Raw genomic sequence first — 53,704 nt, 5'->3', positions numbered from 1 at the left:
ACTCCCAGCCCCACCCCAACCGGGGCTCGCCAGATGCGGGTAGTGACCGAGGGTGAAGAGACCTCGGTGTTCGACGGGCCGGGTACCGAGTTTGGGTTTGTCCGCAGCGTTCCTAACGGTTCTATTGTCACTGTTACTGGGCGCACGTCGGGTAACTGGTCAGAACTCATTGACGGCGGCTGGATCTTTTCCCTCTGGCTAGAGCCCCTGTAGCGGCCAGCTGAGCCTTAGCTCTATGGACAACTTGCTGAACCGGCGGATTGTCTGAGCCAATGGCGGGTATTAGGCGCGATCGCGCCTAACCTCCAGGCCTCTAACAACTGCTTTTATCATTTAGCTAACTCTATGAATTTAAAGTGTTCATAGATAAAAACTTCCAACCATCTAGAATGTCAAATCCTGCAATGGTTTCAGAGCCTACGTAATACTGCGCAACGATTCTGAGAAAGGCGTTACAACTTGTGATGTTATAACGTTGTGCATATAACGTTATGTATCTGCAACCGTTCATTGAGCTGACGATGGCAGCGATCGCTCAAGGCTGTTTCTGGAAAAGCTGAGAGTTTTCTGGTAGTCAAGCTTGGTGATGCTAGAGAATTTTTTCTGAATCTTTCTGAATCTTATTTAACGCCTGGGAGTTCTACATTGGTTAACGATACTGAGTCACCTGCCACTTTCTGGGCGTCTGCCCAAGAAATTGTCTTGCAGGTGTTGCAAATCATCGACGTTCGTCTGGCCCTGGTGATTGGGCTGGCTGCGTTTATGTTGGCGGTCGGGTTTGATTCATCGGGTAACCAGGCAGAGGCGGCAGATTTGATGGGTCAGTCGTCTTTGGTGTCGGTTACCGTGTCGGTTGGCTCCGCTGAACCAGCCTTACCCTATATTCCGGCCTCAGGGTCAGTGGCGGCTCATCGTCTGCGCCATGGCACGTTAACGAGTGCAATCATAACCAGCAACCGCTTAACCGATGCTCATTTCTTTACTGAGCTGCCCTCAGATCAATAGAATCTCTGGGGGCGATCGCGCTAATTTACAGGACTCATGACAACTAAACAGTCTAGCGGCGTTGAGGGCTTAAAATATAATGTTGGCCCCCAGCAGTATATTTTTTAGGGCTGGTTGGCCTGGCAGCTCTGGCCTGCCTGTTCGTTCTGATTGTCTTCACGTCGGCACATTCCTATGACCTCCTCCATTCGCTTTCTCATGTGCGCTCCCCACCACTACGAGGTGGATTATGTTATCAACCCCTGGATGGAGGGCAACATTCACCGCTCATCGCTTGAGACCGCTCGGCAGCAGTGGCAAGACCTCTATCAAATCATTGCCGATCGCGCCGATGTCGACTTGGTCAAGCCCCAACCGGGCTGGCCAGATATGGTCTTCACCGCCAATGCCGGGCTGATTTTGGGCAATCAGGTGGTGCTGAGCCGGTTTCTGCACCCAGAGCGTCAGGGCGAAGAGCCATTCTTTAAAGCCTGGTTTGAGGAACAGGGGCACGACGTGTTTACCCTGCCCCCGGATCTGCCCTTTGAGGGGGCTGGCGATGCCCTGCTCGATCGCGAAGGGCGCTGGCTATGGGCGGGCTACGGCTTTCGCACCGAGCTAGATTCCCACGGGTTAGTGGCCCAGTGGCTGAATATCGAAGTGTTGTCGCTGCACCTGATGGACGAGCGCTTTTATCACCTCGATACCTGCTTTTGCCCCCTGACGGGCGGCTACCTGCTCTACTACCCGCCAGCCTTTGATGCCTATTCCAATCGCCTGATTGAGCTGCGGGTGCCCCCAGAAAAGCGCCTTGCGATCGACGAGCCCGATGCCATTACCTTTGCCTGCAATGCCGTCAATATCGATCGCATTGTGATCATGAACCAGGCCAGCGATGAGCTCAAGGCACGGCTAGCCGATGTGGGCTTTGACGTGGTGGAGACGCCTCTGACCGAATTTCTCAAAGCTGGCGGAGCGGCCAAATGTCTAACCCTGCGGGTGACAGAGCCCCTGCATCCCGAACCGGCCAAGGATAGAGGGTTGCTGTCTCGCACCGTGACCATGACGGGGCACCTGCTCGACTCGGGGCTGGTGAGTCGGGCCCTCGATCTGATTATGGAAGGGGGCGGCAGCTTCCAGGTGTTGAACTTTGACCTGGGCGAGCAGCGGCAGAGCACCTCATCGGCGGAGATTCGGGTGTCGGCGCCTGACCATGAGGTGATGGATGAAATCATGGCCCAGCTGATTGATCTGGGGGCTGTGGCTTTGCCCCAAGAACAGCAGGACGCCCGCCTGGTGGCGATTAGCCAAGCGGGGGTTGCCCCCGATGATTTCTATAGCTCGACCATTTACCCCACTGAGGTGCGGGTGCGGGGCGAATGGGTGCGGGTGCAAAATCAGCGCATGGATGGCGTGATTGTGGTGTCGGCGACGGAGCCGGTGGCGACCTGTAAGCTGCTGCGCGATCTGGCGGTGGGCGACCAGGTAATCGTGGGCTATGACGGCATTCGCAGTGTGCGCAGCACCACCGATCGCAGCCGTGCCGCCGCCACCACCGAAGAGTTTAGTTTCATGGGCTCTGGGGTCTCTAGCGAGCGCCGGGTCGAGCTAATCGTAGAACAGGTCGCCTGGGAACTGCGCCGTCTGCGCGATCAGGGGGGCAAGGTGGCGGTAGTGGCCGGGCCAGTGGTCATCCACACTGGCGGGGGCAACCACCTGTCACGGCTGATTCGCGACGGCTACGTGCAGGCGCTGCTGGGGGGAAATGCGATCGCCGTGCACGATATCGAGCAGGCCATGCTCGGCACGTCCCTCGGCGTCGATATGAAGCAGGGCACCTCGGTGCGGGGTGGCCACCGCCACCACCTGCGGGCCATCAACAGCATTCGCCGCTGCGGCAGTATCGCTAACGCCGTCGATCAGGGGGTGCTGACTCGCGGGGTGTTCTACGAATGCGTGCAGCACAACGTACCCTTCTCGTTGGCCGGGTCTATTCGCGATGACGGCCCCTTGCCCGATACCAAAATGGATCTGCTTGCGGCTCAAGCCGACTATGCTCGACTGATTGAGGGCTGTGACCTGATTCTGATGTTGTCGACTATGCTCCATGCGATTGGTGTCGGCAATATGACCCCCGCCGGGGTGAAGATGGTGTGTGTTGACATCAACCCTGCGGTGGTGACCAAGCTAGCCGATCGCGGTTCCCTAGAGTCTACCGGGGTGGTGACCGATGTTGGCCTGTTTCTCAGTCTGCTGGTGAAGCAGCTCGATCGCCTCACCCAGCGCCACGTAGTGGCCCAGTCGTAGGCTGTCCTGGGGGCGATCGCTCCCAGAGTAATAGTCGGTGCCACTGGCGCTCATCCTCGAAGCATCGATCCCCACCTGGGGATCGACTACCATTGATCACAGACCTCATCCAGGCCAAAGACAGGTTGGGCTGGGGCTAGCGATCATAGGAGTGCTGATATGGATGAGCCATTTCCCCAGGATATGCTCAAGAGCGACTTGCTCAGTCGTCTGGCCATCAACCTCGATACCGCCGAAGAGGTTGGCCCGATCGCTGAAATTTGGGTCAACGGACGCACCCACCAGGTCAAAGGAATTGGCTGTAGCGGGGGCAGGCTATTGAGCCGTCAAAGCCGACGGTTTCTGTGGTCCCAGATTGGTTCCATCGGGCGCGATGGCGTAGTGGTTAAAGCCGGGGCCCAGCTCGAGGCCATTGATGAGCACCTGCAAGATGCGCTGCCCCTGGGAGACGTGGAGCTGTGGTCAGACCATGGCGATCGCGTGGGGCAGCTGGTTGACTATCGATTTGATCTAATCACCGGGAATATTCTGCAATACCTGTTCGTACCGGCGCCAGACTGGGCAATGGCTGCGGGGCTCTACGCGCTGGCGCCAGTTGCGGTCATCAGCACGGGGCGTCGCCGCATGATGGCAGCGGCTGCCGCGTTAGGACAGGCAATTTTAATCCAAGCCGGGGTGCAGGCCGAGCCGGTGGCTTCTTCTACCCCCTTTGACCGTCTGCCCCTCGACCGAATGCCCGACCCCCGCCAAAGCTGGGATGCGGCTGTCAAGACTACTCGCCGGGCTAGCGATCGCCTGCAAGATGGTCGTCAAAAGCTGGGGGCCGAAGCCCAAGATCGCCGTCAGCAGCTTCAGGCTGAGGCCCAAGACAAGCTGGGTGGCCTGCTGGGTAACGTCAAAAAGCGTACCCGTCGGTTGCGTCATCAGCTGCGGGAGGCGGTTACCGATGCTACCGCCGGGTTGCCTTCGGGCTCAAACCTGCGCCATGACGATATGCCGACCATTGATGTCAATGCGATGGAGCTATGGCCCGAGGATGAGCAACCCGAGCGCTAGGTCATAGGCCGGGGCAATGGGCTAGAGGTCACGCTGGTAGTCTGCGATCGCATCGAGTAGATCGGCCTTGCTGCCTGCCGGAATCAGATCCGCCAGGGGTACTGTTTTAGAGCCGCCGCCAATCGCGATGGGGGTACCCGCCAGCACCTCTGCCACGGCTGATTCGGTTACCGCATCGCCCGTCACCAAGGGGTAAAGCCTCTCAGCCAGAGGAGTATGAAGCTTGGCATCCCCCAGGTAAAGGTGCCACTTGGCCACATCGATATAGACTTTGTCGCCAATCGCTGCGGCTAGGGCCTCAATCGCTCGGGCGGTAGACGCATCAGACATCGTTAAGATTCTCCATTGGGGTCAGGGTCGGTTGGAGACAGCGGGGTGGGCGTGTAATCTGCGATCGCAAAGATATAAACCCCATGGCCGACCAAAACAGCCAGCCAGGGCAGCGTTACCCTGCTCACCCAGGGAGCCCAGGCCGGGTTGAGGGTATGAAAAAACCACAGCCCCGAGTTCACGGCAATAAATGCCGCCACATGCACCGCAAAGTTGATGCGGTCTTCGAGGCGACGATAGTCGGGGTCTTGACGGGTCGGTTGACGGGGCCAACGAGGCGGCATAGAGCTAACTTCACGCTACATCCTTCATTTTAATGGGGGCGGAGCCATTCCCCACTGACAAATGTAGGCATATATGGCCAAAGCTGCCGCCGTCTGCACATTCAGCGACGGCACCATGCCATACTGCGAAATCGCTACCGTTTGGTCACAGGCCGCTGATACCTCTGCTGGCAGGCCCGTCAGCTCTCTGCCGAGCACTAGCACTGTGCGCTGGGCAAACTGCATCTGGCTGAGGGGCATAGCATTGGGCTGCAAATCCAGGGCAATGGGGCTATAGCCCTGGTCTCTCCGCTCCGCCAGCCACTGGAGCAGGGCAGGGGTAGGGCACTCCCACAACGGCTGCCACTGATAGGTGGCTACTGCGCCCTGTCGAAAGGTGCGATCGCTCGCCAGCGTCAGATCTCGCAGCACCAATGCCTCCAGACGAAAGGCCTCAGCCGTGCGGCAGAGCATCCCCAAATTCATTGGGTTCTCAACCAAAGCAGCGCACACCACGAGTGAATGGCGGGGCAAATTTTGATAGTCTCTGCGCAAGGATGTCATCAGCCCCTATCGCCTCACCCCACAGAGCGATCCACTGGAAATGGTGGATCGCTCAGCTATAGACGCCCATTGTTGGGGTTGCACAACTGTTAGGCGGCGGCGATCAGGGCGATATTCGAGAACACAAAGTCTTGCACATCTTTGCCACTTTCGGTCTCAGTTTCAATGGTGCGACGAGAGAGAATAGAGTAGCCCCCAACCTCAGTGTAGAGGTCTTCAAAGGTGCTGAGGCCGCCCTTCGGCTCACCCGTTTTGGGGTCGTGGTAGATCGAGTCGTAGCGGTGCGATAGGTAGCCCGCCCCAGTATCGTGGCTGCTGTAGGTGTGAATCGTCACCACCACGCCATGAATATGACGATGCACCATCGACACTTCCTGGTTGCGGATTTGGTAGCGATCGCCCTCAGACTTACCGCCCATTAAGATTTCTACCGATCCGTCAGCCAGGGTCTCGCCATAGCTAAAGGTATTGTTGCCGTGGGTCTGTTCAAAACCCCGGCGCACCCGGTGAATCGAAACCTCAAACAGCTGCCCATGCACTATTTTTTGGGCGGTTTCATCAGCAATGCCCGTCACTTCGGCCTTGAAGTCAGCGCCAATTTTAGCCTGACCGGTGTAGGTCTCGCCATTGTGGGTAAAGCTGACATCAGCGGTATAGCCAGGGAACGCGGCATCCCAGGTGTAGCGATTTTCGTAGGCGACCCGAAAAAAGTCGCGTGCCGAAAGTTGAGTTCCAACCATCAAACTATCTCCCGTATACGTCGGTGGGCCATAGCAGCAAGCCATGGGGTTGAGGTTTCTCTAGCATACCGATTCTGCGGTACCTTCGCCTGTGCCCGCGACGTGACCAATTCCCAGGGGTGCTCTATGACAAACGCTTAATCTGGGGAAACGTATTCTGGTTTACAGTACCTTCTGAGTTGCCTCTCTAAAATAAGAATCCACCTTATAGCTCCCCAAGGTACCTTAGGTTATTTTTCGCAGCCCAGCGACATGGCTTTCTGAGCAGTTTTTGAGCTAAAGCAACCCAGTTAGCTCAGGCTTTTCCACAGGTCATATTCTCCCCGCCGATTTGACAAGATTGCTCTTTTCCTTTAACGGCAACGGTTTACGACCTTTAAAAAAAACAAACCCAGAGACGGTGTTTAATTATCCACAGCTGTTGAGGCATTCTGTGGATAACTTTTGGCACATTCAACCTTAGTTCTAGGTTGAGCACCATAGCCATCTCCTTGGCTGCCCAGAGCTAGTACTCGAAGGCTGAAATATGTCCAACGTTCCGGATCGCTTGGCTCCCTAGCTCCCCTGCTCCCTAGCTCCCTGGCTCTAAGGAATAGTATCTAAACTTGCGCCGTGGAGTAATAAGTCTCCCCGAGCCAGGTCTATTGATAAAGGGTTAATTAAATGTGGCGTTGATCGGTGAGCCCGACTACTCATCTGTCCCCCTAAAGCGCTATAGGTGAAGTACCTGCGTAGCTTGAGATAGCATTCACCTCCTATGGAATTGACCTACCAACCCTTTACGGTGCAAAAGCGCGTACCCCTGACCATCAGTCGCGGCACCACCGCCCAGTCGACCAATCTATGGCTCAAGCTCAGAGCCGAGGGCATAGAGGGCTGGGGCGAAGCTGCACCCTTCTCGATTGGCAGTCATCAGCAGACTCTAGCCATGCTAGAGCAAGATATTACCCAGCTACAAGGAGCGCTGACCTCCTATCATCCCTTCGATCGCCAGGCCATTGAGGCCGTGGTGGAAGAATTGTCGATTCACTCGGCGGCTCGGGCGGCCTTAGATGTGGCCCTGTGGGACTGGTGCGGTAAAGCTGTAGGCCAACCCATCTGGCGATTGCTCGGGTTAGACCTAGATCGCATTCAGCCCACCTCAGTTACGGTAGGTATCTCTTCACCGGAGGCGGCCCAACTGCGATCGCAAGATTGGCTACAGCAAACCACCGCCCGCGTTCTTAAAATTAAGCTTGGCAATCCTGCCGGTATCGAAGCCGACCAGGCTATGTTTCAAGCCGTATATGACTCTGTTTCGGCTGACATCAGCATTAGCATTGACGCTAACGGAGGCTGGAGCTTAGACGACGCCAAGCTCATGGCAGACTGGTTGGCAGCTCGTCGGGTTACCCACCTCGAACAGCCCCTGCCTGTCAGCCAAAACACCGACTTAGCCCAGCTAAAACAGCATTCGCCCTTACCTATCTTTGTCGATGAAAGCTGCTTCAACAGTCGAGACATTCCACTGCTGGCCCATGGAGTCGATGGTATTAACATTAAGCTGATGAAGGCCGGGGGACTTACCGAGGCTCTACGCATGATTGACACTGCCCGAGCTGGCGGGCTGGCGGTCATGTTTGGCTGTTATTCCGACAGCAGTCTGGCCAACGGAGCCATGGCCCAACTGTCACCGCTGGCTGATTACCTCGATCTCGATAGCCATCTCAACCTGCGCGATGACCCATTTACTGGCCTATCGCTAGTCAACGGACGCTTGATTCCTGCTCACCATCCTGGACTTGGCCTTAACTATGTATCTCAAGCCCAATAGCCGTATTGCTCTACTGATGCACGAGGGAACCCAGGGCGTCATGGGTAAAACGGGCTTGGCTATGCTGCGCTTTAGCTCATCGCCCATTGTGGCCGTGATCGACTACCAAGCTCAAGGCCAAGCACTCCACGATCTGACCGGCATCGATAAATCTATTCCCATTGTTGGGTCGCTAACCGAAGCCCTAACCTATACCCCAGATGTACTGACCATAGGCATTGCTCCTTCTGGCGGTAAACTTCCTGAGGCATGGTTTCAAGAGATCGAACAGGCCATTAAAGCCGGTCTTAGCATCGTCAATGGCCTACACACTCCCATGGCCAGCAACCCAGCCCTGCAGCCCTGGCTGAGACCTGATCAGTGGATTTGGGATGTTCGCAAAGAGCCGGAAGGGCTGTCGGTGGGTAGCGGTCAAGCACGTCAGCTTACCTGTAAGCGCATTTTGACGGTGGGCACTGATATGTCTGTGGGCAAAATGTCGGCCACCCTAGAGCTCCATCGCGCCTGTCTCCAGCGGGGGCTGCGCTCTAAGGTGATCGCTACAGGGCAGACCAATCTCATGTTGGGCGATGATGGCGTTCCTCTAGATGCTATTCGCGTCGATTATGCCTCAGGGGCGATCGAGCAACAGGTAATGCGCTACGGACCTGACTACGATTTCATTTTTGTAGAGGGTCAGGGTTCTCTGCTCAACCCAGCCTCAACAGCAACACTTCCCCTACTCCGGGGCACTCAACCCACCCACTTGGTGCTAGTACACAGGGCTGGGCAGCGCCATATTCAAAATTTTCCCGACGTGAAAATACCTGATCTTTCCAGCGTAATCGCGCTGTATGAGCAGGTGGCTTCGGCGGCAGGTGCATTCTACCCAGCTAAAGTGGTGGCGATCGCCCTCAACACCGGGCATTTAACGACTCCAGAAGCTGACTCAGCCATTCAAACCATAGCTGCAGAAACCGGCTTACCCTGTGCTGATATCTTTCGCTCTGGAGTCGAGCAGCTACTAGCCCCCATCCTGACCTAGGCCAGCTACTTCTTCCGCAGGCGATAGGTAATGCGCCCCTTGGTCAGGTCGTAGGGGGTGAGCTCTACTTTGACGCGATCGCCAGGCAAAATCTTAATATAGTTACGGCGAATCTTGCCCGAAATGTGGGCTAGTACGTTGAACCCATTATCCAAATCAACCCGAAACATGGCGTTCGGCAGCGATTCAGTAATGGTGCCCTCCATTTCAATTAGGTCTTGCTTAGACAAGCTGACGTCTCCCTTAGTACAAATTTATAATGATACCTAGCATAACCCTAGCCACTACTCCATTACCAGACTCTTTAGGGCAGCGTAGACAGCCTCCATCGTCTGATTTCCGTCCACCGACACCAGCTGCTGTCGATCTCGGTAAAACTCAATCAACGGCTCTGTTTGCTGCCGATACACCTCAAGGCGGTTGAGAATTACCGACTCCTCATCGTCTTTGCGTCCCCGCTGTAGCAGACGAGCCACAATTACGGCATCTTCAACGTCAAGGTTAACCACAAAGTCTGCGGGCTGATCAATCTGATCCAGAATCTTCTGTAAAAACTCTGCCTGGGGCACGTTTCGCGGAAACCCATCCAGAAGCCAGCCCAGCTGCGCATCCTTTTGGCCTAGGCGCTCTTCAATCAGGTCAAGAATCAGGTCATCAGGAACGAGCTCACCAGTACTCATGTAGTGGTCAGCCTTCTGGCCTAATTCACTACCTGCCGCTACCGCTGAGCGCAAGATATCTCCGGTAGAAATATGAGGCACTTCACAATCATTAGCTAGCAATGCAGCTTGAGTTCCTTTACCAGCTCCAGGCGGTCCTAAAAAAATAAGTCGAGTCACTACTGCTTCACCATCCCTTCGTAACGTTGGGAAATCACGTAGGTCTGGATCTGCTTGGCGGTATCAATGGCAACCCCAACCAAAATCAGGAGCGAAGTAGCGCCAAAGCCACGAAAGGTCTGCACCCGAGTCAGACTTTCAACCGCACTCGGCACCACGGCTACCATACCAAGAAAAATTGCCCCTAGAAAAGTGAGACGATTTAGGATCCGGCTGATATATTCAGTTGTTGCCTTTCCAGGGCGAATACCAGGGATGCTAGCCCCCATCTTCTTCAGATTGCGAGACACATCATCAGGATTCATCACCAAAGATGAATAAAAATAGCTGAAGAAAAGAATCAGAACTAAATAAAGCGTTACGTAAAACCAAGAAGTTGGGTTCAGATAGTTATTAACAAACTGGCTGAATATTGGATTAGTGACGTACTGAGTGAGAGAAATTGGTAGCACCAGTACCGCAGAGGCAAAGATGATCGGCATTACCCCACCTTGGTTGAGGCGGAGGGGCAGGTAATTGCTCTGCTCGATGTACAACTTACGGCCTACCTGGCGTCGGGCCGAAATGATTGGAATGCGGCGAGTGCCTTCCTGTACGAAGACAATGCCTACAATCATGGCCAAAAAGGCCAACATAAGAATAATAACCCCGCCCACAAGACCGCGATCGCCGCTCTGGGCTAAGTCAATGGTCTGCCCTAAGGATCGGGGTAGTGTGGAAACAATATTCAGAAAAATGAGCAGAGAAGCACCATTCCCAATCCCCCGTTCAGTAATCAGCTCCCCTACCCACATCACAAACATTGAGCCTGCGGTTAGAGCAATTACGGTCTGGGCCACAAAAGCGGGACCCTGTACCTCGGCAAACTGATATAGCAAAAAAGAGGCCAGCAGCGTGCTCTGCAAAATCGCCCAACCTAAGGCGACGTAGCGGGTAATCTGGGAGATCTTACGACGCCCAGCTTCCCCTTCGTTTTTTTGTAAATCTTCCAGCTGAGGCAGGGCCGCCGTCAGCAGCTGCATAATGATTGAAGCGTTGATGAAAGGCAGAATTCCTAAGGCAAAAATACCTAAGGCTGACAGACCACCCCCGACAAAGATGTCTAAAAAGCCGACAAACCCCGCCAGGCTACCCGACTGAATTGATGAAGCAAAGGCCGCCCGGTCAATCCCGGGTACCGGAATAAAAATTCCCAGTCTGACCAAAACTAGCAGCCCTAGAGTCACCAGCAAGCGGCTCCGCAGGCCAGCAGCTTGGGCCATCTGCATAAATGTTTCCTGGGCACTTGGACTTTTGCCCCGACTTACGACCATGCAACAATACCTCAGCCCTACATTTAGAGATTATGTCAACTGTAGTAAGTATTCATAGGTTCTATGAATACAACTCCCAGCCCTAGTCTAAGGGATGAGAGAGTGACTTCGCTACGCAATCAACTCCCAGGTGCCGCCAGCCTGCTCAATTTTCTCTTTAGCTGATTGAGTAAATGCAGCCGCCTTTACCGTCAACGCCACACTGATCTCACCATCACCTAGAACCTTTAGGGGGCCGTCATTAGTAGTCAAAACCCCGGCTTCGAGCAGAGACTCTAGAGTAACTTCGGTACCCGTGGCCAGAGCGGCTAGACCTTTAACATTGATGATTGTGTATTCCTTCTGATTGACCAGTGGAAAATGCTTGAGCTTGGGAACCCGGCGGTAAAGAGGCATTTGACCGCCCTCAAATCCAGGTCGGGTGCCGCTACCAGAGCGAGACTTTTGACCCCGCATACCGAAGCCACAGCTAGCCCCCTGACCTGCGGAAATGCCGCGACCAACACGGCGGCGGCGGCGCTTGGAACCTGCTTGGGGTTGTGCGTCATTGATTCTCATGGCTGGGAAAATAAAAACAGCGATACGGAAAGAAACTAAACGTACAGTTGCTCGACTGGAATGTCTCGCTCGTCGGCTACATCAGCAAAGGTGCGGAGAGATGATAAAGCATCAGCCGCAGCACGGGCATTGTTAAGGGGGTTGTTAGAGCCCAACTGCTTTGCCAGCACATTACGAACCCCAGCTAGCTCTAACACGGTGCGCACGGCGCCACCAGCAATTACACCGGTACCTGGAGCTGCCGGGCGCATAAATACTTTAGCGCCACCCCCAATCCCACTGGAGGGATGAGGAATAGAGTAAGAACGAGTTAGCGGCACATCAACTAAATGTTTTTTACCATCGGCCACGCCCTTTTTAACGGCACCGATTACATCTCCTGCCTTGCCGACACCCACACCGACCTGGCCCTTCTCGTTACCAACCACCACGATGGCGCGAAAGCTTAGCTTTTTGCCCCCTTTCACCACCTTGGTGACGCGACGAATCTGGACAACGCGTTCTTGCCAGTCAGTCTTTTTCTCTTTAGTACGCGCTTCTTTGCGACGGTTTGCCATACCTTTCCCCAGCCTTGTTTACATCAAGCAAAATTAGGTGATCTCTTGCAGCCAATTACAGGCTCAAACCAGCTTCACGAGCTGCATCAGCGAGAGCTGCTACCCGCCCGTGATAAAGCTTCCCACCCCGATCAAAAACGACTTGGGTAATGCCAGCTTTCAGTGCCCGTTCGGCCAATAGCTTGCCGATGACTACAGCAGCCTCTTGAGTTGAACTTGACTCATCCTTAAGGGCTTCAGACTCAACCGTCGATGCCGCAACTAGGGTATGGTGAGCCGTATCGTCAATAATCTGGGCATAAATGTGCTGATTCGAGCGAAAAACGGCCAGGCGAGGCCGATCAGGGGTGCCAAACACGCGACGGCGAATACGGGCGTGACGACGACGGGTTAATTCTTTACGACTTGCTTTCATGGCTTACTTCTTCCCTGACTTACCGGCTTTACGTCTAACTTGCTCTCCGGCGTAGCGCACACCTTTTCCTTTGTAGGGCTCAGGAGGACGACTTGCCCGAATGCTGGCCGCAACATTACCGACTAGCTCCTTGTCAATACCGCTGATAATAACGTTGGTGTTGTTTTCAACAGCAAACTCAATTCCTGAAGGAGGTTCAAAGACAACGGGGTGACTATATCCAAGGCTAAGATTCAGATTGCGGCCTTGCACCTGGGCCCGGTAGCCAATGCCTTGAATTTCTAGACGCTTTTGGTAGCCGTTAGAAACACCTTCGACCATATTGGCCACTAGGGTGCGGCAAAGTCCATGACGCTCGCGGGCTAACCGAGACTCATCTTTGCGGTTGATCAATACGGTGTCGCCGTCCTGAACGATGACGACTCCACTGGGCAGAGTTCGAGACAACTCTCCCTTGGGTCCTTTGACCTGAACGTCCTGACCGTCAATCGTAATTGACACCTTAGCCGGGACTGGGATTGGCCGCTTGCCAATACGTGACATGATGCAAAACTCCTAAATCCTTAGCATTCGATAATTAGCCCTGGGTTAACGCCCTGCAATGCTGCTGTGTTACCAGACATAACAAAGCACTTCGCCACCAATGCCCTGACGACGAGCATCTCGATCGGTCATAATACCGCTCGATGTCGAAACGATGGCGATGCCGATACCACCCAAAACTCGTGGCAGCTCTTTGCGGTTTGAGTACACGCGTAGGCCTGGCTTACTAACGCGAGTGAGGTTGCGAATAATAGGCTGGCGGGTTTTGCCTTTATATTTGAGGGCGACCACGATCTGAGGACGTTCTTCCACGGTGGTCTCAGAATAGTCGGTGATAAAGCCTTCTTCTTTGAGCACCTTAGCAATACTCCGAGTCATCCGGGTAGAAGGAATGCCCACGGTTTGGTGCCGCGCCAGGTTCGCATTTCTGATGCGAGTCAACATATCCGCAATTGTGTCGTTAGCAGCCATAGTTCTAGTACGCGTATAAACCTGTGTTAGTTGTCACGGAACGGCATACCCAATTCCTTGAGTAGCGCTCGGCCTTCTTCATCGGTACTGGAGGAGGTCACAATAGTGATATCCATACCGCGAATTTGATCGATACTGTCGTAGTCAATTTCGGGGAATATCAATTGCTCTCGCAACCCCAAAGTATAGTTGCCACGCCCGTCAAAACTTTTTGGGCTAATGCCACGAAAGTCACGAATACGAGGCAGTGTCAGGTTGATAAGACGATTGAGAAAGGCATACATGCGATCGGAGCGCAGGGTTACCATGACTCCTACAGGCATACCCTCACGGATTTTGAAACCCGCGATCGCTTTCTTGGCACGAGTGACCACGGGACGCTGTCCTGTAATTAGAGCGAGCTCACTGAGGGATGATTCGAGTGCTTTAGCATTTTGAGACGCTTCGCCAAGACCTCGGTTGATAGTAACTTTAACAACCTTGGGCACCTGGTGAATGTTGGTGTACTTAAACTGATCCATCAATTTAGGTACTACCGTGTCTTTATATAAAGTCTTGAGCTGATCGGTCATGGGTTATTTCTACCGCTTTCCTGGGCTTGGTCAGGACTAGATGTTCAAAGTCAATGGATGGCCTAGTCGATAATCTCCCCGGTCTTTTTCAGCATCCGTACCTTCTGGCCATCTTCGGTGAAGGTGTAGGCAACACGGCTAGCCACTTTTTCTTTCTCGGAATACAGCATGACGTTAGAGCTATGAATAGGCGCCTCTTGGGTGATAATTTGGCCCGATTCACCCTCTTGTTGAGGCTTGACATGCTTGGTACGAATGTTCACGCCTTCAACAACGACCTGACTAGTTTTAGGAATGACGGTAATCACTTCGCCTACTTTGCCGCGATCGCGTCCGGCAATAACTTGAACCGTATCTCCTTTGCGGACATGAACCTTGTAACGAACGGGGTTTTTGGATGTTGTAGCCATTAGAGAACCTCCGGTGCCAGCGATACAATCTTAGTAAAGCTCTTGTCGCGCAGTTCCCGAGCCACAGGGCCAAACACGCGGGTGCCACGGGGGTTACCGTCTTGGTTAATAATCACCGCAGCATTATCATCAAAACGAATGCTCATGCCGCTGCTGCGACGCAATCCCTTCTTTGTCCGAACAACTACTGCGCGCACTACGTCTGACTTTTTTACAGCCATATTCGGTAACGCATCTTTAACAACGGCAATAATCACATCACCGACGCCGGCATAGCGACGATTACCGCCCAGTACCCGAATACACATCAGCTTCCGAGCACCGCTATTATCTGCAACGTTCAAATACGATTCTTGTTGAATCACAGTTTCCCCCTATGCATCTGCTGCGCGATTAACAATATCAGCCACCACCCAGCGCTTAGTACGACTCAGAGGACGAGTTTCCAAAATCCTTACCTGGTCTCCTTCTTCGCATGAATTCTCCTCGTCATGCACCTTGTAGCGCTTTGTCCTAACCACAATTTTTCCGTACTTAGGATGAGAAGTGCGACTTTCCACAGCAACAACAACGGTTTTATCCATCTTGTTACTAACCACCATTCCCACTCGTTCTTTAACCGCCATCTGGTTCACCTATTTCCTATGCTGATACCGATTCTGCTGTGGCCGCAATCTCTTCTTCTAAGGCAGCTAGCTGACGCTCTCGCTGAACTGTCATGAGTTGAGAAAGGCGATGACGGACATGCTTAAACTGATGCACTTGCTTATCCAGTTGACGCGTTGCCTTCTGAAAACGGAGTTGAAACAACTCTTTTTTAGCCTCAGCAATAGCCTTCGGTAGTTCTTCATCGCTCAAGCTACGAGCGTCTTCAATCTTGGAAAGTGCCATGATCTATCCCTCCTTGCTATCGCGGGCGATGAATTTAGTCTTAAACGGTAGCTTAAAGGCTGCTAACCGCATTGCTTCACGAGCAGTTGCCTCAGGTACCCCGGCAATCTCAAAAACAATTCGGCCAGGCTTTACAACGGCCACCCAATATTCTGGGTTACCTTTACCAGAGCCCATCCGAGTCTCTGCCGGACGCATAGTGACAGGTTTATCCGGGAAAACGCGAATCCAAATTTTGCCCCCTCGCCGTACGTAGCGAGTCATGGCTCGACGGGCAGCCTCAATTTGACGAGACGTTAACCAACAGGGCTCAATAGCCTGAAGGGCAAAATCACCGAAATTGATATCGCTACCTCGCTGAGCCATACCGCGCATACGCCCGCGGTGCTGCTTGCGAAATTTAGTTCGTTTTGGACTAAGCATGAATCGGCACTCGTGATGTCAGAGGTCAAAATCAATCAAAAAATGCGAGGCAAACGCTAATCTTCGTTAGAACGATCTTCAAACTGCTGTCGTCGTCGAGGCTGTCGCCGTTTTGGTTGAGCGTTAGGAGCAGCAGCTTGGACATCCTCTTGGCCTGGAATTATTTCACCCTTGAAAATCCATACTTTTACACCCAAAATGCCATAGGTAGTTTGGGCTGTGGTGTAGGCGTAATCCACATCGGCCCGCAACGTATGCAAGGGCACTCTACCTTCGCGAACCCACTCAGTACGAGCAATTTCAGCGCCATTTAGGCGGCCACTGACCTGAATTTTAATGCCTTCGACCCCAGCCCGCTGAGCTCGCTGGAGCGCCTGCCGTACCACCCGGCGAAAGGATACCCGGCGCTCCAGTTGCTGAATGATGTACTCTGCAACTAGAGCCGCATCAGCATCGACTCGATTTACCTCGACCACATTGACGCGGATTTGGCGATTGGGATCTTTAAGCAGTTTTTGCACGCCTGCCCGTAACGCTTCAATGCCAGCGCCACCACGGCCTACAACCACCCCAGGTCGAGCTGTACGCAACTCAAGATCAATCTGATCGGCTTTCCGCTCGATGCGAATATCGGCGATACCAGCGTTGTTCAAGGTTTTCTGAACGTACTCGCGTATGCGATGATCTTCTTGCAGTAGCTCAGGGTAGCGAGTACCCTCTGCAAACCAGCGAGAGCGATGCTCTTGAACTACACCAAGGCGAAACCCGGTTGGATGAATCTTATGTCCCACGAACTAGTCCTCTGGAAATTGGTGACGTAACAATTGGTGTTTGAACCAGGCAATCAATAGGTGAGCTACTCGGCAGCAGGCGCTACGGCAATAGTGATGTGGCAAGTAGGCTTGCGGATCTGATAAGCTCGGCCTTGGGCGCGAGGCCTAAATCGTTTAAGGGTAGGACCAGCGTCAGCAAAAGCTTCACTCACCACTAGACCTACCGGGTCAAGACCGTTATTATGCTCGGCATTGGCGACAGCTGAACGGAGCACCTTAGTAATGGGTTCACAAGCCTTATAGGGCATAAACTCCAGAATAATTAGGGCATCTCGATAGCTCTTGCCCCGAATTTGGTCAAGCACTCGACGTACTTTACGAGGTGACATACGCACATAGCGAGCCACCGCTTTAACCTGCTCTGAGGTATCTACAGCCATTTCTCCAATTTCCTCTACCTAATACCTAACGACGAGCTTTTTTATCGGTCTTAGCATGGCCTCGAAAAGTTCGCGTAGGCGCAAATTCTCCTAGCTTGTGGCCAACCATCTGCTCAGTGACATAAACCGGCACATGTTGACGACCGTTGTGAACCGCAATGGTATGCCCGATCATCTGGGGCAAAATTGTCGATGCCCGTGACCAAGTTTTGATCACTTGCTTATCACCCTTGATGTTGAGGGCTTCGATTTTAGAGAGAAGATGATCGGCCACAAAGGGCCCTTTTTTTAATGAGCGAGACATGATGCTTCAGCCCTAACAACAATCAAGAAACAGTCAACTGAGACAAAAATTGGGTGTAGCTTTAGGCATTACGACCGCCACGACCCCGCTTAGACACACGTCGCCGCCGCCGAACGACGTACTTGTCGCTATCTTTATTTTTCTTACGGGTTTTGTAGCCAAGGGCTGGTTTGCCCCATGGTGTAACAGGCCCAGAACGACCGATAGGAGCACGACCTTCACCACCACCATGGGGGTGATCAACTGGGTTCATTACGCTACCCCTAACTTCAGGCCGACGCCCCATCCAGCGCTTGCGACCAGCTTTGCCTAAGCTGACGTTGCGAATATCGGCATTGCCCACCTGTCCGATGGTGGCATAACACTCTCGACGCACCATACGCACCTCGGTGGAAGGGAGCTTCAGCGTAACGTAGTCACCTTCCTTAGCAACGACCTGAGCGCCAGTACCAGCAGAACGAACCATTTGCCCGCCCTTGCCCACCTGCATTTCCACGTTGTGAACTGTAGTACCTAAAGGAATTTTGTAGAGGGGTAAGGCATTCCCTACTTCTAGAGGTGAATCGGGGCCAGAGACAATGGTGGCACCAATGGCCAGCCCAGCCGGACAGAGGATATAGCGCTTCTCGCCATCTTCGTAATGAAGTAGGGAAATCCTAGCATTACGATTAGGGTCGTATTCAATAGAAGCAACCTTAGCCAGCACTCCAATCTTATTGCGGTGGAAATCGATGATGCGATATAGCCGCTTGTGCCCACCGCCCCGATGACGACAGGTGATGACCCCCCGATTGTTACGCCCTTTGGGACGATGGGTGGAACGAGTGAGCGACTTTTCAGGCTCACTACGGGTGATCTCGGCAAACTCGGAAACAGTTCGCTCGCGAGTACCAGGAGTATAAGGTCGGTAAGAACGGATGCCCATTGGAGTAATGTCTGGCTACACGGCAGAATAACGAAAATCTAGATCCAGTAATTCTAGAGATCAGGAAATAATGGAATGGAGTCCCCGGCGGCCAGCGTGACCACAGAGCGTTTGTAATGGGGGCGATGGCCCACGAATCGTCCCATACGGCGTTTTTTCTTGGGGGGGTTATAGGTGTTAACTGAGACCACCTTGACATCAAAAAGTTCTTCGATTGCCGCCTTAATTTGCAGCTTATTAGCGCGAGGATCAACCTCAAAGACATACTGGTTATTTTCCAGCAGCAGAGTTGCTTTCTCAGTAACTAAAGGCCGACGAATGAGATCAGCCAAAGATGGTGTATTTGCGGCATTAATCACTGTAAACCTCCTGGATGGCCACCAGAGCGGGGGACGTAATTACGAGATGATCGGCGTTGAGTAAGTCGTAAATATTGAGATTAGCGGCGGTTACCAGCTTTACGTTCTCGAGATTTCGAGCCGAGAGGTAAACTAACTCCTGGCGCTCTGCAATCACTAGAAGGATTTTGGCGTTGGGATCGATGCCCCAGCGGGCAATAGCGTCGAGCAGCTCACGAGTTTTGGGTCGAGAAAACTTATCTTCAAAACCTTCGACTACAACCAGATCGTCAATTCGTCCCTGCAAAGCGGTGCGTAGAGCCAAACGCCGCTCCTTGCGATTCATTTTGACGCTATAGTCGCGAGGCTTGGGGCCAAAAATAACACCGCCACCGCGCCATAGAGGAGAGCGATTGGAACCAGCACGGGCCCGACCGGTACCTTTCTGACGCCAAGGCTTGCGTCCACCACCTCGAACCTCAGCGCGGGTTTTAGTGGAAACTGTCCCCTGGCGGGAATTGTTCATCTGCCGCATAAGGGCGCGGTGAACAATGTGAGAAGCAGATTCTTCTTTAGCGACCTCAAGATCTAAGGCTGCCTTACCCGCTTCTTTACCCTCCCAGTCTTTTACAACGCACTCAACCATTGTCTAAACCTATCTCTTAGAAAGCTCCGAATGCCCGAAATCTAAAGGCTAAAACCACTCGCTGCCAAGTGGGTTAAGCCTTAACCCACTTGGCGGGGGCAATACTGAGTAGTCCGCCGGGTTTGCCTGGAACAGCGCCTTTGATCAGCAAAAGATTGCGATCGCCATCTACCCGCACAACTTGCAACTTACAGGTAGTCACTTTTGCGTTGCCCATTTGACCAGCCATGCGCTTGCCAGGATAGACTCTACCTGGAGTTGTGCCTGCACCGGTAGAGCCAGGCGCTCGGTGGTTTTTAGAACCGTGACCCATGGGGCCGCGACGAAAGTTATGACGCTTCTGGTAGCCAGCAAAACCACGACCGATACTTTTACCGGTAACGTCTACCAGTTGCCCTTCGACAAAGGTTTCGGCAGTTACTGTTTGGCCCAGCTCAAACCCATCGGTAGAATCGATGCGGTATTCCTTCAGGTGCCGCAGGGGTGCGCTGCTGGAACGAGCTAAGTGACCTAATTCGGGTTTATTCAGTTTTTTCTCGGTGACCTCATCAAACCCCAGCTGAATGGCGGCGTAACCGTCAGTATCGGAGGTTTTGATCTGAGTGACAACGCAGGGGCCAGCCTGCACCACCGTGACCGGGATAGCATTACCTGCCTCATCGAATACCTGGGTCATGCCCAGTTTTTTGCCGAGAATACCGACTGCCACAGCCCTGTCTCCCTATTAACACATCACGAAATGCGCTTAGCTCCCAAACGAGGTCAAGAGCACTGCGCACTTACAACAACATCGACTTTTGAACACCCCAGATGGAGAAACTCACCGGGGTGAGAGCGCCGACACTCAGTCGGCAATCATTCAAAAGAAAAACGACTCACTCTGCACCAAAGTATGCCTTTGATATAGCCACGAAACGTCTAGCGGCGTCAGAGGAACATCGAATGCCAGGACTTGGGCAACTCCTTTAAGTCACTCAGTATCCTTTTTCATCGGCGACTTACTATGGTACATCCCTAATCCGTGTATGTCTATACTTTTTGAGGAAAAGTTTCGCTGTCCGCAGGATGTCTCTCGCTTTAGAGGAGAAATACGTTGGTGTTAGGGGCTGCCTCTGGCTTGATACAGAGTACAATATCGACTGTATTGCTATGGACTGACAGAGGGCAACTATGGCGCTGTTGACAACGGGTAAACCCTTTATCAAAGCCCTGGAGGGCAGTGGTGCGATCGCTGTACGCATGCCCTTGGAAGGAGGGTTTGAAGGGCGTTACGAGCGTCGTCTAAAAGCGGTAGGTTACGAAACGATGAACCTCACGGCCCGGGGGCTGGGCGATCTGTCGTCTTATCTCATGGCCATCCACGGGGTGCGTCCGGCTCATTTGGGCAAAAAGACTCTAGGTAATGGTGCAGCCGTAGGCTATACCTATTTTATTCCTCCGATGCTGACCTATCGTCTGGAGACGATGTCGCCCCAGGCTAAAGGTATGGTGTTGTGGCTGATTGAGGGCCACATTCTGTCGCGTCAGGAGCTGGCTTATTTGGTTAGTTTGCCTACCCTTGAGCCTCGAGTAAAGGTGGTCGTGGAAGTTGGTGGCAGTCGTTACTTCGACTGGGAGCCTCTAGCTAATTTTGTCTAAGGGTCGAGAATGATCTACTTGAACAGGCTGCCCTTGAATCCGTTAGGTATGCCCTGCCAAAATTGACGGTCTGCATGAATATTGACCTTGCCTTTGGGGCTGGCTGCGAAGATAAACCTGAAAGTGGTTTAGCTATTCAACCTGGTGCTACGCCCCATCTTGCGCTACAGCAGGGACATTGGGTAAAGCTGATCTGCGGCGCCAGCTATCAGGATATGCCTGCGGTGCGGCTGTTGGTCATGCTCTATGCTCTGGCCGGAGTTGATTGCGTTGACGTGGCTGCTGATAGCGCTGTGATTGCAGCGGCTCGTCGGGGTTTAACAGATGCTGTACAACTGGCGGCGATGCTGGGCGATCAGCTCTGGGGTAAAGTATTGCCATTCCCGCAAGGATTGCCCTGGTTAATGGTTAGCCTGAACGACAGCGAAGATCCCCATTTTCGCAAGGCTCACTTTGAATCAGCCCACTGTCCCTCAGATTGCGATCGCCCTTGTGTCTCAGTCTGTCCTACTGCTGCTATTCAGTTTCAAGGGCCAAGTCTTGGTGGCGTTGCTACCGATCTATGCTACGGCTGCGGGCGCTGTATAGCTGTCTGTCCGGTCGGGCAGATTGAGGCTCAGTCTTACCTGGCCAGTCCTGAGGCCTTTTCAGCCCAGCAGCTGGCTCAAATTGACGCAATCGAGATTCATACCCAAACTGGGCACCGGGAAGAGTTTGCTCAGCTTTGGCAGCGTCTAAGGCCCTGGCGATCCCACCTAAAGCTAGTTTCTATTAGCTGTCCTGATCATGACCAGGTAGTGCCCTATCTGAGAGAATTGTACGAGTTGATGGCACCGCTATCGGTACCGCTAATTTGGCAAACTGACGGTCGCCCGATGAGTGGTGATCTGGGCAAAGGGACGACCCATGCCGCAATTCGTTTGGCCCGAAAGGTTCTAGGGGCTGGTCTACCCGGCTATGTCCAACTGGCAGGGGGCACCAATGCCTACACTGTGGACAAACTATTGGAACTGGGTTTAATCAATCACAGGTCTTTTGCGTCCCCATCCGACGGCTATGGGCAAATCGGCGAGATCTCTAGATTCCAAACGGCTAGGATGGATGCTGCGTCAGCCGCTGCAACTATTGCGGGTATTGCCTATGGCAGCTATGCGCGATCGCAGGTGCTACCCCTAATAGAAGACCTTGAGAAAGAACTAGAGCTGTGGCTAGACGATGGTTCCTATGAACAATCTGATGGCAGACAGGTTGCTTCTCTAGCCCCCAGTACCTCAGAGTTTCCCTGGCCAGCATTAGATCACAGTGCTTTTAGGCATAGTCTAACTCGAGCTCAAAAACTGGTCGGGCAGCTCAAATTTCATCAACATTTTTTGCCAACACGTTATGGTTAGCTATAGCGATGACAGCTTGATGAATGATTAACCAAGCCGTAACGCCCTTGCCAACGACATTTCTGCCCTAATAACTGCGCCGTGGACTTTTTACCCACTGAATCCGCAGGGACAGACCACAACCACTCTGCCCCTGCCCAAGACCTACCTATTGACGATTTAGATCAGCTGCTGAGCATTTTGCCGCCCTCAATCCGGGCCCAACTGGCTCACCACAGTCAGCGCCAGAGTTTAATCGAAGTCGTTCTGGATCTGGGACGTCTGCCCGAAGCGCGTTTCTTCAGCAGCGTAGAGTATTTGTCCGAAGCCCCTGTCACCCACGCTGATCTCGACCACTGCATCAAGCGAGTCGGTGCTTTTGGCGGCGATAACCGGGCTGGCATTGAGAAAACGCTGCACCGCATTAGCGCTATTCGCAACCGCTCCGGGGAAGTGATTGGCTTGACCTGCCGGGTGGGCCGAGCGGTATTTGGTACGATCGGCATGATCCGCGATTTGGTAGAAACAGGCCGATCGATTCTGATGCTGGGTCGCCCTGGCGTAGGTAAGACCACAGCCCTGCGCGAAATCGCCCGAGTGCTGGCCGACGACCTGCAAAAGCGGGTGGTCATTATTGACACCTCTAACGAGATTGCCGGCGATGGTGATATTCCCCACCCTGCTATTGGCCGGGCCCGACGCATGCAGGTAGCCCATCCTGAGGAGCAGCATCGGGTCATGATTGAAGCGGTGGAGAACCACATGCCCGAGGTTATTGTCATTGACGAGATTGGCACTGAGTTGGAGGCCCTAGCCGCACGCACCATTGCTGAACGCGGGGTGCAGCTGGTGGGTACTGCTCACGGTAACCGGCTGGAAAATCTGATCAAAAATCCTACCCTCTCAGATCTGATTGGAGGCATTCAGTCGGTCACGCTTGGGGATGAGGAAGCCCGCCGCCGGGGTAGCCAAAAGAGTGTACTAGAGCGCAAGGCACCGCCTACCTTTGACATTGCGGTAGAGATGTTAGAACGTCAGCGGTGGGCCGTCCACGACGACGTTACTATCACCATCGATAATCTGCTGCGGGGGCGGCAGCCGGGGCTGCAAATTCGGACTGTCGATGAGCATCAAAAGGTGATCATCACCCATGAGCTATCTGGCTCTGGGCGAGAAGTGACGAAGCCGTCACGGGGCTGGCGCGCCGCTGGGCAGATGGCACCGCCTACGCCTAGCGCCACCATCTCCCAGCGCACCCGTAGCAATGGCAATAGTATTCGGCCCCTAGGGGAGGTCTACAGTGCCCAACCCGCCACTGATCCTATGTTCGCTCACCTGCTAGAAATGACTGGCGATGACGACATGGTCGGGCCTAACGGGGAAGATGCTATGCGCCTGTACCCCTATGGCCTCAGTCGTCATCAAATTGAGCGGGTGATTCAAACGCTACATATGCCCGTGGTCATCACCAAAGATCTAGATCATGCCGATGCGGTGCTGGCGCTGCGATCGCACGCTAAGGCCCAGGCCAAGCTTAAGCATATAGCCCAAGGGCGACAGATCCCCGTTCATTTAGTTAAGTCCAACAGCATTCCACAGATTACCCGCGCTCTACAGCGATTGTTGGACATCGACGATAATCCTGCTGCCGTTGACCTGGAGTTGTTTAGCCACAGCGGTGGCGATGACGAGTTAGAAGCCCTTGAAGAAGCTCGTCTGGCGGTGGAGCAAATCGTCATTCCCAAAAGCCAACCGGTAGAACTACTGCCCCGCTCAGCCCGCATTCGCAAAATGCAGCACGAGCTGGCTGAGCACTATCGACTCAAATCCCTCAGTTGTGGCGAAGAACCCAACCGCCGACTGCGCATTTATCCCGCCTGAGTTGCCATCATTAATCCCTATGACTGCAAATACGATGGGCGCAGAGCGCTATAGAATAAGAGCACCGAAATGACCCCAGCGCGGGAATCAGTGCCTGTTTTCTGGGCCTGTCATTCGGCCTGAAATCTTTCAGAGAAGCCTATGAAATCATTAATTGCTCGTTTTGTTGCCCTGGTCCTGGTTGCTGTCATTGGCCTGACAGGATGTAGTGCCGGTACTAGTGGCATGCTCACCGGCGACTACCGCCAGGATACGCTGATGTTGGTAGATAGCCTGAGAACTTCCATTGAACTACCTGATGATGACCCAGCTAAGATTGAGGCTCAGGCGGCAGCTAAAGCTGTGATTAGTGATTTTGCATCGCGCTATCGCCGCGATGCATCGGTGGCAAACCTGAGTTCTTTTACCACCATGCGAACCGCTTTAAACGCGATCGCTGGACACTACAGTAGCTATCCTAATCGGCCTCTGCCTGAGAAGCTCAAAACTCGAGTTGCCCAAGAGCTTAAACAGGTCGAAGCCGCTCTCAACCGTGGAGCATAGGTTTAAGAAACCCTTCACCTACGTGACTGTTCAAGCGCGGGCGCTTGAACAGTCACGTATTGAGTTCAAAAGATATAGTTGACGGTTTGCGTGAGACTTGGTAGCATAGCAATTCTGTAGTGAAGTGCGAGTTGGACATGAAAGTCCGTGCGTCTGTGCGCAAAATGTGCGACAAGTGTCGAGTGATTCGCCGCCGTGGTCGAGTCATGGTAATTTGTTCGAACCCCAAGCATAAGCAGCGACAGGGTTAGGGGTAGTCTGACAAGTTATTCATACATCTGCAGATGTTAGTTTAACCGTCGGAGACTTTCGGGTTTATTGACTGAGAATAGCTTACTTAAACCTTTTCTTCTGGTTTTTGTGCAGAGCTTTTGGTGGTCTGGGCATCGGCCCAATTTCAAGAATAGGCATAACTAGGTGGCTGTCATTGGGCTGCATGGTTAGAACCAATTACGGGGGAGATAGTTAAGGTGGCACGGATAGCAGGCGTGGATTTGCCACGTGATAAACGAGTCGAGATTGGTTTGACCTACATTTATGGTATCGGTCCTACCCGCTCTAAGGAAATCCTAGAGAAAACCGGGGTCAATCCTGACATTCGAGTTAAGGATTTGACCGATGCTGATGTTGCTAAGCTGCGGGATTCTGTAGAAAGTGACTATCAGGTTGAAGGAGACCTGAGGCGGCTTGAGAGCATGAACATCAAGCGTCTGATGGATATCGGCTCCTATCGGGGGCGTCGGCATCGGGCCGGGTTGCCAGTGCGTGGGCAGCGTACCCGCACTAACTCGCGTACTCGCCGTGGTGGCACCCGTCGCACCGTCGCAGGTAAGAAGAAGGCTCCTCGTAAATAGTTCTGTTTTGGGGCTTTGAAATCCTCAGGGACTTTAGAGGCTTGAAATGAACAAAACTCGCTGACCTGGGTGGCGAGTTTTTCGGACTGTTTGCTGGCGTTTTTAATCAACGTCGTTCGATATCCTCCCCTCGCTTTACTGACTACCGCTCAGGCTGAACGATAAATTTTGTTGAACTGGATTTAGTGACAACCCCATGCCCAAACCAACCCGCAAGACTGGACCTCGTAAGAGTAAAAAAAATATTCCTAGCGGTGTAGCCCATATTCGCTCCACCTTCAATAACACTATTGTGACGATTACCGATCAGTCTGGGGAAGCCATTTCCTGGGCTTCGGCTGGTTCCAGCGGATTCAAGGGGGCTAAGAAGGGAACTCCTTTTGCGGCTCAAACCGCTGCGGATAGTGCAGCCCGTCGAGCGATGGATCAGGGAATGCGCCAGATTGAGGTAATGGTCAGTGGCCCTGGGGCTGGTCGAGAGACGGCTATTCGTGCTCTCCAAGGTGCTGGATTAGAGATAACGCTCATTCGAGACGTTACTCCTATTCCTCACAATGGCTGTCGTCCGCCAAAGCGGCGCCGAGTTTAGAGGTTAGAGGTTAGAGGTATCATTGGCCAGGTTAATTGCGCATTGGGTCTTGTTCGATCCGAGCAGTCGCAGGGTTTAAGGGAGGCAGGATTTTGGCACAGTTTCATGTTGATTGCGTAGAGTCTGTGGTCGAAGACGACCAGAGTCAGTATGGCCGCTTCGTAATCGAGCCTTTAGAGCGGAGTCAGGGGACAACCGTGGGCAATGCCCTACGGCGGGTGTTGCTCTCGAACTTAGAGGGAGTGGCCATTACGGCAGTGAGAATTGCCGGTGCTACCCATGAGTTCTCAACGATTACAGGCGTTCGAGAAGATGTGTTGGATATTCTCCTAAACATGAAGGAGATTACTTTGCGCAGCTACTCGAGCCAACCACAAATTGGTCGTTTGCTAGTTCAGGGGCCAGCTCGCGTTACGGCTGGGCATTTTGAGCTACCTTCAGAAGTGGAGGTGGTTAACCCGGAACAGTATGTGGCCACCGTGGCTGATGGCTACACTCTAGAAATGGAATTCAGAATTGAGCGTGGCCAAGGTTACCGCGCTGTGCAGCGTAGTAAAGACGATGCTACAGCTCTGGATTTCATTCAGATTGATTCCATCTTTATGCCGGTCAAAAAGGTCAACTATTCTGTAGATGAAGTGGTCATGTCGGGCTCAATGCAGCGCGATCAACTCACTATGGATATTTGGACCAATGGCAGCATTACCCCTCAACAAGCTATGAGTCAGGCTGCTGATATTTTGGTGGCTCTATTTATGCCGCTTAAAGATGTCACGCTTGAGCCCAAATTTGACGAAGAGGTTAAGGAAGAGGATCCTAACAATCAGATTCCGATTGAGGAGTTGCGGCTGTCGGTGCGGGCCTACAACTGTCTAAAACGGGCTCAAATCAACTCAGTGGCAGATTTGCTTGACTTTAGTCAAGAAGACCTCTTAGAGATCAAGAACTTTGGTCAGAAGTCTGCTGAAGAAGTGATTGAAGCTCTTCAGGAGCGGTTGGGTATTACTTTACCTTTGGAAAAAGCTTCCAAAACCTCTTAAATCGTGGCTTGCGACTAAGGCGGGTTTTGTGTCCTCTGGCTTGCTGATCTGTTAACTGTCTCTTGTTGCTGTTATTTTTGTCGTTCATCTGAGTCCTGTGCCATGCGTCACCGTTGTCGCGTTCATCAACTTGGGAAGCCAGCGGATCAGCGTAAAGCTCTGCTGCGCTCTCTGACCACGGAGTTAATCCGTCATGGTCGTATCACCACGACCAAAGCTCGAGCTAAGGCCGTCCGAGAAGAGGCCGATCGCATGATCACATTGGCTAAGGATGGGTCTTTGTCGGCTCGTCGACAGGCCATGGGATATATTTACGATAAGCAGTTAGTTCACGCTCTGTTCAGCCAGGCTGGTGAGCGTTACGGCGATCGCAAGGGTGGCTATACTCGCGTCGTCAGAACTGTTCGTCGTCGTGGCGACAATTCTGAAATGGCTATTATTGAGTTGACTTAAGTAATTCGTTTCTGCCTGTTCTTGTATTCTGCATTTGATCGTCCTTTGCTTATTTATGGAGAAGCTCTCACCTATACAGCGCGGCTTAGCGGATCAGCCTGCTGAGTTTGCCCAAGCAACTCAGCGAGTTGCATTGGTTGTGCAATATGTGGGCACCCACTTTCATGGTTGGCAATGGCAGCCCAATGCCCGCACAGTGCAGGGAGAGATTGAATCAGCAATTTGTTCGGTCTTGGGCTATGGCGTACGCCTTAGTGGCGCTGGGCGAACTGATACCGGAGTTCATGCGGCGGCCCAGATCGCTCACTTTGATGCACCTAACTTTATCCCGGCGCATCGTTGGTCAAATGTTCTCAACGCTCGCTTGCCTGCGGATGTTTTGATTCGGGCAGCAGCGGTGGTGCCCGATACCTGGCATGCTCAGTTTTCGGCCTGCTGGCGTCGCTACCGCTACACTGTATATACAGAGCAGCAGCCTAACCTGTTTGTGCATCCTTTTGTGTGGCACTACTATCGCCAGCATCTAGATCAGAGCAAAATTCAGTCTGCTCTAGAGGCTATGGTGGGTCACCACGACATGGCCGCCTTTCACCGAGCCAGGTCAGGCAAGAGTCATTCTTGGGTAGACTTACAGTCTGCTGAGTGTCGCCGTCAAGATACATTTCTTACGGTCGAACTTCAAGCTAAGGGCTTTTTATATGGCATGGTACGCCTGATCATGGGGCTGGTTATTAAGGTTGGCAGTGGAGAACTCTCTCCAGCAGAGTTTGGTCAACTTTGGCAGCAGCGTCAGCGCCAGCGAGTTAAGTATGCTGCGCCAGCTCAGGGGTTATGTCTTCTCCGAATAGGTTATGATCATAATCCATTTGCTCCAGAGGTGTGGTTTGATACCCAGCCTCACTTCTTTTGGGGCTCGGCGATAGCCTAAAGATTTTTCAATTCCCTCGTTAGTTTAGTTAGTGTGGTTCATCCAAAAAGGCAGCTCAAGCGCTATGAATACTAAGACCTATGTACCTCCCCACGATTCTATACAGAAGCAGTGGCACGTAATCGACGCTGAGGGTCAGCGCCTGGGGCGATTGGCGACAGAAATTGCCACTATTTTACGGGGCAAAAATAAGCCTACATTTACTCCTCACATGGATACTGGCGATTTTGTTATCGTTGTCAATGCCGAAAAAGTTGTGGTCACGGGCCGCAAAGCTAGCACTAAACTTTACCGTCGTCATTCGGGTCGCCCCGGTGGTATGAAGGTTGAGACCTTTGAAAAGCTTCAGGCGCGTATTCCTGAGCGCATTATTGAGCAAGCGGTTAAAGGCATGCTGCCAAAAAACTCTTTGGGTCGCAAGCAGTTTACTAAGCTTAAGGTCTATGCTGGCCCCGAGCATCCTCATCAGGCTCAGAATCCTGAAACTCATGTTGTCAACACCATTTCTTCTGGAGACGCGAAATAATGCAGGCTACCGATCAATCTCAACAAGCTGTGTACTGGGGTACCGGTCGCCGTAAGACATCGATTGCGCGGGTGCGTTTGATACCCGGCAGCGGCCAATTGGTGATCAACAAGCGCCCTGGGGATGATTACTTGCAGTTTAATCCTGCCTACCTCAACGCCACCAAGGCTCCGCTAGAAGTGCTGGGTTTGGAAAGTTCCTACGATATTTTGGTCAATGTTAAAGGCGGTGGCCTTACGGGCCAAGCCGATGCTATTCGCCTGGGTGTTGCCCGGGCTCTGTGTGAATTAGACCCCGAAAACCGCAAGCCTCTGAAAGTAGAGGGTTATTTGACTCGCGACCCCCGTGCTAAGGAACGTCGCAAGTATGGCCTGAAGAAAGCTCGTAAAGCACCTCAATTCTCCAAACGATAATCTGTTCTGGGGTAGGCCTAGGCATCCTTTGTAACAGGTTTGTTGTGGTGTCGTTTGTTGAAAAGCCCAACGTTTGGGCGATATTTCCTTCCCGCTCCTTTTTGATGTCGTTTTAACGTATTGCTATGGCAAAGTCTGACATTCACCCTACCTGGTACCCTGAGGCCAAGGTTTTCTGCGATGGTAAAGAGATTATGACTGTAGGTTCTACTAAGCCTGAATTACATGTCGATGTATGGTCTGGGAATCACCCTTTCTACACCGGTACGCAGAAAATTATTGATACTGAGGGTCGTGTTGAGCGCTTTATGCGTAAGTACGGCATGGCCGATACGTCAGCCGCTACTACCGAAGACAAGACTGCTGACAACGCTTAGCCTGTTTTACGTTAGCGACTCAGGAGACGCGGGCTAGGCGGCAGACATGAGGATACTATGGCCGAGGCTTACTTAATTGAAAAGCTCAACTCCGTGGAACAGACGTTTCAGGAGTTAACGCGGAGATTGGCTGATCCCGACGTCGCAAAGGATCCTGACGAGTTTCAGCGTATTGCTAAGTCTCGGTCTTCCTTGGAAGATACGGTAACGACTTATACTGAATGGCAGTCTACCGGTGAGGAGTTGGCCGGGGCGAGGGAAATCTATAAAGAGGCCGGTAGCGATCCTGAGATGCGTGAAATGGCGGCGTTAGAAGTTGCCGCTCTAGAGGAGAAGCTGGCGGAGCTAGAGGCAAAGCTCAAGGTGTTGTTACTGCCCCGCGATCCTAACGATGACAAGAACATCATGTTGGAGATTCGTGCGGGTACTGGTGGCGATGAGGCCAGTATTTGGGCAGGGGACTTGGTGCGTTTGTACTCTCGCTATGCTGAAACCAAGGGCTGGCGAGTCAAGCTACTCGGTGAGTCGGCCGCTGACATGGGTGGCTTTAAAGAAGCAATTCTCGAAATCGCAGGCGATCGTGTCTACAGCCAGCTCAAGTTTGAGGCCGGGGTACATCGGGTACAGCGAGTTCCCGTGACTGAGGCGGGCGGCCGCGTTCATACTTCTACGGCAACCGTGGCGATTATGCCCGAAGTCGATGATGTAGAAGTGCAGATCGACCCCAAGGATATCGAGCTAACCACGGCGCGTTCGGGGGGAGCCGGTGGACAAAACGTCAACAAGGTAGAGACGGCTGTCGATCTGTTCCACAAGCCGACGGGGATTCGGGTATTTTGTACCGAGGAGCGATCGCAGCTCAAAAACCGCGAGCGGGCCATGCAAATTTTGCGGGCTAAGCTGTTTGACATGAAGATGCGGGAGCAGCAGGAAGCGGTATCTTCGATGCGGAAATCTCAGGTTGGCAGCGGCGCGCGGTCAGAGAAAATTCGCACTTACAACTACAAAGACAATCGCGTTACCGATCATCGCCTGAACCAAAATTTTACCCTCACCCCAGTCTTAGAGGGCAATATCGAGGATTTGATTCAATCCTGTATTAGCCGCGACCAACAGGAGCGTTTAGAAGAATTAGCGGCCGAATCTTCTCCGGTATAAATCTCAGGGGCGTTGCGGTAGCCTTGGGAGCAGTGTTTACCCCTTGTGGGCAGAGCCATGGCTAAATTCCTTCATATTTCAGATATTCACCTAGGCTTTGACCGCTACGATACCCCCGAGCGTACCAAAGACTTCTTTCGTGCGCTGCAGACCGTACTCGAGCGCTATGCCATCGACGAAGGTGTAGACTTTGTAGCGATCGCAGGCGATCTTTTCGAGCACCGCAACATTAAACCCGCCACTCTTAACCAGGCCCAGGTTTGTCTCCAGAGGCTAAAGGATGCCAATATTCCAGTACTGGCCATCGAAGGTAATCATGACAATCGCCCCTACGGCACCCGTACTAGCTGGCTTAAGTACCTCTCAGAGTGGAACCTGCTTAAGCTTCTAGAGCCCAAAGACGGGGCCGAGGCCCAGGATCGTTTGACCCCATGGGACGACAATACCCGGTCTGGTGGTTATATTGATCTGCCCTGTGGAGTAAGAGTGATTGGCTCTAACTGGTACGGGGCGACCGCTCCCCGAGCCATTGAGCTCTTGGCCGATGCTATCAAGGCACTTCCCCCAGCACCAGACCATACGGTTTTGCTGTTTCACCATGGTCTAGAAGGGCAAATATCACGCTACGCCGGAGCGCTGCGCTATACAGAACTGCTCCCCTTAAAAGCAGCCGGGGTCGACTACCTGGCTTTAGGCCATATTCATAAGCAATACACGGCCGAGGGCTGGGTGTTTAACCCTGGCTCCCTAGAAGCTAACAACGTTGACGAAAGTCGTTACCAGCGAGGTGCTTATCTGGTCAACCTGTTACCCCAGGGCATTGACGCGCAGTTGCAAACCGACTATTTTCAGCGTCCGATTGTGCGACTAGAATTGGTAGCCAAGGGCCACGAAAGCCTCGATGAGCTGACCCAACTCGCCATCGATCGTTCGATGGCCGCCGCCACCAGGCAACCCAACGATATTGATCCCATCCTAGAGCTGAAAATTACTGGCCAAGTAGGATTTGATCGCCTCGAACTCGATACTCGCCGCCTTCAAGAAACGATTAAATTGGCTACCAATGCACTCGTTGTATTAGTTAAGTATGACGTTGAAGATGTAGCCTACCAAACGCCCCTGAGTGAAGGCCAAAGTCGGATCGAAATTGAGCAATCAATCTTCGAAGATCTTCTGACTGCTCACCGTGACTATAAAGCCCGAGCCTCAGATCTGGCTCGAGGACTAACTGATATCAAAGATCGCCAGTTAGCTGGAGCCGATGAAGTTACCCTCTATAGCTTGGTAGAAACGCTCTTAGATCTCAACAAACCAGCGGATAAATAGAAAATCTGCCGGCGTTGCTGAATAACGGTATGAATTTGGGTAGGGGCGTAGGCATAGCCAAGCCAGAGGCTTTATGGCCATTTTCCTCTACAGGGGATATCTGATGTTTGATTCATGCCTCCCGAAAATCTGTCTATTGAGGTATCTGAGGCATCTCTGGTTGGCTTAATCTACATCAGCCAGATCGCCAAAAAATGACGCTGTTGCCAGATCATGGCCACGCCGCTGATGGCTACAAAAGCCAAGACAAGCTGGCGAAACTGCTGGGCCGACATTTTTGCTAAGACCTGCTTGCCCAGCCAGTTGGCTGGGATGGCCCCGACGCCAATCACTAATCCGTAGGCTAAATATTCTTGACTTAGGCTACCAAAAGCGGCATAGGCGGTTAGCTTTACCAAATGTAGTATGGCTTTGTTCAAGGCTTTGGTGGCCACCATCGCTTCTTTTTCCAGCCCATAGTTGAGATACATGGGATTCATAACTGGGCCGGTGCTGCCGATGAGCCCAGAGCCAACAGCATTGACTAAAGAAACCGGTAAAAAGTACCAAGCTTTTACGGTCTGCTGGCTTTCTTTTGGCACCCATAGATAGTAGATAACCATAGCCAGTAACCCTAGACCCAGCAAAAGCTGAAACCCTTCTGCATGGATCTGAGTGAGCCCGTAGCAGCCGATGACCGCACCTAAAATTGCCCCGGGCATATACCAAAGCGTGACTTGCCAGTTGATTTTATCCCAAAAAACGAGACCCCGCTGGGCATTACCAATGAGCAGCCCGGTGGTAATAATTGGCGCTACCGCCTGCGCCCCTAGCAGCAGAGAAATCACAGGAATTAAAATAAAGGGGCTGCCGCCGCCTGCCAGCATGCTGAGAAACCAAGCTACAAAGCTAGCGATCAAAAGACTGAGGGTAATCATAGAATAGGAGCGACATGGGCAGTAATCCCTAGTCTAGATGGCTTTAAGGATCCTTTGCTAGAGTAGTTTCTCTCAATTTCTTGGCCACTGAGAGCACACAGGCATAAACAAGATGACAAGAGTTGGTTATGCTTGAATTTTTAGAATCCCGTTTTCCATTTTTTAGCATGACGTATGGCGCAGCCTATAGACCCTAATTCCCCAGTTTCTGCCCCCAATTTTCAGTCTGCTCCATCGGTAGTGGATAGTTATCAACGGGCGGTGGCGGCTTTCAAAGCTAAGAATTATGCTCAGGCTCTAGCTCTGTTTCAAAGCCTGGGTCAGCAGCAGCCTGATTCGCCCTACTCGGTCAAAGCCCTGATGGGGCAGGTGCGCGTATATCAACAGCTTGGACAAGTTGAGCAAGCCAGTCAAATCTGTCAGCAGTTGCAAAAAAGTCCTGCTGCTCAGGTACAACAGTGGGCTGAACAGGTTATGAGTCAGCTGACGGAAAAGCCGACGCGAGCTCAGCCAGGGCCAATGCAGCAGGCGGCGTCGACCTCGACGGATCTAAGTGGATTTGTGCCCCTAGATAGGTCTCTAGTCTCACCCCAGAATCTGACAGCATCAGCACCCCATCCTCAGGCAGTTCCACCCACAACCGATGCTCAGTCGCAACCGGCCTCTGATGGTTTAGCCGAGCAAGGGGCTGAGCAAGCGGGGGCAGCAGCTCATTATCAATCGCTATTCCATTTCCAACAGCTCAACGAACGTCCAGCTGCGAATCCACAGGTTGAAACACCTCCGGCAGCCGTTGACCCCAGGGCTACTGCCCGCCCAGGAACGGCATCCCGTGCTAAATCTCGACCATCGCCGCCGTTGCCCAAGCATGCTTGGGCCCTATGGTTAGGGCAGGGAATAACCGCGATCGCATTACTATGGGGCATCAACTGGCTCTTCCATACGGCTCTGCGTGCCGTGGATGGCTTTTTGCGCTGGCCTAAATGGCCCGTACAGTTAGGGATTCCTTATGCCCCCCAGACATATACCATTGGGGTAGCCATCGGAATAGTGTTGCTTACTCTGGCCAATCCATGGATTCTGGATCGGATTCTGGCTTTGGGATATCGCCAGAAATCGCTATCTACCCGACAACTCCAGGCCCACAGCCCCAGAACCGTACGCCTGCTGCGTCAGGTATGCCGACAGCAGGGATGGCAATTACCTGAATTACGCCTCATCCCTGACACAGCTCCCCTGTGTTTTAGCTATGGATGGTTGCCTCGCAATACCCGCATTGTAGTCAGCCAAGGGCTACTAGACCAACAACCCGACGACGTTTTGACGGCTCTCTACAGCTATGAACTAGCCCGCATGGTTAACCATAGTTTGTCGATACTGTCGGCGGTAGGGCTACCGCTGCTGCTACTGCACAGTGGCTATCGTTGGCTAGCCACTGTGGGGGATGGGTTAACGCAGCCCTTGGCTCGCAAGAGCTTAGGTATTTTTGCGAGTGCCCTATATGGTCTATTTTGGCTGCTGCGACAAATGGTGCTCTGGCTGTCGCGGTTGTGCTGTAGTTGGGGCGATCGCCGCGCGGTAGCGCTGACGCAGCATCCCGATCATTTAGCCGAGGGCCTATTGTCTCTAACGCGAGCGATCGCAACTTACCTGCAACAGCAGAGTGCCCTCCATCCCCTACACACTAGCCTAGAGATATTAATGCCCATTAGCAGTCGCCAGGCCATAACCCCCGGGAGCCTACTGATTGCAGGTCATCCCTTGTCAGCATCTTTGCTGCCGGCAGGGGGGCTCAGTCCCTATCGTCAGTGGCTGCGGGTCAACGCCTCCCATGAACCATTAGCAGAGCGATTACTGTGGCTGAACTCGCAGGCGCTACGGCAGGGGCGACCAGGCCTGACCCTAGACCATCAGATTTTTGCTTCTACAGCTCAAATTTCGCTGCCGCTGTTGTTGTTGCAGAAGGCCCCCCTAGTCGGCCTCAGCCTCGGCGGCAGTCTAGCTATGGGGCTTTGGTTTATCGGTGGCATTGTTAACCGATTTGGCTGGCAACGGTTAAGCTGGCTCTATCAAGATCCCAGCATTCTGCTGGGAGGACTCTGGCTGGGGCTGGGGTTTGGCCTATTGTTGCGCATCAACACGCTATTTCCCGATGACGTCAAATCGCCCCAGGCCCGTCACTCCCTAACCACGTCTCCAGAGACTGTAGCCACCTTGCTGCAAGCAACTGCTCCAGTTCCCATTCAAGGGCGCCCTGTCACTCTCAAGGGTAAGCTGCTTGGCCAAGCCGGAATCCATAACTGGGGTTGCCAAGACCTTTATCTAAATGATGCATCAGGTCTAGTGAAACTTGTTAACCCAGTGCCTCTAGGTAGCCTACAAGGGCTTTTGCAAGCTCGCAGCCATCCACTGCAATGGATAGGGCGGAGCGTCACAGTCATAGGCTGGGGGCGTTACGGAGGCGGCATGCTCTGGGTCGACATCAATAGAATAGACCTTGACCACCGCCATAGCTTTCAAGCCTACGGCCCCATCTGGGCTACGCTACTCAGCTTAGCCGTCAGCCTATTGGGCATTGTAATTATCGTTCGGGGCGGGTAAATTGACGTAACGCTATGTTGCAGAAAACTCTTGAGGCTGTTACAATAGTTTACAGAAGCACGTACCTGGGTTTTCTACCTGATCTTTGTACATCGGTTTGAGAAACATTGGGTACTGGGTTCTCCTACTCTCAACACAGCAAATGAACCAGCCAACTGCGGCTGGTTTTTATTTATGGGGCGGATTTGGTTCAGGGATCGACCGAGTTTTGGGTCAAATACCGTGCTACCTTAATGGATGGAAAGGATAACCTTGCAGAGCTGTCTAGGCTTATGGGTGAATCTTGCTGCGCTATTCTGGAGATATCGGTTCTCGTTCTTGGTGAAGCTAGTGCTGACGTATTTGAGTCATTTGATTCAGCAGCTTATGAATTTTCTTGACTAATTATTTTCTGGTTCGAGTACTGCATATGGGAAATATTGGACGATTTTTTTATGGCGTTTGCAGTAAGCGCAATGACGATTGTGAAAACTTGATTAGACTTATCGTAAGAATTTGTTAGCCTGATATGCAAACACTACATTTCTCTAGGAATGAAGTTCTTCTAGCTTCGACATGTTGCCTGAAGCCCCTAGTGATGACTGAACCTAAAAGTTAGGTTGTCATAATTATCGCTGGCAGACATACAACTTGATTTATCCGGCAAGGTGATCGGTTTCGATTTATTTGCCTTTAGTTTTAGAACACCAGAGGTATCTCAAAATGTCAATTCGTCTTTACGTTGGCAATCTTTCAAGGGAACTAGAGCGTCAGGAGTTTGAAAGCGTCTTTTCTGAATTTTCTGCGGATTTGGTTTCCGTAAAGCTTATTGCCGATAAGAAAACAGGCAAATGTCGGGGCTTTGGGTTCGTCACAGTCAAAACCGACGAAAAGGCTGACGAAATCGTCGAAAAGTTGAATGGTCAAGCCCTAGCCGATATGCCCATCAAGATTGAGAAGGCGTTACCCCGGTCTAAGGGTGAAGGCGAAGGCGATGCTAAACCTAGTGGTGAGGGCAGTGGTAAGCGGCCTGGGAAAACCAATGGTTCACGCAAAGCTACGACGGCGGCCACGACGGCCTCTGTTCAGCCTGATCCTCGCTGGGCCGGTGAGCTTGAAAAGCTAAAGCAGATGCTAGCGGCCCAGACTACATCTAGTTAAATAGGGTTCAAACAGCTTAAAATTTTCTTAAACGGCAAAGATTTAAATCTTTGCCGTTTTTGTGTAGCTCTAGGCTATGTCTATGCTCAAAGGCTAGCGGAGTTTGTCATTATAGCGCTGGCCAGTTGGCTGAGGACAATACTGATAGCCCGTAGCCAAGGCTGAGGCGGCGAACCGCCCGATAGCGATCGCTTGGTAGGCTACTGATGACAACGTCGTCACTTTTGTAGCGACGGCTATCTCAACAGCGATTGATTTCGGTTTCAGCTACTTGCTTCAGACGGTTCAGTTGAGCCGCCATATCTCGCTGGGTCCATTCGGCAGCAAACCAGTTGAATCCAGCCTTGACAATCGGGTTAGGAATCTCAAACTCAAATCGATTTAAGAGCTGTGTACCTTCCAATTCAGGACGACATTCCCATCGATCTTGGCCGTTAAAAAAGCCTTCAAATGCCCAGACGACCAGACCTGGCTCACGCTCTATGACAGTACTAAATAAGACCGGTTGCCATCCGGGTAGCTGGATGATGAACCGACTTCTCGCTCCTAGTGCCGTGCTCCAGTCGCCGATAGGTTCGCAGCGCAGGGCCGGATTGAGCCAACGGTGCATGAGGTCTAGGTCAGTAAGGCAGCGCTCGACATCGGTAGCGCTAGCCCGCACCCAAATACTGTGCGTAAAGGCTTGGTGGGTAGACATCCTGGCGGTCTCCTGAGAGAATCAGCCCTTGTGAGGGTGTGGGAAAGCTTCCCAGCGGTATATCGTACCTAATCTGGGCGGTCTCGTGTCTAGGTCAATACTTTAGTCTTTTGCTTGGATAGTCTGACCTAGATAGCTTGTTGATCTGATAGTTAACGACCCACTGTCGAGATCGCGCAAATTGCCCCTACGCACGGTGCTCTTTAGGTGCTCTTTAAAGGATGCTCTCAACTACCAGGATCATGATTGACTCTATTTGCTTGACGTTGCTCCAGGTGCCCGCCCCTGGAGGCAACTCTCAAAACACCATGCCGATGGATAGCCCGGTGGCTGCTTCTAGTCGCTTTGTTCAGGAGGCATCAGCACAGCTAGGGCAGTTTTTACCTAGTCTGATCTGGGCGATCGTATTGCTGCTACTGGGTTGGATTTTGGCTACGGTGGTGGCGTTGGCCGTACGCAACCTCTTAAACAAAACCAGCCTGGATGACCGGATGGCGAACTGGGTGATGGGTCAAGAGGCCGATCGCGCTGTGCCCATTGAGAAGTGGGCTGCAACGTTAGTGTATTGGGTGATTTTTCTCTTTGCCATTGTGGCGTCACTCAATGCCCTTAACCTGGCAGGGGTATCAGAGCCGCTCAACAACTTCTTAGATCAAATCTTCCTCTATCTGCCGCGCATTGGTGGGGCGGTATTACTGTTGGGCGTGGCTTGGTTATGTGCCACATTAGTGCGCACGATTGTGGTCAACGGCCTAGGACGCTTTAACTTAGACGATCGCCTAGCCCAGCAGGCAGGCCTAGAGGAGGGCAGCAGCCCCGTTGTTTTGAATGAAACCATCGGCAATGTGCTGTATTGGTTTATTTTGCTGCTGTTTATTCCGCTGATCCTGAGCGCATTGGAACTGCCGGGGCTGCTAGCTCCGGTGGAAGGGTTGATTAACTCTTTCCTTCAAGCCATTCCTCGGATTGTGACGGCCGGTATTGTGCTGGCGATCGGCTGGGTGATTGCGCGGATTGTACGGGGTGTTGTGACTAACCTGCTGGTGGCTGCTGGAGCCGATCGTCTAGGCGATCGGGTGGGGCTGCAAATGGCCACTCCTGGCTCTACCTCCGGCGGCACCTCACTTTCGAACTTGGCCGGTACGCTAGCCTACGTGCTGGTGCTGATACCGGCCGTCGTGGCCGCTCTCAATGAACTCAATATTGACGCTATTTCGGCTCCTGCAATCTTGATGCTGGAGCGAGTGCTGACGGCCATACCCCAGGTGATTATGGCGGGGTTGGTGGTAGCGGCGGCTTACTTTGTTGGTCGTTTTGTCGCCGATCTGGTGACCAGTGTGCTGCGAGGAGCCGGCTTTGACAACATCATGTCAATCTTGGGTCTACCTGAGCTCAACCTGGGCACTGGAGCAACGGTACAGTCGGAGCTAGATGCCGAAGGTCGCCCAATGGCAACGGTGCAGTCTCCGGGCCGTACGCCCTCTGAACTAGTGGGCATCGTTACCCTGGTAGCCATTGTGCTGTTTGGGGCGGTAACGGCTACAGAAATCCTCAACTTTGCTGGCCTGACTGAGATTGTGCGGGCCATTCTGCGCATTGGCGCGCGGGTGTTGAGCGGGGTCGTTGTATTTGCTGTTGGTCTCTACCTGGCTAACCTGGCCTTTCGCCTGGTCGATGCTATGGGTACTGGTCAGGCGAAGGTGCTGGCCCAGGCTGCTCGCATCGCCATTTTGATCTTTGTAGGGGCAATGGCCCTACAGCAGATGGGGGTCGCTACTGACATTGTTAACCTGGCCTTTGGGCTGCTACTGGGTGCGATCGCAGTGGCGATCGCGATCGCTTTTGGTTTAGGCGGGCGCGATGTGGCCGCCGATCAACTGCGAGAATGGCTGACGTCCTTCAAACAGCGCTAGTTGTTCTATCAGACCAAATTTGCACGCGACCCAGGCCAAAGGATTTCCCTTTGGCCTGGGTCGCGTTAGTATTATTAACTTAACCTTAACAATCCTGCCTTTGGGGCAGCGATCTAGTCATAGAGGCACCAATGGAAAGCGGGTTTTGGTGCTGGATAAACATTGCTGGGGGAGTCTTAGTAGTATGGCTACGGTAGAACAGCGAGAAGGTAAACCCGCCTTTGACCTCAGCGACCCCAAGTATTATGTCAGCCGCGAGTTGGGTTGGCTAGAGTTCAATCGTCGAGTGCTCCATGAGGCCCTAGACAAACGCACTCCCCTGCTGGAGGCGCTCAAGTTTTTGGCCATTTTCAGCACGAACCTCGACGAGTATTTTATGGTACGGGTGGCTGCCCTTAAACAGCAAATCGAAGCCCAGGTGACTCGACAATCCCCCGATGGGATGTCGCCCATGGAGCAACTCAGCGCAATTAGCGCCACCCTACGGCCTATGGTTGAGCAACTGCATCGGGCTTTTACCACCGACCTAAGGCATCAGATGGCGCTAAAAGGCATTTGGCTGCTCGACTATGTCGATCTCAATTCGGCTCAGCAAGCCTTCTGCCATGACTATTTTGAAGAACAAATCTTTCCGGTACTCACTCCTCTGGCCGTAGATCCAGGGCATCCCTTTCCCTACATCTCGAACCTCAGCCTTAATCTGGCGGTAGTAGTACAAGATCCCCGAACTGAGCAGGCCCACTTTGCTCGGGTTAAGGTGCCGCGAGTGTTGCCTCGATTTATTGTGCTGCCGAAGTCTGAGATCAGCGATGAGGGCGATCGCCCTCATCGCTGGCTAGGGGTGCCCCTAGAGCAGGTGATTGCGGCTAATTTGTCAGCCCTGTTCCCCGGCATGGTTATACAAGAGCACTACTGCTTTCGCGTTACCCGCAATGCCGACCTGAGCGTTGAAGAAGACGAGGCCGACGATTTGATGTTGGCGATCGAGCAGGAGCTCCGCAAGCGGCGGCGCGGCGGCTCATCCGTGCGCATGGAAATTCAGCGATCTATCCCCGGGCCAGTACGGGCCATGCTGATGGAAGAGTTAGGGCTGGCCGATACCGATGTCTACGAAACCGACGGGCTACTGGCGCTCAGCGATCTGATGACGTTTATGGCGTTGCCTCTGCCCGACCTCAAAGCCCCCAGTTGGACACCCACTGTGCCCCCGGCCATTGACAGCCTCAGCCCTCCGGGAATAGACCCCGACGATACGGCCCTAGAGACGGCTGAAGATCTGTTTTCGCTGCTGCGGCAGCAGGATCAATTACTCCACCATCCATACCATTCCTTTCGAGCTACGGTGCAGCGGTTTATTACTCAGGCGGCCCATGACCCCCAAGTGCTGGCGATAAAAATGACGCTATATCGCACCTCAGGCGACTCACCGATCGTCAATTCGCTGATTTCTGCGGCTGAAAACGGTAAGCAGGTGACGGTTTTAGTCGAGATTAAAGCGCGCTTCGATGAAGAAAATAATATTAACTGGGCCCGTAAGCTGGAGCAGTCAGGGGTGCATGTGGTCTATGGTCTAGTTGGGCTGAAGACCCATAGCAAGGTGGTGCTAGTGGTGCGTCGGGAGGGGGAACATATTCGGCGCTATTACCATGTGGGTACCGGCAACTACAATCCTAAAACCGCCCGACTCTACACCGATCTGGGGTTGCTCAGCGCCCGCGACGACATTGGGGCTGATATTTCTGACCTGTTCAACTATCTCACGGGCTATTCACAACAGCAGGTGTATCGCCAAATCTTAGTGGCCCCGCTGACTCTGCGCCAGCGTCTAGAAAGGTTAATTGAGCAGGAAATTGACTGGCAGAAGAACGGTAAGGGCGGGCGTATTATTGCCAAGATGAATTCCCTGGTCGATCCAGACCTGATCGCTCGACTCTATCGTGCCTCCCAGGCCGGGGTTGCAATCGATCTGATTGTGCGAGGTATTTGCTGTTTGCGCCCTGGGGTGCCGGGGGTGAGCGATAACATTCGCGTCATTAGCATTGTGGGGCAGTTTTTAGAACATTCCCGCATTCTGTACTTTAAAGACGGTGGGCAAGAGACTTTTTTGTTGGGCAGTGCTGACTGGATGCCGCGCAACCTCGATCGTCGAGTCGAGGTAATGGTGCCGATTACCGCCGCTGCTATTCGACAGGAGCTGAAGACCATTCTCGAACTGAGTCTAGCGGATAATCGTCAGGCCTGGGATATGGCAGCCGACGGTAGCTACTGTCAGCGTCATCCCCAACCCGATGAACCCATCCGCAGTTCTCAATTGCAGCTCATGGAGCGAGTCGGAGGAGCTATCTAGCGGTATGACTTTGGTGAAAGATAATTGCCCCTAACCCTGTCAGTAGGGTTACCCCCAATAGCCCCGCCAGGGGGTTGCCGTCTACACCCGTGATCCAGACGGGTACGGCTTCGGTCGTCTGCAATAGCCCACCGACCTGGATGAGGTAATAGCCCCAGACCAGCCCCGCATGCAGCCCGACCGGATGCCCTAACCCTGTTTTACCGGCTCCGAGGGGAATTCGCCTTGCCCAACCCAGCACTAGGCCTAGCAGCAGCAGCCCCAGAAACTGGGGTAGCAGGGCCAGCATGGCATCTAGGGGTTTAATAAAATGGGCGATCGCAAAAATCAGGCTGGTTGCCCCCAATGCGACGGTGGGCTGCCAGCTCTGCTCTAGTTCGCGCAGCAGCCAGCCGCGAAATAAGACTTCCTCCGACCAGCCCACGGCGATCGCTGCTGCCGCTCCCACCAGCGCTATTTGAATTAACGCTAGCCCCCTGGCACCATCGGCGCTAAGGGTGGCCCAGCCTAAGGCTATCTGTACTGTCGCCAAGATCCCTAAACTCAGGGCACCCAGCATGGCGCCCAGGGCCATGCCCTGGGCTAGGGGCCAGCGGCCAGCAAACCCTATTTTTGCCCAGGGCTGGCGTTCACTCCGAACAAAGCGTTCCCAGCGGGGCAGCACCCACAAAAACACAACGTATAGCATCGCCGTGGGAAATAGATCGCCACCGCTCAGCATCCCTTGCCCCGCGAGCCAGTAAAGGGGCAAGGCCAGGGGCAACCATAGAACCACGACAATCAGTAAAAAAATCAACACCCGGATCAGGGGGTGAGCGGTGGCCAACTGAGCCCAAGGGAGCTTATTCATCCGGTTCAATCGTACTGGTTAGGCCCAGATTACACAGACCTTCGCTATAAAACTCAGCGTGCTCCAGGGCACAGGTGATAACCAGGGCCGTGCCGGCCGTGTGGGCCTGCATCATAATATCCACGGCTTGGGGCATGGTCAGGCTTGGCACCACCTTGAGCAGCGATTCAACTACGTATTCCATCGAGTTGAAGGCGTCGTTATGGAGCAGCACGCGGTAACGCGGCGCGGGCTTACGAATAGTGGAGGTTGTTGTCCGTTCAATGGTTTCAACTGACACAGCGATACCTCTTTGCCTAGCTCACACATTATTGTAGAAAAAAGCATTGGGGGAGACTAGCGCTGATCTAGGGGGTGAGGATAAATATCTCAATGACCCTAGGGCCAATCAGCGCGATCGCCACTCCTGACATGCGATTGCCACCCAGGCATCTACACTATCACAATAAAACTTTACGATGGTAGCGCCATACCCTCCGGAATGAACCGAATATTGGTCTGTCTAGACCACAGCGATACGATAAATCTGTCTACCATGGGAGCGCGCGATCTGCCTCAAGGCCTTTGATGCTAATCGCCTAATCTACGAGACTGACGTTATGGCTAATCCAGTTACAGGACAAATTATTTTCTTGGAATACCGCCAAACCCGCCTCTACGCTGAGGTGATTCAGGTTCTAGGGCAGCGGCAGATGGGCTGGCTCAGGCCGCTAGCTTTTGTGGATGAAGCAGGTATACAGCCCTTGGGGACAGCTCTGTTGACAGCGACCATTGGTGACAATCGGCCGACTGCCCCAGATTTGCTTTGGCCTCTCAACCAGCTCCAATTCGCTCTCGATACAGATGTATTACCGCTACTGGCTACCCTGGGCACTAAACCCCCCGCTACGTTCTCCCCAGGCCAAAAAGTATGGGTGGTCAACGAGTTTTTGCAGCAAGTCTGGGCAGAGCATGAGACAGCTCTGAAGAGCAATCACTTAACGTAACCCCTGCTAGGAGCAAATCCTAAGGATCCGGACGATTTCTATAAAGTTTTCATAAAGCCAGATCGAGCAATCTGAGGAAATTCCTGAGCTAATCGGACAATATCGGCAATATTTTGCCCTCTTGTCTAAGCAATTGTACTGGGTCTTCGGGATGTCTTTTTAGCCAACCTATGCAAGTTGTTGCAGAGACTGGTGGTAATGTCCCGAACCTGGAACTAGACGAATACGACCTTCGTCCATTTCGTACATCAGGAGTTCTAAAGCTTCAGCGTCGCCAACGGGCAGATAGCCCAAACGGGATAGTTCAGCATTGATACCCTGCTCTATATCAGGGGTTAGCAGTCTGAGATGGAGCGCCTTTTCAACCAATCTACGGATGGAATGTTGGGGGGGCATAAACCAATACCAGGAGGTCTTGAATCTGTCATGATTGTCAACCTTATCCCCAGTCTAGCCTGTGACAACACCTCAAAAGAGTTGTGAACCTGACCACTACAAATCGTGATCCAAATCACAAAACATTTGAACCGTAACAGATATGTTCAGTAGATTCACGGAGTCAGCTAGCCGATCAGGGTTGAATCTATATCAAGATATGACCAACCTTGGCCTCAATCACAGTCGAAATTAAGTTATCCGATTATCTTCGTGATGTGGCTCGTTGGTTCTAAGCAGTTTTAACAGTATTTGTTGATCCGGAGTATATCGAGTATGCAAACGATGCTTTCTAAGAAAATGGCTATTTTTCAGGCCAAAGGTTCTCTCAATGCTTCCAACGCTAACGATTTCCATTCGTCTCTGGTGCAGCACATCCAGTCTGATTTAGCCAGTGGCCTGTTTGTAGATATGAGCCAGGTTGAGTCCCTAGATAGCGCTGGGCTGATTTCCCTGGTATCGGCCCTCAAGCACGCTCGTCAGCTACAAAAGCGCCTGTGTCTGTGCTCAGTACCCCCTGCCATTCGCATTGTGTTTGAGCTCACTCAGCTCGATCGCGCCTTTGAAATGGTGGATGAATTGCCCAAGTCTAGGCCCATGGCAGCCTAGGTGTTGCCTCAGCTGTTCTTGGGGCCATTCCTGTGGGCCCTAGCCCCAGCCTGGTGTAGTACCGATATAGTATGGCAATGTACCAACCGCCCGACAGCTCAGCTTATGAGCAGGGCGGTTGTTTACTTAGGGGCTGAATAGAGATAGGCTTGCTAGCTCTGTTAGGCTTTTAGTAGCGTTTCCATCCGTCCGTTAGGGTACCTGGGTTGTGACTGTATCGATTAATACATTGGTGGCCGATGATATTGCCAAGCCGGCTCGTTACTTGGGAAATGAGCTGGGGGCTGTGCATAAGCCCTGGTCCCAGGCCACTGTGCGCTGGGTTTTGACCTACCCCGAGGTCTACGAAGTCGGTGCCTCTAACCTGGGCCATATCATTCTCTACAGTATTTTGAACGCTCAGCCCCGGCAATTGTGCGATCGCGCCTACCTCCCTGCCGCTGATCTGGCCAACAAACTCAAACAAACGGGCACCCCGCTGTTTGCCGTTGAGTCGCAGCGCCCCCTGACTGACTTTGATATTTTGGGCTTTAGCCTGAGTTATGAGCTAGGGGCCACCAATATTCTTGAAATGCTCTCCCTAGCTGGCATTCCCCTCACCTGGCAGGAGCGCGACCAGGCGGCGACAGGTGATGAGAGTCCCCTCATCTTTGCCGGTGGCCAGACCGCGACCTCTAACCCCGAACCCTACGCCGACTTCTTTGACTTCGTTGCCCTGGGCGATGGCGAAGAATTGCTGCCTGAGATTGCCCTGGTGCTAGAAGAGGGCAAGGCCACTGGCCTCAGCCGGGAAGCACTGCTGCTCGATCTGGCCCAGGTGCCTGGGGTCTATGTGCCCCGGTTCTACGACATGGCCGCCGATGGCTCGGTGCACCGCAATCGGCCTGACGTCCCGGCGCGGGTGTTGCGCCGGGTGGCGACCCCGATTCCGGCCTACGCCATGGGGCTAGTGCCCTATGTTGAGACCGTCCACGATCGCCTGACGGTGGAAATCCGCCGGGGCTGTACCCGGGGCTGCCGCTTTTGTCAGCCGGGTATGCTCACTCGCCCAGCCCGAGATGTAGAACCAGAGGCGGTGGTGGATGCGATCGAGACCGGTATGCGCAAGACCGGCTACAACGAGTTTTCGCTGCTATCGCTGAGTTGCTCTGACTACCTGGCCCTACCTGCCGTGGGCGTGGAGGTCAAAAACCGCCTCAAAGACGAGAATATTTCCCTGTCGCTGCCGAGCCAGCGGGTCGATCGCTTCGATGAAAATATTGCCCACATTGTGGGCGGTGCTCGGCTGACGGGGCTCACCTTTGCCCCCGAGGCGGGTACCCAGCGCATGCGTGACATTATCAACAAAGGGCTGACCAACGAAGAGCTACTGCGCGGCGTGAAAACTGCCCATGAACAAGGCTGGGGCCGCGTCAAACTCTACTTTATGATTGGCCTGCCAGGCGAAACCGATGTCGATGTGCTGGGCATTGCCGAGACCGTGCGCTGGCTGCGTCAGACCTGCTATATCCAGGGGCGGCGACCGCTATCGTTTAATATCACGATCTCCAACTTTACCCCCAAGCCCCATACACCGTTTCAATGGCACTCAGTTTCCACCGAAGAATTTTTGCGCAAACAGACGCTGTTGCGCAACGAATTTAGAGCGATGCGCTGGGCCAAGGTGAACTTTACCGATGTGCGTATTTCGGCGATGGAAGACTTTGTCGGTCGGGGCGATCGCCGCCTGGCCCCAGTGGTGCGTCGGGCCTGGGAACTGGGAGCGGGTATGGATGCCTGGTGGGAAAGCCTGGAAACAGCCTTCAGCGCCTGGACTCAGGCCATTGATGAGTCGGGCCTGGGCTGGAAGTACCGCCGAGTAGCCCAGGGAGAATGGAACCTGATGGCGGCGGCGGGAGATGCAGCCAGTCTAGATGCGCCGCTGCCCTGGGATCATCTAGATACCGGCATTGACAAAACCTGGCTGAAGGAAGACCTACAGCGGGCTTTAGACGCGGCCACTGTGCCCGATTGCTCCTTTGAGGGGTGTTCTCACTGTGGGGTATGTGGCCCCGACTTTGGCCACAACGTGGTGGTGCCGCCGCCGCCAATTCCTGCCTTTGCTGGCCATGGTCAGCCCAACTCTGAGCGAGTGCAGCGCCTGCGGGTGACCCTGGGCAAGCTGGGCTCTATGGCTTTGATCGGTCATTTAGATTTGGTTCGACTATTTGACCGGGCGCTGCGCCGAGCCAGTTTGCCGATCGCATTTACTGGCGGCTTTCACCCGGGGCCCCGGGTTTCCCCCGCCAATGCGCTGCCCTTGGGTGCCACCAGCAGCGGTGAAGTGGTGGATTTTGAGCTGACTCGCACTGTGGCTCCCGATGACTTCTGGCAGCGGTTTGCGGCCCAATTGCCGGCGGAAATTCCCCTCTACGATGTGGTTGAGGTGCCCCTCGGTGAGGCTTCGGCCACTAAGCGTCTCGACCAGGCCGAATACTACCTGCGCCTGCGGCCAGAGGAGCCGGGTTTGCCCCCCTGGGCCCAGTGGATTGAGGCCGTCATGGCCCTGGATGAGGTGCTGTGGGAGAAGCAAACCAAGTCTGGAAAAACCCAGGTGGTGAACCTGCGAGAGCGGCTGCATGAACTCAGCATCGCTGATGCAGAACCGCTCGTATCATTTGGGCTAGAGTATCCTGAAGATAGCTGCGAAGTTTGGTTACAGGTGGTGGGTAACTGCCGCAATGACGGGAACCTACTCCGCCCAGAACAAGTCGTCTCTATGGTAGAGCAGGTGGCAAAACAGCCCCTTGAACTTCAGCATGTACACCGTAGTCGGCTAATTTTTGTTTGATTTTCTGTATGTAGACCCTACGAGGGCCAGAACATGGGTGAGCAAGGTCAACAATCACCTCAAATAACGGCATATCGAGCCAGGAGGCTGTTAGTAGAGGGCGGGGTATGGCTAGGTCAGTGGTTGCGATCGGCCCAGTTTTTTCACCCCAAATCACCCAGATCTCGCCACTGGCCACGGTGCGTGGGCTTAACAATAGCGACCACTGGGTTAATGGTTGTGGGAGCCGTGACGCCCAGTCGAGCTGACCCCTCGGCCACCTGTGCCAGCGCAGGGGCTAATGAAAACGGCATTATTGAGGCCGCCTGTTGCCCTACTGAGGTGTTGTCAACCTATTGGCCTGAGCGATCGCAGTCCCTTGACCAGACGCTTTGTCAGCTCTTGGTGTTTCCTACTGCCAATCTGGCCAGTGCCGATGAGTTTAGTCGGAGCATTGTCGATGGGTCGCTATCGAGCGATAGTCGTCGAGCCTCTGCCGAAACCATGACGCTGCCCAGTCTCTGGTGGAACCGCGATTCTTTGACCAACCACCTCGGCGGACGCCGCCTGGTGCAATCGTGGATTTCTTACCAGATTAAAGACTCGGCTGACTCAGTGATAGATGTCTTGATCAACCCTCAAATTTGGTCGGTGTTGACCTACAACGAGCGCTTTGCCGCACTCAACCAGTTTGGCACCGCGGCCCGAACCTTTGGCTATAATCTGCGGTTTTTCCAAGGCAATAGTCACAGTTCTCGACTGGTAGGGCTGTATGCCTGTGACTTTGCCCCCTCACCGGAAGCAACAGCCTCAGCACCGCTAACCGTAAACACCTGCTCGGCTAACCTAGATATCACCCAGATTGGGCAAATTCAGCGCAATCTGGTGGCAGAGATCGCCCAGCGTCAACAAACCCCAGCAGCCTCAGACCAGACGGTTGCTGCTGATGGTGGTCTGTAGCTCCCGGTGGCGAGTTGTAGACAGAATTTTGGGGGTTATGCTGACGATCTAGCGGCTAAGTTTGCGCTTTACTCCGCAGGTTTTGCCAGAGGTCACTGTAGCGAGCTTCAGCCTCAGGGGTTAAAGGCAAAAGAAACTCACTTTGGTCGGCTACCTCCGGTAACAAGACTTGGGTAGCGGGCTGTTGCAGCGGCTGCGGTAAATCGTTGGGGCCGACTCCCCAAAGGCTAGGAGATGTACTTTGGCCATAGATCGCGAGTTGTTTGGCAAAGTCATCGCCCAAGCAAAAGTCGAGCCAGTTGAGGGCCAGGGGCGATTGTTCGGGGATGGCTTCGGACTGCACCCACAGCTGGGCACTGAGCAAGGTGCCTTCGGGCGGCACCACGGCGGCTAATTGCTGATACTGCTTGAGCAGGGGAAGCACATCGTCTGACCAGCCGACAACCGCAGTGGCATCCCCGACAATCAGGGCTTCTAGATAGTGGTCGGTGTCGTAGGCGCGTACCTGCTGGTGTAAATCGTTCAGGAAAGGCTTCAACCCCTGAACTGCGTCAGGGTCTGCGCTATTGGCCGAGGCGCCGACTGCTTTTTGGGCGAGCCCAATGACCAGGCGGGGGTGATCGGGTAAAATCACGCGTCGGGTTAGCTCGGGGCGTAACAGATCGGCCCAGGTGCTCAGCGCCTGATCGCGGGGCAGGCGAGTAGCGTCATAGAGCAGTACCAGATGGCTCCAGCGGTAGGGCATAGCCCAGATATCACCATCGGTGCTGGGCAGGCCTTCAGCACTGCGGCGCACTAACTCTGGCCAGACTGGCGCCAAGCTCTTCCATGAGGTCAGACTCGATACGTTTAGCGGTTTGATCAGGTTTTGTTGAATAGCCGGGGCCAGCCAGTAGTCGGCTAAACTCACCCAGTCGGCCACCGGCGCTACCGTGGCCCCATCTGGCGGGTGATGCCATCCCTGGAGCAGGCTATACAGTTTTACCAGCGAGTCTTGGGGGTTGACGGCCACATTGCCGCCCTGGTCACCCAACTGTTGAAAGGCTCTTAGCAGCTGGGCTGGCACCGAATTGGCCAGCATGGCCAGACGCAGGTTGGCATCGGTGCCCCGCTGGCACCCGGCCAGCAAAGTCGTCAGGGCGACCCCACCGGCACCCGCCAAGAAGCTGCGACGATTCATGAGCATTGGCCCCTCGGCTTCCCTCTCTGGTTCCCTTTCTGGGGGAGAATACTGATCAACCATAGCGCTTTACTAGACCTATGAAAGCTGTCCGAGATATTATCAGCGTCTCCATCACGGTGATTTTGGTGTCGTTTATTGGCCTCAGCCTGGCTCGGCTGGTGTATTTTTTTCTCCATAGTCAGCAGATTGTCTAGAGCTATCCTGTGATCTCAGAGTTAACCCCAACCCTAGCGCAGGTGCAGGCGGCGCAGCGGCGTATTGCCCCCTACCTGCGGCACACACCGCTGGTGCCTGCGATCGCCCTCAAGCAGACTATTCCTGGCTGCCCCAACCTGTGGCTCAAGCTCGACTGCTTGCAGGTGACGGGGTCGTTTAAGGCGCGGGGAGCAGTCAACACTCTGAAATCGCTGTCGGCAGATCAAGTGCAGCGGGGCATCATCACGGCATCGGGGGGCAATCATGGGCTGGCTGTGGCCTATGCGGGGTGGCTGGCCCAGGTGCCCGCTACCATTTATCTCGGCAGCAACGTGCCCGCCCCTAAGGCCGAAAAGCTGCGGCAGTGGGGGGCACAGGTGGTGTTTGCTGGCCAAGACTGGGACGACGCCAACCAGGTGGCGATCGCCGTCGCCGCCGATCAGGGCTTGACCTACATTCACCCCTTTGCCGACCCGCGAGTGATTGCCGGGCAGGGCACCCTGGCCCTCGAAATTTTGGCCGATCTACCCCAGGTGGATACGCTGCTGGTGTCTATTGGTGGCGGTGGGTTGATTAGCGGGGTCAGTCTGGCGGCCAAAGCGCTGAAACCCGCCATTCGCATCGTTGGCATTGAACCCGTGGGGGCACCCACCCTCAAGACCAGTGTGGAAGCCGGGCAGATCCTGGCGCTGGAGGCGACCCCGACCCTGGCCAATACCCTGGCCCCGCGCCGCACCGAGCCGCTCAATTTTGACATCATTCGCCGCCATGTAGACGAGTTTGTGCTGGTCAGCGATGACGCCATGGCGGCGGCCTGCCGCTGGCTGTGGTTTGAGCTGGGCGTGGCAGCGGAGTTGAGTGGCGGAGCGGCGATCGCCGCCTTGATGACCGGCCAGTATCAGCCCCAACCTGGCGAAGTGGTCTGTGCCCTGATCTGCGGTGCCGGTACCGCTGGGCTAGAGGCCTAGTACTCCACGGCGCAAGTTTAGATCCTAGTCCTTAGGGCTAGGGAGCAGGAGAGCTAGGGAGCCAAGCGAGCTGGAACGGTGGACATATTTCAGCCTGCGAGTACTAGGCTGCCGCTGGCCCCAGGGTCGATGAAATGCGCATGGCCAGCTCAGTCAAATTGTCGGTATCGGTGCAGAAAGGCTCGGCCTGGGCCCGCGGCACCCCACTGCTGACCAGATATTCGACCAGTAGATTAAACAGCATATCTTCCGCTAGCTGCCGCTGGTCGGCCCAGCCCTGCTGCTGATAGTGGAGATATTCTTCGCAGCGCAGGGCCAGATCTTGATAAGTGCTGTTGCCAACTAAAAACTGAAGGCTGCTGACAATCATGGCGACCTCAGAGTCAGATTGCCCCCAGTGTAGCCAAAGGCCACGATCAAACGCGATCGCCAGCGAACATCGGCTCTACTATGAAGGCTCAGGCGCGATGCCATCTCAACGAACGCTAACCTACTGCCATGCCTAACCCTGCCCCTGGTTTAGATCTCGATTTTGTGCGTCAGCATTTTCCGGCGCTGGCGGGCGACTGGGTGTTTTTTGACAACGCGGGCGGCTCCCAAATTCTCAAGCCCGTGGTCGATCGCATCACCGAATTTCTCTACACCTCCAATGTTCAGCTGGGGGCCAGCTACACGGTGTCGCAACAGGCCACGGCGCGGGTGGCCGCCGGGGAGAAGGCGATGGCGAGATGGATCAATGCCGCTGACCCAGCGGAAGTCATTTTAGGCCCCAGCACCTCGGCGCTGCTGCGCATGCTGGCCCAGTGTTTTCGGCCCACCCTGCAACCGGGCGACGAGATCATCGTCACCAATGCCGACCACGAGGCCAACATCAGCCCCTGGGTGGAGCTAGAACGCGAGGGCATTGTGATCAAAACCTGGCGGGTAAACCCCGTCACCTTTGAGCTTGAGTTAGCCGATCTAGAGGCGCTGCTGACGCCGCACACCCGGCTGGTGGCGGTGACCCATGTCTCGAATGTGTTGGGAACCGTGAATCCGGTGCGGGCGATCGCAGATTTAGTCCATGCCCAGGGCGCTCTGCTGTGCGTCGATGGGGTCGCCTTTGCCCCCCACCGCCGGGTGGATGTGCAGGCCCTGGATGTCGATTTCTACAGCTTTAGCCTGTACAAGGTCTACGGCCCCCACCAGGCGCTGCTCTACGGCAAAAAAGAGCTGTTGCTGGCCCTACCGGGCTACAACCACTTCTTCATTGAAGACACGGCGGTGCCCTACAAGTTTCAGCCCGGGGGCAGCAGCTACGAGCTGAGCTACGGCCTGACGGCGATTCCTGAGTATTTTGAGTCTGTGGCGCGTCACCACGGACAGCCTGCTGATGTCGGCCCCCTGGATCACGCCTTTGCGCTGATTCAGCAGCACGAGGGTCGGTTGAATGAACGGCTGCTGTCGTTTCTGCACAGTCGGCCCAGCGTCCGCATTATTGGCCGCGACACCGCCGACCCCACCCAGCGAGTCTCGACGATTTCCTTTGTGGTGGAGGGGATCAGTAGCGACAAAATTCCACCCCAGCTCGATGCTCACCAGATTGGCATTCGCTATGGGCATTTTTACGCGCTGCGGCTGATCGAAGATCTGGGGCTGATGGCGAACCAGGGGGTGGTGCGGGTCAGCATGGTGCATTACAACACGGTTGAGGAATGCGATCACTTAATTGAACAGCTAGCGGAGATTTTGTAGGAGGCCAGAAACCCGGTTTCTTTGCGGCTCCGAAATAATTGTTTAGATCGGGCTGAACCGCTTACAGGTTAAAGTCTACAAGTCTCGATGCGAGAGAAGAAAAACAACCGCATAAAATCCAAAATCCAAAATCCAAAATTCAAACCACTGCCCCCGCGATCAACCCCACGATCGCCCCCGCAGGCACCAACTGCCAGGTGGGCCGACGAAAGCGCACCAGCGCTACCAGGGCAACGATGCCGACGATCACCGCCAGCAGAGTGCGGGGCAGGGTGGGTTGAATCAGGGCGGCGGCAGCGAGGGGAACGGCGGCGGCGGCGATCGCCCCCAGGGCCGCTGGCATCACCCCCTTGAGAAAGCGCTTGACCCAGGGATTTTGCCGCAGCTGGAGCAAAAAGGGCGCAGCAAACATGATGAACCCAAACGACGGGGTAAAAATCGCCACGGTGGCCACCAGTGCCCCCAGTGCCCCGGCCACCTTGTAGCCCACAAACGCGGCGGTGATCACCACCGGGCCAGGGGTGAGCGACCCCAGGGCGACGCCGTCAATAAATTCGTTGCGGGTCAGCCAGCCAAAGTCATTGACCACGGCGGTTTCGAGCAGGGGAATGAGCACCAGGCCACCGCCAAAGATAAACGCCCCCGTCTTGAGAAAAAAGGTAGCCAGGGGCCAAAAATAGTCGTGAATCCGCTCCCAGCCCCAGAAGCTAGAGACGGCGAGGGGGTCTGCGGGTAGGGTGGCGAGTAAGTGGGCGCGGGATGGGG

Annotated in this window: 63 protein-coding genes and 1 pseudogene; 31 read left to right on the top strand and 33 right to left on the bottom strand. The window is 53.8% G+C overall.

The features are described from left to right. The 4 genes and pseudogenes from IQ254_RS08550 to IQ254_RS08535 all read left to right on the top strand — a co-directional run. A pseudogene (locus IQ254_RS08550) lies at positions 1–213 on the top strand (hypothetical protein); the annotation flags it as partial. Positions 214–645: 432 nt separating this feature from the next. Then, positions 646–1,005, top strand: coding sequence for a hypothetical protein (locus tag IQ254_RS08545; RefSeq protein WP_193965755.1), 360 nt, complete (start codon positions 646–648; stop codon positions 1,003–1,005). Positions 1,006–1,179: 174 nt separating this feature from the next. After that, positions 1,180–3,291 carry a TIGR00300 family protein gene (locus IQ254_RS08540; protein WP_193965754.1) on the top strand — a complete coding sequence of 704 codons (2,112 nt, stop codon included), beginning with the start codon at positions 1,180–1,182 and terminating at the stop codon, positions 3,289–3,291. A gap of 159 nt (positions 3,292–3,450) precedes the next feature. After that, complete coding sequence (locus tag IQ254_RS08535; RefSeq protein ID WP_193965753.1) at positions 3,451–4,347, top strand: hypothetical protein; 897 nt, start codon at positions 3,451–3,453, stop codon at positions 4,345–4,347. A gap of 21 nt (positions 4,348–4,368) precedes the next feature. Here IQ254_RS08535 and IQ254_RS08530 read toward each other — a convergent pair whose 3' ends face one another. The 4 genes from IQ254_RS08530 to IQ254_RS08515 all read right to left on the bottom strand — a co-directional run bounded on the left by IQ254_RS08530 (position 4,369) and on the right by IQ254_RS08515 (position 6,244). Next, positions 4,369–4,677 (bottom strand): DUF3181 family protein, encoded by a 309-nt coding sequence (locus tag IQ254_RS08530; protein WP_193965752.1) that lies wholly within the window; start codon positions 4,675–4,677, stop codon positions 4,369–4,371. Positions 4,678–4,679: 2 nt separating this feature from the next. Further along, complete coding sequence (locus IQ254_RS08525) at positions 4,680–4,961, bottom strand: 2TM domain-containing protein (RefSeq protein ID WP_193965751.1); 282 nt, start codon at positions 4,959–4,961, stop codon at positions 4,680–4,682. A gap of 24 nt (positions 4,962–4,985) precedes the next feature. Continuing rightward, positions 4,986–5,504, bottom strand: coding sequence for a TrmH family RNA methyltransferase (locus tag IQ254_RS08520; protein ID WP_193965750.1), 519 nt, complete (start codon positions 5,502–5,504; stop codon positions 4,986–4,988). Between the two features lie 89 nt (positions 5,505–5,593). Beyond that, positions 5,594–6,244 (bottom strand): DUF3386 domain-containing protein, encoded by a 651-nt coding sequence (locus IQ254_RS08515; protein WP_193965749.1) that lies wholly within the window; start codon positions 6,242–6,244, stop codon positions 5,594–5,596. Positions 6,245–7,001: 757 nt separating this feature from the next. Between IQ254_RS08515 and IQ254_RS08510 the strand changes: the two genes are divergently transcribed. Together IQ254_RS08510 and IQ254_RS08505 are read left to right on the top strand one after the other, a co-directional pair. Continuing rightward, complete coding sequence (locus IQ254_RS08510) at positions 7,002–8,057, top strand: dipeptide epimerase (RefSeq protein ID WP_193965748.1); 1,056 nt, start codon at positions 7,002–7,004, stop codon at positions 8,055–8,057. Beyond that, a complete protein-coding gene (locus IQ254_RS08505; protein WP_193965747.1) occupies positions 8,038–9,081 on the top strand; it encodes a DUF1611 domain-containing protein in 1,044 nt (347 codons plus the stop codon). The genes IQ254_RS08510 and IQ254_RS08505 overlap by 20 nt, the downstream gene beginning before the upstream one ends. A gap of 5 nt (positions 9,082–9,086) precedes the next feature. On the opposite strand, the gene infA is transcribed toward IQ254_RS08505, so the two are convergent. The 21 genes from infA to rplC all read right to left on the bottom strand — a co-directional run bounded on the left by infA (position 9,087) and on the right by rplC (position 20,208). After that, entirely contained in the window at positions 9,087–9,311 is a 225-nt protein-coding gene (infA, locus tag IQ254_RS08500; protein WP_017297627.1) for a translation initiation factor IF-1, read from the bottom strand. A 54-nt stretch (positions 9,312–9,365) separates the two neighbouring features. Beyond that, on the bottom strand, positions 9,366–9,920 hold the full coding sequence (locus tag IQ254_RS08495) for an adenylate kinase (protein ID WP_193965746.1): 555 nt from the start codon (positions 9,918–9,920) through the stop codon (positions 9,366–9,368). Next, positions 9,920–11,233: a preprotein translocase subunit SecY gene (secY, locus tag IQ254_RS08490; protein ID WP_193965745.1), complete on the bottom strand. Its 1,314-nt coding sequence runs from the start codon at positions 11,231–11,233 to the stop codon at positions 9,920–9,922. The genes IQ254_RS08495 and secY overlap by 1 nt, the downstream gene beginning before the upstream one ends. 111 nt (positions 11,234–11,344) lie before the next feature. Next, positions 11,345–11,791 (bottom strand): 50S ribosomal protein L15, encoded by a 447-nt coding sequence (gene rplO, locus IQ254_RS08485; RefSeq protein WP_193965744.1) that lies wholly within the window; start codon positions 11,789–11,791, stop codon positions 11,345–11,347. Between the two features lie 35 nt (positions 11,792–11,826). Beyond that, on the bottom strand, positions 11,827–12,348 hold the full coding sequence (gene rpsE, locus IQ254_RS08480) for a 30S ribosomal protein S5 (protein ID WP_193965743.1): 522 nt from the start codon (positions 12,346–12,348) through the stop codon (positions 11,827–11,829). 55 nt (positions 12,349–12,403) lie between these two features. Further along, a complete protein-coding gene (gene rplR, locus IQ254_RS08475) occupies positions 12,404–12,763 on the bottom strand; it encodes a 50S ribosomal protein L18 (RefSeq protein ID WP_193965742.1) in 360 nt (119 codons plus the stop codon). Between the two features lie 3 nt (positions 12,764–12,766). Then, on the bottom strand, positions 12,767–13,306 hold the full coding sequence (gene rplF, locus IQ254_RS08470; RefSeq protein WP_193965741.1) for a 50S ribosomal protein L6: 540 nt from the start codon (positions 13,304–13,306) through the stop codon (positions 12,767–12,769). Between the two features lie 69 nt (positions 13,307–13,375). Continuing rightward, positions 13,376–13,777 carry a 30S ribosomal protein S8 gene (gene rpsH, locus IQ254_RS08465; RefSeq protein WP_193965740.1) on the bottom strand — a complete coding sequence of 134 codons (402 nt, stop codon included), beginning with the start codon at positions 13,775–13,777 and terminating at the stop codon, positions 13,376–13,378. Between the two features lie 26 nt (positions 13,778–13,803). Then, entirely contained in the window at positions 13,804–14,349 is a 546-nt protein-coding gene (gene rplE, locus IQ254_RS08460; protein WP_193965739.1) for a 50S ribosomal protein L5, read from the bottom strand. Between the two features lie 62 nt (positions 14,350–14,411). Next, the gene (gene rplX, locus IQ254_RS08455; RefSeq protein WP_193965738.1) at positions 14,412–14,759 is read right to left on the bottom strand and encodes a 50S ribosomal protein L24; all 348 of its coding nucleotides are present in this window, start codon (positions 14,757–14,759) and stop codon (positions 14,412–14,414) included. Further along, the gene (gene rplN, locus IQ254_RS08450) at positions 14,759–15,124 is read right to left on the bottom strand and encodes a 50S ribosomal protein L14 (protein ID WP_193965737.1); all 366 of its coding nucleotides are present in this window, start codon (positions 15,122–15,124) and stop codon (positions 14,759–14,761) included. The genes rplX and rplN overlap by 1 nt, the downstream gene beginning before the upstream one ends. Before the next feature lie 9 nt (positions 15,125–15,133). Continuing rightward, the gene (gene rpsQ / locus IQ254_RS08445; protein ID WP_193965736.1) at positions 15,134–15,385 is read right to left on the bottom strand and encodes a 30S ribosomal protein S17; all 252 of its coding nucleotides are present in this window, start codon (positions 15,383–15,385) and stop codon (positions 15,134–15,136) included. 16 nt (positions 15,386–15,401) lie between these two features. Continuing rightward, on the bottom strand, positions 15,402–15,650 hold the full coding sequence (gene rpmC / locus IQ254_RS08440) for a 50S ribosomal protein L29 (protein ID WP_193965735.1): 249 nt from the start codon (positions 15,648–15,650) through the stop codon (positions 15,402–15,404). Positions 15,651–15,653: 3 nt separating this feature from the next. Further along, entirely contained in the window at positions 15,654–16,073 is a 420-nt protein-coding gene (gene rplP, locus IQ254_RS08435) for a 50S ribosomal protein L16 (RefSeq protein WP_193965734.1), read from the bottom strand. A gap of 56 nt (positions 16,074–16,129) precedes the next feature. Next, positions 16,130–16,864 carry a 30S ribosomal protein S3 gene (gene rpsC / locus IQ254_RS08430; RefSeq protein ID WP_193965733.1) on the bottom strand — a complete coding sequence of 245 codons (735 nt, stop codon included), beginning with the start codon at positions 16,862–16,864 and terminating at the stop codon, positions 16,130–16,132. Positions 16,865–16,929: 65 nt separating this feature from the next. Then, on the bottom strand, positions 16,930–17,286 hold the full coding sequence (gene rplV, locus IQ254_RS08425; protein ID WP_193965732.1) for a 50S ribosomal protein L22: 357 nt from the start codon (positions 17,284–17,286) through the stop codon (positions 16,930–16,932). Positions 17,287–17,311: 25 nt separating this feature from the next. Further along, positions 17,312–17,590, bottom strand: coding sequence for a 30S ribosomal protein S19 (gene rpsS, locus IQ254_RS08420; RefSeq protein ID WP_193965731.1), 279 nt, complete (start codon positions 17,588–17,590; stop codon positions 17,312–17,314). Between the two features lie 61 nt (positions 17,591–17,651). Continuing rightward, entirely contained in the window at positions 17,652–18,515 is an 864-nt protein-coding gene (rplB, locus tag IQ254_RS08415; RefSeq protein ID WP_193965730.1) for a 50S ribosomal protein L2, read from the bottom strand. A gap of 53 nt (positions 18,516–18,568) precedes the next feature. Beyond that, a complete protein-coding gene (locus IQ254_RS08410) occupies positions 18,569–18,874 on the bottom strand; it encodes a 50S ribosomal protein L23 (protein WP_193965729.1) in 306 nt (101 codons plus the stop codon). Further along, positions 18,867–19,499: a 50S ribosomal protein L4 gene (gene rplD / locus IQ254_RS08405; protein WP_193965728.1), complete on the bottom strand. Its 633-nt coding sequence runs from the start codon at positions 19,497–19,499 to the stop codon at positions 18,867–18,869. The genes IQ254_RS08410 and rplD overlap by 8 nt, the downstream gene beginning before the upstream one ends. A 73-nt stretch (positions 19,500–19,572) precedes the next feature. Then, entirely contained in the window at positions 19,573–20,208 is a 636-nt protein-coding gene (rplC, locus tag IQ254_RS08400; protein WP_193965727.1) for a 50S ribosomal protein L3, read from the bottom strand. 461 nt (positions 20,209–20,669) lie between these two features. On the opposite strand from rplC, the gene ndhN reads away from it, so the two are divergent. The 15 genes from ndhN (at position 20,670) to IQ254_RS08325 (ending at position 32,595) form a co-directional block, all read left to right on the top strand. Continuing rightward, on the top strand, positions 20,670–21,137 hold the full coding sequence (ndhN, locus tag IQ254_RS08395; RefSeq protein WP_193965726.1) for an NAD(P)H-quinone oxidoreductase subunit N: 468 nt from the start codon (positions 20,670–20,672) through the stop codon (positions 21,135–21,137). Positions 21,138–21,211: 74 nt separating this feature from the next. Beyond that, entirely contained in the window at positions 21,212–22,528 is a 1,317-nt protein-coding gene (gene ldpA, locus IQ254_RS08390) for a circadian clock protein LdpA (protein ID WP_193965725.1), read from the top strand. Between the two features lie 150 nt (positions 22,529–22,678). Beyond that, positions 22,679–24,388, top strand: coding sequence for a R3H domain-containing nucleic acid-binding protein (locus IQ254_RS08385; RefSeq protein ID WP_369011297.1), 1,710 nt, complete (start codon positions 22,679–22,681; stop codon positions 24,386–24,388). Positions 24,389–24,529: 141 nt separating this feature from the next. Next, complete coding sequence (gene psb27 / locus IQ254_RS08380; RefSeq protein WP_193965723.1) at positions 24,530–24,931, top strand: photosystem II protein Psb27; 402 nt, start codon at positions 24,530–24,532, stop codon at positions 24,929–24,931. 137 nt (positions 24,932–25,068) lie between these two features. Then, positions 25,069–25,182: a 50S ribosomal protein L36 gene (rpmJ, locus tag IQ254_RS08375; protein ID WP_071527191.1), complete on the top strand. Its 114-nt coding sequence runs from the start codon at positions 25,069–25,071 to the stop codon at positions 25,180–25,182. A gap of 219 nt (positions 25,183–25,401) precedes the next feature. Next, positions 25,402–25,785, top strand: a complete 384-nt coding sequence (gene rpsM, locus IQ254_RS08370) for a 30S ribosomal protein S13 (RefSeq protein WP_193965722.1) — start codon at positions 25,402–25,404, stop codon at positions 25,783–25,785. A gap of 196 nt (positions 25,786–25,981) precedes the next feature. Then, entirely contained in the window at positions 25,982–26,374 is a 393-nt protein-coding gene (rpsK, locus tag IQ254_RS08365; protein ID WP_193965721.1) for a 30S ribosomal protein S11, read from the top strand. A 92-nt stretch (positions 26,375–26,466) separates the two neighbouring features. Beyond that, positions 26,467–27,414 (top strand): DNA-directed RNA polymerase subunit alpha, encoded by a 948-nt coding sequence (locus tag IQ254_RS08360; RefSeq protein WP_193965720.1) that lies wholly within the window; start codon positions 26,467–26,469, stop codon positions 27,412–27,414. Between the two features lie 102 nt (positions 27,415–27,516). Continuing rightward, positions 27,517–27,867, top strand: coding sequence for a 50S ribosomal protein L17 (gene rplQ / locus IQ254_RS08355; RefSeq protein ID WP_193965719.1), 351 nt, complete (start codon positions 27,517–27,519; stop codon positions 27,865–27,867). A 55-nt stretch (positions 27,868–27,922) separates the two neighbouring features. Then, positions 27,923–28,795 (top strand): tRNA pseudouridine(38-40) synthase TruA, encoded by an 873-nt coding sequence (gene truA, locus IQ254_RS08350; RefSeq protein WP_193965718.1) that lies wholly within the window; start codon positions 27,923–27,925, stop codon positions 28,793–28,795. A 64-nt stretch (positions 28,796–28,859) separates the two neighbouring features. After that, positions 28,860–29,321: a 50S ribosomal protein L13 gene (rplM, locus tag IQ254_RS08345; protein WP_193965717.1), complete on the top strand. Its 462-nt coding sequence runs from the start codon at positions 28,860–28,862 to the stop codon at positions 29,319–29,321. Continuing rightward, positions 29,321–29,734, top strand: coding sequence for a 30S ribosomal protein S9 (gene rpsI, locus IQ254_RS08340; protein WP_193965716.1), 414 nt, complete (start codon positions 29,321–29,323; stop codon positions 29,732–29,734). The genes rplM and rpsI overlap by 1 nt, the downstream gene beginning before the upstream one ends. A 125-nt stretch (positions 29,735–29,859) precedes the next feature. Next, complete coding sequence (gene rpmE / locus IQ254_RS08335; protein WP_193965715.1) at positions 29,860–30,111, top strand: 50S ribosomal protein L31; 252 nt, start codon at positions 29,860–29,862, stop codon at positions 30,109–30,111. Positions 30,112–30,168: 57 nt separating this feature from the next. After that, positions 30,169–31,269, top strand: a complete 1,101-nt coding sequence (gene prfA, locus IQ254_RS08330; protein ID WP_193965714.1) for a peptide chain release factor 1 — start codon at positions 30,169–30,171, stop codon at positions 31,267–31,269. A 57-nt stretch (positions 31,270–31,326) separates the two neighbouring features. Then, positions 31,327–32,595 (top strand): DNA repair exonuclease, encoded by a 1,269-nt coding sequence (locus tag IQ254_RS08325; protein ID WP_193965713.1) that lies wholly within the window; start codon positions 31,327–31,329, stop codon positions 32,593–32,595. A gap of 170 nt (positions 32,596–32,765) precedes the next feature. On the opposite strand, the gene IQ254_RS08320 is transcribed toward IQ254_RS08325, so the two are convergent. Continuing rightward, positions 32,766–33,512 carry a sulfite exporter TauE/SafE family protein gene (locus tag IQ254_RS08320; RefSeq protein WP_193965712.1) on the bottom strand — a complete coding sequence of 249 codons (747 nt, stop codon included), beginning with the start codon at positions 33,510–33,512 and terminating at the stop codon, positions 32,766–32,768. Positions 33,513–33,686: 174 nt separating this feature from the next. Here IQ254_RS08320 and IQ254_RS08315 point away from each other — a divergent pair, with 174 nt between their 5' ends. Together IQ254_RS08315 and IQ254_RS08310 are read left to right on the top strand one after the other, a co-directional pair. Next, positions 33,687–36,113 carry a tetratricopeptide repeat protein gene (locus tag IQ254_RS08315; protein WP_193965711.1) on the top strand — a complete coding sequence of 809 codons (2,427 nt, stop codon included), beginning with the start codon at positions 33,687–33,689 and terminating at the stop codon, positions 36,111–36,113. A 702-nt stretch (positions 36,114–36,815) separates the two neighbouring features. Beyond that, positions 36,816–37,253, top strand: coding sequence for an RNA-binding protein (locus IQ254_RS08310; protein WP_193965710.1), 438 nt, complete (start codon positions 36,816–36,818; stop codon positions 37,251–37,253). Between the two features lie 241 nt (positions 37,254–37,494). On the opposite strand, the gene IQ254_RS08305 is transcribed toward IQ254_RS08310, so the two are convergent. Beyond that, complete coding sequence (locus IQ254_RS08305; RefSeq protein WP_193965709.1) at positions 37,495–37,950, bottom strand: SRPBCC family protein; 456 nt, start codon at positions 37,948–37,950, stop codon at positions 37,495–37,497. 242 nt (positions 37,951–38,192) lie between these two features. On the opposite strand from IQ254_RS08305, the gene IQ254_RS08300 reads away from it, so the two are divergent. Continuing rightward, complete coding sequence (locus IQ254_RS08300) at positions 38,193–39,863, top strand: mechanosensitive ion channel (RefSeq protein WP_193965708.1); 1,671 nt, start codon at positions 38,193–38,195, stop codon at positions 39,861–39,863. A gap of 184 nt (positions 39,864–40,047) precedes the next feature. Further along, the gene (ppk1, locus tag IQ254_RS08295) at positions 40,048–42,210 is read left to right on the top strand and encodes a polyphosphate kinase 1 (protein WP_193965707.1); all 2,163 of its coding nucleotides are present in this window, start codon (positions 40,048–40,050) and stop codon (positions 42,208–42,210) included. On the opposite strand, the gene IQ254_RS08290 is transcribed toward ppk1, so the two are convergent. Continuing rightward, a complete protein-coding gene (locus IQ254_RS08290; RefSeq protein ID WP_193965706.1) occupies positions 42,203–43,060 on the bottom strand; it encodes a CPBP family intramembrane glutamic endopeptidase in 858 nt (285 codons plus the stop codon). The two genes, ppk1 and IQ254_RS08290, sit on opposite strands and share 8 nt — an antisense overlap. Continuing rightward, complete coding sequence (gene clpS, locus IQ254_RS08285; protein ID WP_193965705.1) at positions 43,053–43,340, bottom strand: ATP-dependent Clp protease adapter ClpS; 288 nt, start codon at positions 43,338–43,340, stop codon at positions 43,053–43,055. Before clpS ends, IQ254_RS08290 begins: the two co-directional genes overlap by 8 nt. Positions 43,341–43,659: 319 nt before the next feature. Here clpS and IQ254_RS08280 point away from each other — a divergent pair, with 319 nt between their 5' ends. Further along, positions 43,660–44,046, top strand: a complete 387-nt coding sequence (locus tag IQ254_RS08280; RefSeq protein WP_193965704.1) for a hypothetical protein — start codon at positions 43,660–43,662, stop codon at positions 44,044–44,046. A gap of 168 nt (positions 44,047–44,214) precedes the next feature. Here the strand turns inward: IQ254_RS08280 and IQ254_RS33525 are convergent, their stop codons facing one another. Continuing rightward, positions 44,215–44,442, bottom strand: coding sequence for a hypothetical protein (locus tag IQ254_RS33525; RefSeq protein WP_278000308.1), 228 nt, complete (start codon positions 44,440–44,442; stop codon positions 44,215–44,217). A 315-nt stretch (positions 44,443–44,757) separates the two neighbouring features. Between IQ254_RS33525 and IQ254_RS08275 the strand changes: the two genes are divergently transcribed. The 3 genes from IQ254_RS08275 to IQ254_RS08265 all read left to right on the top strand — a co-directional run bounded on the left by IQ254_RS08275 (position 44,758) and on the right by IQ254_RS08265 (position 48,859). Further along, on the top strand, positions 44,758–45,090 hold the full coding sequence (locus IQ254_RS08275; protein WP_193965703.1) for an STAS domain-containing protein: 333 nt from the start codon (positions 44,758–44,760) through the stop codon (positions 45,088–45,090). A 208-nt stretch (positions 45,091–45,298) separates the two neighbouring features. After that, on the top strand, positions 45,299–47,920 hold the full coding sequence (locus IQ254_RS08270) for a TIGR03960 family B12-binding radical SAM protein (protein WP_193965702.1): 2,622 nt from the start codon (positions 45,299–45,301) through the stop codon (positions 47,918–47,920). Between the two features lie 228 nt (positions 47,921–48,148). Continuing rightward, positions 48,149–48,859, top strand: a complete 711-nt coding sequence (locus IQ254_RS08265) for a hypothetical protein (protein ID WP_193965701.1) — start codon at positions 48,149–48,151, stop codon at positions 48,857–48,859. 55 nt (positions 48,860–48,914) lie between these two features. On the opposite strand, the gene IQ254_RS08260 is transcribed toward IQ254_RS08265, so the two are convergent. Continuing rightward, positions 48,915–50,102: a substrate-binding domain-containing protein gene (locus tag IQ254_RS08260; protein ID WP_193965700.1), complete on the bottom strand. Its 1,188-nt coding sequence runs from the start codon at positions 50,100–50,102 to the stop codon at positions 48,915–48,917. 143 nt (positions 50,103–50,245) lie between these two features. Between IQ254_RS08260 and IQ254_RS08255 the strand changes: the two genes are divergently transcribed. Next, a complete protein-coding gene (locus IQ254_RS08255; RefSeq protein ID WP_313887400.1) occupies positions 50,246–51,205 on the top strand; it encodes a threonine/serine dehydratase in 960 nt (319 codons plus the stop codon). Between the two features lie 103 nt (positions 51,206–51,308). Here IQ254_RS08255 and IQ254_RS08250 read toward each other — a convergent pair whose 3' ends face one another. After that, positions 51,309–51,575, bottom strand: coding sequence for a hypothetical protein (locus IQ254_RS08250; RefSeq protein WP_193965699.1), 267 nt, complete (start codon positions 51,573–51,575; stop codon positions 51,309–51,311). A 128-nt stretch (positions 51,576–51,703) separates the two neighbouring features. Between IQ254_RS08250 and IQ254_RS08245 the strand changes: the two genes are divergently transcribed. Next, a complete protein-coding gene (locus tag IQ254_RS08245) occupies positions 51,704–52,939 on the top strand; it encodes a cysteine desulfurase-like protein (protein WP_193965698.1) in 1,236 nt (411 codons plus the stop codon). Positions 52,940–53,078: 139 nt separating this feature from the next. Here IQ254_RS08245 and IQ254_RS08240 read toward each other — a convergent pair. Then, positions 53,079–53,704: chromate transporter (locus IQ254_RS08240; RefSeq protein WP_193965697.1), on the bottom strand; the 626-nt coding region annotated here is incomplete at its 5' end.

This window comes from Nodosilinea sp. LEGE 07088 (assembly GCF_015207395.1).
In the GTDB taxonomy this organism is placed as follows: domain Bacteria; phylum Cyanobacteriota; class Cyanobacteriia; order Phormidesmidales; family Phormidesmidaceae; genus Nodosilinea.
Note: the sequence above shows the minus strand (reverse complement) of the source record. Positions and strands in the feature narration are given on the sequence as shown.

Coding starts and splice junctions, on each gene's coding strand:
- rpsH (WP_193965740.1), bottom strand. CDS start 13,777: ATGGCTGCTAACGACACAATTGCGGATATGTTGACTCGCATCAGAAAT.
- IQ254_RS08515 (WP_193965749.1), bottom strand. CDS start 6,244: ATGGTTGGAACTCAACTTTCGGCACGCGACTTTTTTCGGGTCGCCTAC.
- ppk1 (WP_193965707.1), top strand. CDS start 40,048: ATGGCTACGGTAGAACAGCGAGAAGGTAAACCCGCCTTTGACCTCAGC.
- IQ254_RS08310 (WP_193965710.1), top strand. CDS start 36,816: ATGTCAATTCGTCTTTACGTTGGCAATCTTTCAAGGGAACTAGAGCGT.
- rplQ (WP_193965719.1), top strand. CDS start 27,517: ATGCGTCACCGTTGTCGCGTTCATCAACTTGGGAAGCCAGCGGATCAG.
- rplE (WP_193965739.1), bottom strand. CDS start 14,349: ATGACCGATCAGCTCAAGACTTTATATAAAGACACGGTAGTACCTAAA.
- IQ254_RS08305 (WP_193965709.1), bottom strand. CDS start 37,950: ATGTCTACCCACCAAGCCTTTACGCACAGTATTTGGGTGCGGGCTAGC.
- rplO (WP_193965744.1), bottom strand. CDS start 11,791: ATGAGAATCAATGACGCACAACCCCAAGCAGGTTCCAAGCGCCGCCGC.
- IQ254_RS08280 (WP_193965704.1), top strand. CDS start 43,660: ATGGCTAATCCAGTTACAGGACAAATTATTTTCTTGGAATACCGCCAA.
- IQ254_RS08250 (WP_193965699.1), bottom strand. CDS start 51,575: ATGATTGTCAGCAGCCTTCAGTTTTTAGTTGGCAACAGCACTTATCAA.
- IQ254_RS08260 (WP_193965700.1), bottom strand. CDS start 50,102: ATGGTTGATCAGTATTCTCCCCCAGAAAGGGAACCAGAGAGGGAAGCC.
- IQ254_RS08325 (WP_193965713.1), top strand. CDS start 31,327: ATGGCTAAATTCCTTCATATTTCAGATATTCACCTAGGCTTTGACCGC.
- IQ254_RS08275 (WP_193965703.1), top strand. CDS start 44,758: ATGCAAACGATGCTTTCTAAGAAAATGGCTATTTTTCAGGCCAAAGGT.
- rpsK (WP_193965721.1), top strand. CDS start 25,982: ATGCCCAAACCAACCCGCAAGACTGGACCTCGTAAGAGTAAAAAAAAT.
- IQ254_RS08300 (WP_193965708.1), top strand. CDS start 38,193: ATGATTGACTCTATTTGCTTGACGTTGCTCCAGGTGCCCGCCCCTGGA.
- IQ254_RS33525 (WP_278000308.1), bottom strand. CDS start 44,442: ATGCCCCCCCAACATTCCATCCGTAGATTGGTTGAAAAGGCGCTCCAT.
- secY (WP_193965745.1), bottom strand. CDS start 11,233: ATGGTCGTAAGTCGGGGCAAAAGTCCAAGTGCCCAGGAAACATTTATG.
- IQ254_RS08520 (WP_193965750.1), bottom strand. CDS start 5,504: ATGACATCCTTGCGCAGAGACTATCAAAATTTGCCCCGCCATTCACTC.
- IQ254_RS08315 (WP_193965711.1), top strand. CDS start 33,687: ATGGCGCAGCCTATAGACCCTAATTCCCCAGTTTCTGCCCCCAATTTT.
- rpsE (WP_193965743.1), bottom strand. CDS start 12,348: ATGGCAAACCGTCGCAAAGAAGCGCGTACTAAAGAGAAAAAGACTGAC.
- rpsQ (WP_193965736.1), bottom strand. CDS start 15,385: ATGGCGGTTAAAGAACGAGTGGGAATGGTGGTTAGTAACAAGATGGAT.
- rplB (WP_193965730.1), bottom strand. CDS start 18,515: ATGGGCATCCGTTCTTACCGACCTTATACTCCTGGTACTCGCGAGCGA.
- rplP (WP_193965734.1), bottom strand. CDS start 16,073: ATGCTTAGTCCAAAACGAACTAAATTTCGCAAGCAGCACCGCGGGCGT.
- ndhN (WP_193965726.1), top strand. CDS start 20,670: ATGGCGCTGTTGACAACGGGTAAACCCTTTATCAAAGCCCTGGAGGGC.
- IQ254_RS08525 (WP_193965751.1), bottom strand. CDS start 4,961: ATGCCGCCTCGTTGGCCCCGTCAACCGACCCGTCAAGACCCCGACTAT.
- rplD (WP_193965728.1), bottom strand. CDS start 19,499: ATGGTTGAGTGCGTTGTAAAAGACTGGGAGGGTAAAGAAGCGGGTAAG.
- IQ254_RS08290 (WP_193965706.1), bottom strand. CDS start 43,060: ATGAATAAGCTCCCTTGGGCTCAGTTGGCCACCGCTCACCCCCTGATC.
- rpmC (WP_193965735.1), bottom strand. CDS start 15,650: ATGGCACTTTCCAAGATTGAAGACGCTCGTAGCTTGAGCGATGAAGAA.
- truA (WP_193965718.1), top strand. CDS start 27,923: ATGGAGAAGCTCTCACCTATACAGCGCGGCTTAGCGGATCAGCCTGCT.
- rpmE (WP_193965715.1), top strand. CDS start 29,860: ATGGCAAAGTCTGACATTCACCCTACCTGGTACCCTGAGGCCAAGGTT.
- rplX (WP_193965738.1), bottom strand. CDS start 14,759: ATGGCTACAACATCCAAAAACCCCGTTCGTTACAAGGTTCATGTCCGC.
- IQ254_RS08505 (WP_193965747.1), top strand. CDS start 8,038: ATGTATCTCAAGCCCAATAGCCGTATTGCTCTACTGATGCACGAGGGA.
- psb27 (WP_193965723.1), top strand. CDS start 24,530: ATGAAATCATTAATTGCTCGTTTTGTTGCCCTGGTCCTGGTTGCTGTC.
- prfA (WP_193965714.1), top strand. CDS start 30,169: ATGGCCGAGGCTTACTTAATTGAAAAGCTCAACTCCGTGGAACAGACG.
- rpsS (WP_193965731.1), bottom strand. CDS start 17,590: ATGTCTCGCTCATTAAAAAAAGGGCCCTTTGTGGCCGATCATCTTCTC.
- IQ254_RS08245 (WP_193965698.1), top strand. CDS start 51,704: ATGCCTAACCCTGCCCCTGGTTTAGATCTCGATTTTGTGCGTCAGCAT.
- rpmJ (WP_071527191.1), top strand. CDS start 25,069: ATGAAAGTCCGTGCGTCTGTGCGCAAAATGTGCGACAAGTGTCGAGTG.
- IQ254_RS08540 (WP_193965754.1), top strand. CDS start 1,180: ATGACCTCCTCCATTCGCTTTCTCATGTGCGCTCCCCACCACTACGAG.
- IQ254_RS08530 (WP_193965752.1), bottom strand. CDS start 4,677: ATGTCTGATGCGTCTACCGCCCGAGCGATTGAGGCCCTAGCCGCAGCG.
- IQ254_RS08320 (WP_193965712.1), bottom strand. CDS start 33,512: ATGATTACCCTCAGTCTTTTGATCGCTAGCTTTGTAGCTTGGTTTCTC.
- ldpA (WP_193965725.1), top strand. CDS start 21,212: ATGAATATTGACCTTGCCTTTGGGGCTGGCTGCGAAGATAAACCTGAA.
- IQ254_RS08510 (WP_193965748.1), top strand. CDS start 7,002: ATGGAATTGACCTACCAACCCTTTACGGTGCAAAAGCGCGTACCCCTG.
- rpsI (WP_193965716.1), top strand. CDS start 29,321: ATGCAGGCTACCGATCAATCTCAACAAGCTGTGTACTGGGGTACCGGT.
- rplM (WP_193965717.1), top strand. CDS start 28,860: ATGAATACTAAGACCTATGTACCTCCCCACGATTCTATACAGAAGCAG.
- rplV (WP_193965732.1), bottom strand. CDS start 17,286: ATGGCTGTAGATACCTCAGAGCAGGTTAAAGCGGTGGCTCGCTATGTG.
- IQ254_RS08535 (WP_193965753.1), top strand. CDS start 3,451: ATGGATGAGCCATTTCCCCAGGATATGCTCAAGAGCGACTTGCTCAGT.
- rplF (WP_193965741.1), bottom strand. CDS start 13,306: ATGTCACGTATTGGCAAGCGGCCAATCCCAGTCCCGGCTAAGGTGTCA.
- rplR (WP_193965742.1), bottom strand. CDS start 12,763: ATGAAAGCAAGTCGTAAAGAATTAACCCGTCGTCGTCACGCCCGTATT.